The organism is Butyricicoccus sp. AM05-1 (assembly GCF_003474415.1).
GTDB lineage: Bacteria > Bacillota > Clostridia > Oscillospirales > Butyricicoccaceae > Agathobaculum > Agathobaculum butyriciproducens.
Window position 1 is genome coordinate 1 of sequence record NZ_QUDG01000014.1, and the last position, 54,095, is coordinate 54,095.

General features: G+C 55.6%; 59 protein-coding genes, 1 pseudogene and 1 other annotated feature. Of the genes and pseudogenes, 25 read left to right on the forward strand and 35 right to left on the reverse strand.

Going from position 1 to position 54,095, the window contains the following annotated elements:
- Positions 1–128 precede the first annotated feature (128 nt).
- Genes DW088_RS14075 through DW088_RS14090 form a run of 4 tightly spaced genes read right to left on the reverse strand, consistent with a single transcriptional unit; the run spans position 129 to position 3,195 of the window.
- Positions 129–1,472, reverse strand: a complete 1,344-nt coding sequence (locus DW088_RS14075) for an AI-2E family transporter (RefSeq protein WP_243029969.1) — start codon at positions 1,470–1,472, stop codon at positions 129–131.
- A 54-nt stretch (positions 1,473–1,526) separates the two neighbouring features.
- Positions 1,527–1,832 (reverse strand): hypothetical protein, encoded by a 306-nt coding sequence (locus DW088_RS14080; protein WP_118361486.1) that lies wholly within the window; start codon positions 1,830–1,832, stop codon positions 1,527–1,529.
- Entirely contained in the window at positions 1,829–2,497 is a 669-nt protein-coding gene (locus DW088_RS14085) for a 3'-5' exonuclease (RefSeq protein ID WP_118361488.1), read from the reverse strand. The genes DW088_RS14080 and DW088_RS14085 overlap by 4 nt, the downstream gene beginning before the upstream one ends.
- Positions 2,494–3,195 (reverse strand): DUF2461 domain-containing protein, encoded by a 702-nt coding sequence (locus DW088_RS14090; protein WP_118361490.1) that lies wholly within the window; start codon positions 3,193–3,195, stop codon positions 2,494–2,496. The genes DW088_RS14085 and DW088_RS14090 overlap by 4 nt, the downstream gene beginning before the upstream one ends.
- A gap of 448 nt (positions 3,196–3,643) precedes the next feature.
- Here DW088_RS14090 and pyrE point away from each other — a divergent pair, with 448 nt between their 5' ends.
- Positions 3,644–4,306 carry an orotate phosphoribosyltransferase gene (gene pyrE / locus DW088_RS14095; protein ID WP_116705106.1) on the forward strand — a complete coding sequence of 221 codons (663 nt, stop codon included), beginning with the start codon at positions 3,644–3,646 and terminating at the stop codon, positions 4,304–4,306.
- A gap of 196 nt (positions 4,307–4,502) precedes the next feature.
- Here the strand turns inward: pyrE and DW088_RS14100 are convergent, their stop codons facing one another.
- The 6 genes from DW088_RS14100 to ilvB all read right to left on the reverse strand — a co-directional run bounded on the left by DW088_RS14100 (position 4,503) and on the right by ilvB (position 11,572).
- A complete protein-coding gene (locus DW088_RS14100; RefSeq protein WP_118361492.1) occupies positions 4,503–5,684 on the reverse strand; it encodes a pyridoxal phosphate-dependent aminotransferase in 1,182 nt (393 codons plus the stop codon).
- Positions 5,678–6,166, reverse strand: coding sequence for an Lrp/AsnC family transcriptional regulator (locus tag DW088_RS14105; RefSeq protein ID WP_118361494.1), 489 nt, complete (start codon positions 6,164–6,166; stop codon positions 5,678–5,680). The genes DW088_RS14100 and DW088_RS14105 overlap by 7 nt, the downstream gene beginning before the upstream one ends.
- A gap of 154 nt (positions 6,167–6,320) precedes the next feature.
- On the reverse strand, positions 6,321–7,982 hold the full coding sequence (ilvD, locus tag DW088_RS14110; RefSeq protein WP_279217340.1) for a dihydroxy-acid dehydratase: 1,662 nt from the start codon (positions 7,980–7,982) through the stop codon (positions 6,321–6,323).
- Positions 7,983–8,268: 286 nt separating this feature from the next.
- Complete coding sequence (ilvC, locus tag DW088_RS14115; RefSeq protein ID WP_118361496.1) at positions 8,269–9,264, reverse strand: ketol-acid reductoisomerase; 996 nt, start codon at positions 9,262–9,264, stop codon at positions 8,269–8,271.
- 153 nt (positions 9,265–9,417) lie between these two features.
- Positions 9,418–9,894 carry an acetolactate synthase small subunit gene (ilvN, locus tag DW088_RS14120; RefSeq protein WP_118361498.1) on the reverse strand — a complete coding sequence of 159 codons (477 nt, stop codon included), beginning with the start codon at positions 9,892–9,894 and terminating at the stop codon, positions 9,418–9,420.
- A 13-nt stretch (positions 9,895–9,907) separates the two neighbouring features.
- Complete coding sequence (gene ilvB / locus DW088_RS14125) at positions 9,908–11,572, reverse strand: biosynthetic-type acetolactate synthase large subunit (protein WP_118361499.1); 1,665 nt, start codon at positions 11,570–11,572, stop codon at positions 9,908–9,910.
- A gap of 106 nt (positions 11,573–11,678) precedes the next feature.
- Positions 11,679–11,928: a binding site (T-box leader), on the reverse strand.
- A gap of 185 nt (positions 11,929–12,113) precedes the next feature.
- Here ilvB and DW088_RS14130 point away from each other — a divergent pair.
- Together DW088_RS14130 and DW088_RS14135 are read left to right on the forward strand one after the other, a co-directional pair.
- Positions 12,114–12,791, forward strand: coding sequence for a DUF421 domain-containing protein (locus DW088_RS14130; protein ID WP_158574711.1), 678 nt, complete (start codon positions 12,114–12,116; stop codon positions 12,789–12,791).
- Positions 12,788–13,126, forward strand: a complete 339-nt coding sequence (locus DW088_RS14135; protein ID WP_118361503.1) for a DUF4363 family protein — start codon at positions 12,788–12,790, stop codon at positions 13,124–13,126. The genes DW088_RS14130 and DW088_RS14135 overlap by 4 nt, the downstream gene beginning before the upstream one ends.
- Positions 13,127–13,287: 161 nt before the next feature.
- Here the strand turns inward: DW088_RS14135 and DW088_RS14140 are convergent, their stop codons facing one another.
- Positions 13,288–13,647, reverse strand: coding sequence for a VOC family protein (locus tag DW088_RS14140; RefSeq protein ID WP_118361505.1), 360 nt, complete (start codon positions 13,645–13,647; stop codon positions 13,288–13,290).
- A gap of 1,000 nt (positions 13,648–14,647) precedes the next feature.
- Here DW088_RS14140 and DW088_RS14150 point away from each other — a divergent pair.
- Both DW088_RS14150 and DW088_RS14155 read left to right on the forward strand, forming a co-directional pair.
- Positions 14,648–15,073 (forward strand): MarR family winged helix-turn-helix transcriptional regulator, encoded by a 426-nt coding sequence (locus tag DW088_RS14150; protein WP_118361509.1) that lies wholly within the window; start codon positions 14,648–14,650, stop codon positions 15,071–15,073.
- A 78-nt stretch (positions 15,074–15,151) separates the two neighbouring features.
- Positions 15,152–16,489, forward strand: a complete 1,338-nt coding sequence (locus DW088_RS14155; RefSeq protein ID WP_118361511.1) for an MATE family efflux transporter — start codon at positions 15,152–15,154, stop codon at positions 16,487–16,489.
- 263 nt (positions 16,490–16,752) lie between these two features.
- Here the strand turns inward: DW088_RS14155 and DW088_RS14160 are convergent, their stop codons facing one another.
- Positions 16,753–17,592, reverse strand: a complete 840-nt coding sequence (locus DW088_RS14160) for an undecaprenyl-diphosphate phosphatase (RefSeq protein WP_118361513.1) — start codon at positions 17,590–17,592, stop codon at positions 16,753–16,755.
- Positions 17,593–17,787: 195 nt separating this feature from the next.
- Between DW088_RS14160 and tsaE the strand changes: the two genes are divergently transcribed.
- The 5 genes from tsaE to DW088_RS14185 all read left to right on the forward strand — a co-directional run bounded on the left by tsaE (position 17,788) and on the right by DW088_RS14185 (position 21,030).
- A complete protein-coding gene (gene tsaE / locus DW088_RS14165) occupies positions 17,788–18,213 on the forward strand; it encodes a tRNA (adenosine(37)-N6)-threonylcarbamoyltransferase complex ATPase subunit type 1 TsaE (protein WP_118361515.1) in 426 nt (141 codons plus the stop codon).
- Positions 18,210–18,911, forward strand: coding sequence for a tRNA (adenosine(37)-N6)-threonylcarbamoyltransferase complex dimerization subunit type 1 TsaB (gene tsaB / locus DW088_RS14170; protein ID WP_118361517.1), 702 nt, complete (start codon positions 18,210–18,212; stop codon positions 18,909–18,911). The genes tsaE and tsaB overlap by 4 nt, the downstream gene beginning before the upstream one ends.
- A 233-nt stretch (positions 18,912–19,144) precedes the next feature.
- On the forward strand, positions 19,145–19,774 hold the full coding sequence (upp, locus tag DW088_RS14175; RefSeq protein WP_118361519.1) for a uracil phosphoribosyltransferase: 630 nt from the start codon (positions 19,145–19,147) through the stop codon (positions 19,772–19,774).
- A 75-nt stretch (positions 19,775–19,849) separates the two neighbouring features.
- Positions 19,850–20,215: a hypothetical protein gene (locus DW088_RS14180; RefSeq protein WP_118361521.1), complete on the forward strand. Its 366-nt coding sequence runs from the start codon at positions 19,850–19,852 to the stop codon at positions 20,213–20,215.
- A 230-nt stretch (positions 20,216–20,445) separates the two neighbouring features.
- Complete coding sequence (locus tag DW088_RS14185) at positions 20,446–21,030, forward strand: GNAT family N-acetyltransferase (RefSeq protein ID WP_158574712.1); 585 nt, start codon at positions 20,446–20,448, stop codon at positions 21,028–21,030.
- A 123-nt stretch (positions 21,031–21,153) separates the two neighbouring features.
- Here DW088_RS14185 and nrdG read toward each other — a convergent pair whose 3' ends face one another.
- From nrdG to DW088_RS16600, 5 genes and pseudogenes are all read right to left on the reverse strand, one after another.
- Complete coding sequence (nrdG, locus tag DW088_RS14190) at positions 21,154–21,663, reverse strand: anaerobic ribonucleoside-triphosphate reductase activating protein (protein ID WP_118361525.1); 510 nt, start codon at positions 21,661–21,663, stop codon at positions 21,154–21,156.
- A pseudogene (nrdD, locus tag DW088_RS14195) lies at positions 21,663–21,803 on the reverse strand (anaerobic ribonucleoside-triphosphate reductase); the annotation flags it as partial. The pseudogene nrdD and the gene nrdG, both read right to left, overlap by 1 nt.
- 75 nt (positions 21,804–21,878) lie before the next feature.
- Positions 21,879–24,212 (reverse strand): anaerobic ribonucleoside triphosphate reductase, encoded by a 2,334-nt coding sequence (locus DW088_RS14200; RefSeq protein WP_118361590.1) that lies wholly within the window; start codon positions 24,210–24,212, stop codon positions 21,879–21,881.
- A gap of 416 nt (positions 24,213–24,628) precedes the next feature.
- A complete protein-coding gene (fba, locus tag DW088_RS14205; RefSeq protein ID WP_118361527.1) occupies positions 24,629–25,597 on the reverse strand; it encodes a class II fructose-1,6-bisphosphate aldolase in 969 nt (322 codons plus the stop codon).
- A 55-nt stretch (positions 25,598–25,652) separates the two neighbouring features.
- A complete protein-coding gene (locus tag DW088_RS16600) occupies positions 25,653–25,781 on the reverse strand; it encodes a hypothetical protein (RefSeq protein ID WP_279217341.1) in 129 nt (42 codons plus the stop codon).
- A 76-nt stretch (positions 25,782–25,857) separates the two neighbouring features.
- On the opposite strand from DW088_RS16600, the gene DW088_RS14210 reads away from it, so the two are divergent.
- The 3 genes from DW088_RS14210 to DW088_RS14220 all read left to right on the forward strand — a co-directional run bounded on the left by DW088_RS14210 (position 25,858) and on the right by DW088_RS14220 (position 28,559).
- A complete protein-coding gene (locus DW088_RS14210) occupies positions 25,858–27,099 on the forward strand; it encodes a 6-phosphofructokinase (protein ID WP_116705116.1) in 1,242 nt (413 codons plus the stop codon).
- Positions 27,100–27,201: 102 nt separating this feature from the next.
- Positions 27,202–27,882, forward strand: a complete 681-nt coding sequence (locus DW088_RS14215) for a hypothetical protein (RefSeq protein WP_118361529.1) — start codon at positions 27,202–27,204, stop codon at positions 27,880–27,882.
- Positions 27,883–27,899: 17 nt separating this feature from the next.
- Positions 27,900–28,559 (forward strand): hypothetical protein, encoded by a 660-nt coding sequence (locus DW088_RS14220; RefSeq protein ID WP_118361531.1) that lies wholly within the window; start codon positions 27,900–27,902, stop codon positions 28,557–28,559.
- 110 nt (positions 28,560–28,669) lie between these two features.
- Here DW088_RS14220 and DW088_RS14225 read toward each other — a convergent pair whose 3' ends face one another.
- From DW088_RS14225 to DW088_RS14260, 8 genes are all read right to left on the reverse strand, one after another.
- Positions 28,670–30,328, reverse strand: coding sequence for a glutamine--tRNA ligase/YqeY domain fusion protein (locus tag DW088_RS14225; RefSeq protein ID WP_118361592.1), 1,659 nt, complete (start codon positions 30,326–30,328; stop codon positions 28,670–28,672).
- 139 nt (positions 30,329–30,467) lie between these two features.
- Positions 30,468–32,120, reverse strand: coding sequence for a glutamate--tRNA ligase (gene gltX / locus DW088_RS14230; RefSeq protein ID WP_118361533.1), 1,653 nt, complete (start codon positions 32,118–32,120; stop codon positions 30,468–30,470).
- 1,109 nt (positions 32,121–33,229) lie between these two features.
- A complete protein-coding gene (locus tag DW088_RS14235) occupies positions 33,230–33,565 on the reverse strand; it encodes a hypothetical protein (protein ID WP_118361535.1) in 336 nt (111 codons plus the stop codon).
- Between the two features lie 50 nt (positions 33,566–33,615).
- Positions 33,616–34,131 (reverse strand): Gx transporter family protein, encoded by a 516-nt coding sequence (locus DW088_RS14240; protein ID WP_118361537.1) that lies wholly within the window; start codon positions 34,129–34,131, stop codon positions 33,616–33,618.
- A gap of 12 nt (positions 34,132–34,143) precedes the next feature.
- On the reverse strand, positions 34,144–34,515 hold the full coding sequence (locus DW088_RS14245; protein ID WP_118361539.1) for a NusG domain II-containing protein: 372 nt from the start codon (positions 34,513–34,515) through the stop codon (positions 34,144–34,146).
- A complete protein-coding gene (locus tag DW088_RS14250) occupies positions 34,505–35,554 on the reverse strand; it encodes an FAD:protein FMN transferase (RefSeq protein WP_158574713.1) in 1,050 nt (349 codons plus the stop codon). Before DW088_RS14250 ends, DW088_RS14245 begins: the two co-directional genes overlap by 11 nt.
- A 374-nt stretch (positions 35,555–35,928) precedes the next feature.
- Complete coding sequence (locus DW088_RS14255; RefSeq protein WP_227108968.1) at positions 35,929–36,369, reverse strand: HIT family protein; 441 nt, start codon at positions 36,367–36,369, stop codon at positions 35,929–35,931.
- Between the two features lie 80 nt (positions 36,370–36,449).
- On the reverse strand, positions 36,450–37,514 hold the full coding sequence (locus tag DW088_RS14260) for an FkbM family methyltransferase (protein ID WP_118361543.1): 1,065 nt from the start codon (positions 37,512–37,514) through the stop codon (positions 36,450–36,452).
- Positions 37,515–37,829: 315 nt separating this feature from the next.
- On the opposite strand from DW088_RS14260, the gene DW088_RS14265 reads away from it, so the two are divergent.
- Both DW088_RS14265 and DW088_RS14270 read left to right on the forward strand, forming a co-directional pair.
- Positions 37,830–38,303, forward strand: coding sequence for a hypothetical protein (locus tag DW088_RS14265; protein ID WP_118361545.1), 474 nt, complete (start codon positions 37,830–37,832; stop codon positions 38,301–38,303).
- Positions 38,303–39,160 (forward strand): hypothetical protein, encoded by an 858-nt coding sequence (locus tag DW088_RS14270; RefSeq protein WP_118361546.1) that lies wholly within the window; start codon positions 38,303–38,305, stop codon positions 39,158–39,160. The genes DW088_RS14265 and DW088_RS14270 overlap by 1 nt, the downstream gene beginning before the upstream one ends.
- A gap of 74 nt (positions 39,161–39,234) precedes the next feature.
- On the opposite strand, the gene DW088_RS14275 is transcribed toward DW088_RS14270, so the two are convergent.
- From DW088_RS14275 to DW088_RS14285, 3 genes are all read right to left on the reverse strand, one after another.
- Positions 39,235–40,212 carry a TPM domain-containing protein gene (locus tag DW088_RS14275; protein ID WP_118361548.1) on the reverse strand — a complete coding sequence of 326 codons (978 nt, stop codon included), beginning with the start codon at positions 40,210–40,212 and terminating at the stop codon, positions 39,235–39,237.
- 13 nt (positions 40,213–40,225) lie between these two features.
- Complete coding sequence (locus tag DW088_RS14280; RefSeq protein WP_118361550.1) at positions 40,226–41,332, reverse strand: hypothetical protein; 1,107 nt, start codon at positions 41,330–41,332, stop codon at positions 40,226–40,228.
- Positions 41,333–41,419: 87 nt separating this feature from the next.
- Complete coding sequence (locus DW088_RS14285; protein ID WP_118361552.1) at positions 41,420–42,694, reverse strand: SPFH domain-containing protein; 1,275 nt, start codon at positions 42,692–42,694, stop codon at positions 41,420–41,422.
- A gap of 253 nt (positions 42,695–42,947) precedes the next feature.
- Between DW088_RS14285 and DW088_RS14290 the strand changes: the two genes are divergently transcribed.
- From DW088_RS14290 to DW088_RS14320, 7 genes are all read left to right on the forward strand, one after another.
- Positions 42,948–43,661: a tetratricopeptide repeat protein gene (locus tag DW088_RS14290; RefSeq protein WP_118361554.1), complete on the forward strand. Its 714-nt coding sequence runs from the start codon at positions 42,948–42,950 to the stop codon at positions 43,659–43,661.
- Between the two features lie 102 nt (positions 43,662–43,763).
- Entirely contained in the window at positions 43,764–43,973 is a 210-nt protein-coding gene (locus tag DW088_RS14295) for a hypothetical protein (RefSeq protein ID WP_118361556.1), read from the forward strand.
- 254 nt (positions 43,974–44,227) lie between these two features.
- Positions 44,228–45,277, forward strand: a complete 1,050-nt coding sequence (locus DW088_RS14300; protein ID WP_118361558.1) for an FUSC family protein — start codon at positions 44,228–44,230, stop codon at positions 45,275–45,277.
- A gap of 140 nt (positions 45,278–45,417) precedes the next feature.
- Positions 45,418–45,987, forward strand: coding sequence for a biotin transporter BioY (locus DW088_RS14305; RefSeq protein WP_117487942.1), 570 nt, complete (start codon positions 45,418–45,420; stop codon positions 45,985–45,987).
- Positions 45,984–46,373, forward strand: coding sequence for a DUF1284 domain-containing protein (locus tag DW088_RS14310; RefSeq protein ID WP_118361560.1), 390 nt, complete (start codon positions 45,984–45,986; stop codon positions 46,371–46,373). Before DW088_RS14305 ends, DW088_RS14310 begins: the two co-directional genes overlap by 4 nt.
- A 438-nt stretch (positions 46,374–46,811) precedes the next feature.
- A complete protein-coding gene (locus DW088_RS14315) occupies positions 46,812–47,234 on the forward strand; it encodes a BlaI/MecI/CopY family transcriptional regulator (protein WP_118361562.1) in 423 nt (140 codons plus the stop codon).
- Between the two features lie 61 nt (positions 47,235–47,295).
- Positions 47,296–48,384 carry a M56 family metallopeptidase gene (locus tag DW088_RS14320; RefSeq protein ID WP_158574714.1) on the forward strand — a complete coding sequence of 363 codons (1,089 nt, stop codon included), beginning with the start codon at positions 47,296–47,298 and terminating at the stop codon, positions 48,382–48,384.
- Between the two features lie 272 nt (positions 48,385–48,656).
- Here DW088_RS14320 and DW088_RS14325 read toward each other — a convergent pair whose 3' ends face one another.
- On the reverse strand, positions 48,657–48,845 hold the full coding sequence (locus DW088_RS14325) for a hypothetical protein (protein WP_118361566.1): 189 nt from the start codon (positions 48,843–48,845) through the stop codon (positions 48,657–48,659).
- 201 nt (positions 48,846–49,046) lie between these two features.
- Between DW088_RS14325 and DW088_RS16605 the strand changes: the two genes are divergently transcribed.
- The 3 genes from DW088_RS16605 to DW088_RS14335 all read left to right on the forward strand — a co-directional run bounded on the left by DW088_RS16605 (position 49,047) and on the right by DW088_RS14335 (position 50,424).
- Positions 49,047–49,172, forward strand: coding sequence for a hypothetical protein (locus tag DW088_RS16605; RefSeq protein ID WP_279217342.1), 126 nt, complete (start codon positions 49,047–49,049; stop codon positions 49,170–49,172).
- A 126-nt stretch (positions 49,173–49,298) separates the two neighbouring features.
- Positions 49,299–49,610, forward strand: coding sequence for a hypothetical protein (locus DW088_RS14330; protein ID WP_118361568.1), 312 nt, complete (start codon positions 49,299–49,301; stop codon positions 49,608–49,610).
- A complete protein-coding gene (locus tag DW088_RS14335) occupies positions 49,603–50,424 on the forward strand; it encodes a recombinase family protein (RefSeq protein ID WP_118361570.1) in 822 nt (273 codons plus the stop codon). The genes DW088_RS14330 and DW088_RS14335 overlap by 8 nt, the downstream gene beginning before the upstream one ends.
- A 47-nt stretch (positions 50,425–50,471) precedes the next feature.
- Here the strand turns inward: DW088_RS14335 and DW088_RS16465 are convergent, their stop codons facing one another.
- Genes DW088_RS16465 through xerA form a run of 6 tightly spaced genes read right to left on the reverse strand, consistent with a single transcriptional unit; the run spans position 50,472 to position 54,006 of the window.
- Positions 50,472–51,815 carry an N-acetylmuramoyl-L-alanine amidase gene (locus tag DW088_RS16465; RefSeq protein ID WP_243029974.1) on the reverse strand — a complete coding sequence of 448 codons (1,344 nt, stop codon included), beginning with the start codon at positions 51,813–51,815 and terminating at the stop codon, positions 50,472–50,474.
- A gap of 46 nt (positions 51,816–51,861) precedes the next feature.
- Positions 51,862–52,131, reverse strand: a complete 270-nt coding sequence (locus DW088_RS14345) for a phage holin (RefSeq protein ID WP_118361572.1) — start codon at positions 52,129–52,131, stop codon at positions 51,862–51,864.
- A gap of 16 nt (positions 52,132–52,147) precedes the next feature.
- Positions 52,148–52,459, reverse strand: a complete 312-nt coding sequence (locus DW088_RS14350) for a hypothetical protein (RefSeq protein ID WP_118361574.1) — start codon at positions 52,457–52,459, stop codon at positions 52,148–52,150.
- Between the two features lie 54 nt (positions 52,460–52,513).
- Positions 52,514–52,651, reverse strand: a complete 138-nt coding sequence (locus DW088_RS14355; RefSeq protein WP_118361575.1) for an XkdX family protein — start codon at positions 52,649–52,651, stop codon at positions 52,514–52,516.
- Positions 52,651–53,010, reverse strand: a complete 360-nt coding sequence (locus DW088_RS14360; RefSeq protein WP_118361577.1) for a hypothetical protein — start codon at positions 53,008–53,010, stop codon at positions 52,651–52,653. The genes DW088_RS14355 and DW088_RS14360 overlap by 1 nt, the downstream gene beginning before the upstream one ends.
- Positions 53,011–53,028: 18 nt before the next feature.
- Positions 53,029–54,006, reverse strand: coding sequence for a site-specific tyrosine recombinase/integron integrase (xerA, locus tag DW088_RS14365; protein WP_158574715.1), 978 nt, complete (start codon positions 54,004–54,006; stop codon positions 53,029–53,031).
- Positions 54,007–54,095 lie beyond the last annotated feature (89 nt).

The window sequence follows — 54,095 nt, forward strand, 5'->3', positions numbered from 1 at the left end:
TACCCTCTTGTGCGCCCGCGCGGCGTCAGCGCAGTTCCGTTCGCTTCACAAGCGACACTCTGCCGTTCTGCATCAGAACGCAAAAAAAGAGGAACACTGCTGCCTCGCAGTGTCCCTCTTTGCACATATTACTGGTTTTTGTTTTCCTGATCTTTCTGCTGTGCCGCACGGCGGCGCTCTTTTGCGCTCACAGGAGGCGTTGTCTCCTGCGCTTCAACGAACGCGTGTGTCTCCGGGTCGATGCGCTTATGCCCGCGATAGTCGTTCGTATCCACGGACAGACCGCGCTTTTTCAGCAGATGATTGATCTTCTCGGTCAACATGCTGTACAGCACAGCAAACAGCGGCACGCCGATCACCATGCCCGCGAAGCCCATCACGCCGCCGAACAGCAGAATGGCGAACATGACCCAGAAGCTCGACAGTCCGGTGGCGTTGCCGAGGATTTTCGGTCCGAGGATATTGCCGTCAAACTGCTGCAGCAGCAGCACAAAAATGACGAAATACAGCGCCTGCACCGGACTGATGACCATGATCAGAATGGTGCTCGGAACCGCACCGATGAACGGCCCGAAAAACGGGATGATATTGGTCACGCCGATGATAACCGCAATCAGGAGCGCGTACGACGTCGGCATGGTCATCCAGCCGAACGAGATCATAAGACGCATACCGATAAAGCACAGCACGCCGATGATCGACGAGTCCATCAGCTTGCCGGTGATGAAGCCGCCGAACACGCGGTGGATATGCGCCACACGGGCCATGATGGCATTCGCCTTTTCAACCGTGAAAAGGCTGTACGTCATCTTTTTCGCCTGTGCACAGAAGGTGTCCTTGCTGTTGAGAATGTACAGCGCGATAATGACACCGATCAGCAGGTTCATCAGCACGTTTACGGTTGTAACAACGCCGCTCATCATGTTGCCGAGCTGCGGCAGCAGGTCATTCTGCGCCCAGTTCATTATCTGTGCGGAGAACTGATCGTACAGGCGCATGAAGCTGTGCTCAATTTCCGGGTTGTTGTGCAGCAGCGACGCCACCCAGCCGGATATCTCGTTCATATACAGGTCCATCGAGTCTACCAGCGAGGTGATACTCGTGACCAGCTGCGGCAGCACCATCCACAGCAGCACGCCTACAACCGCCAGACCGAAGGCCAGCGTCAGCGCGCTGCACAAGCCTTTGGCAAGCCGTGTGCCGTTTTTGAATTTACGCGACATCGGCGGCTGCAGATTGCGGTACAGCATGTTGAACACCGGCATGAGCAGGTACGCCATTACAAAGCCGTAGATGAACGGGCTGAGGATGCTGAAAAACTTCTTGATTATGCCCCAGATTGTTGTCATGCGGAACAGCACGAACACGACCAGCACGCAGGCTACAATGACACCTAACGCAGTCAGCCCCCACTCGATATAGTGCGGCTGCAGGTCAAACCGGGACTTTTTTTCCTGATTGGGATCTTCCAACAATAAACTCCTTCCTGTCAGCTGTCAGAGGATGAAAACGAAGATTGAATACGCTTAGTCCTCATCCTCATCAAAGAACACGCGCCACAGCAGGTACAGCCACGTTGCGGCAAACGCTGCGAAGATGATCGCGCGGAACTTCTTGAAGAATTTAGAGAAGCAGGTGCCCAGCCACAGACCGAACGACAGCAGGCAGGTCTCGTAGATGAAGAACTCGATGAGCGAGAAGCCGCGGATCTTTTCGGTCGTGGTGCTCATAAAGCGTCCTGCCTGATCGCAAGCGTTTCCTGCGGTGTGCAGCATCTGCTCGGCACGGCTGCGCAGTGCATCGCGGTCAATACTATCCAGATAGGTTTTCATAGCTTGTTCTCTCCTTTTCGTTTCACCGTATTACGCGGACGTGCTGTCCGTCTGTGCTCCCGGGGTTTGGGGTCCCCGGCGATGCTGCACGGCGTTTTCCCCATCGAGGAAATCCGGCCGAGCCGCATGCCGATTTTTTCTGCCAGTGCGTCGGCGTCCGCGCTGCCCGTCCTGCGCAGAGCCGCCTGCAGGATCAGTCCCGCAGCCCGCGCATCCGACCCGGCCTCGTGGTGGTTCAGGTCGATGTGCAGCGCGGCGGATACCGTATCCAGTTTATGATTTTCCAGCTCAGGCCATACCCGCTTGGACACCTTTACCGTGCATAAGTACCGGCATTCGGGCATTTTCAGTCCGTAATGCGCCAGACAGCTGCAAAGCACATTCGTATCGAACATAGCGTTGTGGCACACGATGACGCTGCCCTCCGCGATGTCGGCGAGCGGCTCCCACACCTCAGCGAACGACGGTGCGTCCGCGACCATCTTCTCCTTGATGTGGTTGACGCGAACATTGCCCCAGTGGAACTTGCCCACGCATTCCGGCGGACGGATGAGCGAGATTTTCTCGTCTACCAGCTGATTATCCTCAAACACGCTTGCGCCGAGTGCGCACGCGCTCAGCGGCGAGGCGTTTCCGGTCTCGAAATCCAGTGCAAGATATCTCATTGCAGCGCCTCCCGTCCGGCCGCGTCCGCGCGTTCCTTCGCCGCGAGCAGCAGTCTGTACAGCGGCGCAAGCTGCCGCATGGTCTTCATCATGAACGGAACAAACGTGCCGTCCAGCACCGGAGCAAAGTCCTCACCGTTTGTGTAATCCACGCCGATCTCCTTGCGGTTCAGCCAGTCCTGATATTCCGGCTTTGCGTCCGGGAATTTCGGGCGCTTGTACATCTCGCCCGCAAGGTGCACCTGCGGACAGCTGTTCACCGCACGAAAGGCGTCAAGAAACAGCCTGTCTTCTGCGAGGATCATTTCGCGCAGCGCTTCCATTTCGCCTCTGCCCCACGCGCCCCAGCAGCCGAAGGCCCAGTATTCGGGATGCAGTTCAAAGTAGTATGCGGGAACAGATTCGCGTTCCCGTCGTGCTCTGCGGAAGAACAGCCACATGTTCGCCCGGTAGAGCGTCTTATCCTTGGTATATCGGGTATCGCGCCGCACGCGGGATACCATGCGGGACGGCACGGTGACGAACTGCGGGTCGATCTTGACCATCTCCGGCGTCATTTCTGCGATCAGTTCGTGAAAGGGCCGGATGGATAACCGCTTGATCTCGTCCTTGTGTGCATCGTAAAATTCTTTGCTGTTTTGCAGACGATTCAGTTGCAGAAGATCCACGCCTTCTGCGGAAAAACCGTGAAATGCCATTTGTGTTGTTAGCCACCTTTTTGTTTTTGACGATTGTGAATCGTCCTTGAAGGTATAGAATACCTAAGGCAATACCACATAATTGAACAAGAGCGATTTACGAGTAATTTTTGCGGACCGGCGAGGCGTGGTTTTGCGGCAATACTTTGTGTATTACCGTGAAATCACAACGAAGTCAGGGCACAAAATTTCCGTAAAGCGCCGCGGCAGCGCGACCGGAGCCTGCGCAAGAAGCCGCAGCTTTAATTGTGTGGTGTTGCCTTATTATATTTTAGCGCGTTTTTTCATTTTCTGCAACAGGAGTTTGACAGTTTTCCGTTCATAACACGTTAATCTCCCTGTGTATTTGTGCAATTTGTTGACCGTCGCTTGACAGAAAGGGTTGTTCCCTGCCGAAAATTCTGGTATACTGAGGATAAGTATATTGATAGAAAAAGGTGGAACGATCATGCTTACTGCTGCCAAAAAAGAATTTATCGAATTTATGATGAGTGCCGACGTACTGCGTTTCGGCGATTTTACAACCAAATCCGGCCGAAAGACCCCGTATTTCGTCAACACCGGCAACTACAAGACCGGCCTTCAGAACTCCCGTCTGGGTGAGTTTTATGCAGCTCTGGTCAAGGAGACCGTCGGCGATCAGTTCGACGCAATGTTCGGTCCGGCGTACAAGGGCATCCCGCTTGCTACCTCGGTTTCCGGTGCGCTGGCCCGCAATTACGGCATCGACAAGCCGTTCTTCTTCAACCGCAAGGAGGCGAAGGACCACGGCGAAGGCGGCAATATCGTCGGCTACAAGCCGCAGGACGGCGACCGCGTGATCATCATCGAGGATGTAATCACCGCAGGCACCGCTATCCGCGAGACCATGCCGGTGCTGCAGGCCTGCGCAGATGTGAAGGTTACCGATATGTTCATTTCGGTAAACCGCTGTGAGGTCGGCCAGAACCCGGGCAAGACCGCTGTTATGGAGGTCGGCGAGGAGTTCGGCATCAAGGTGCACGCACTCGTTACCGTGCAGGATATCCGCGAGTATCTTGCGGATAAGGAGGAGTATGCTCATCTGCTGCCGCTGATGGATGCTTATATGAAGCAGTATTGCGTGTTCTAAGTTCCGGCATAATTGCATAAGAAAACAAAAAGAACGCTCGATGGAGCGTTCTTTTTGTTTGCCTTTTCCCACTGCTGTGCTATATTAGAACCACAATGGAATACACCCGTCTGCATAACATTTCTATCCGTGAAGCGCATGAAATCCTGCATAACGATTAAGCATCGCCCACTTCGGGCGGTGCTTTCATTTTATCTCACTTTTCCGTCTGCAAAGTCTGCAAAAACTTACGCATCCTGTGGCAAGCCTCGCGCAGATGGTTCATCGAGTACGAATACGAAATACGCACATGACCCTCACCGCTCTCACCAAAGGCGCTGCCCGGAATGACCGCGACCTCCTGCTCATGCAGCAGTCTCTCGCAGAATTCGTCACTCGACAGGCCGGTAGACTCGATCGACGGGAACATATAGAACGCGCCCTGCGGCTCAAAGCACTCGAGGCCCATGCTCCGCAGCTCGCCGAGCAGGTAGCGGCGGCGCAGGTCATACTGCTCGCGCATGCGCTCGATATCGTCCTCGCCGGTGCGGATAGCCTCAATGCCCGCGAACTGCGCGGTCGTCGGCGCGGACATAATACCGAACTGATGAATCTTGCAGATGTGGCGCATCAGCTCCTTCGGGCCCATTGCCCAGCCGAGACGCCAGCCGGTCATCGCATAGGACTTGGAGAAACCGTCCACAACAATGGTGCGCTCCTTCATGCCGTCCAGCTCCGCAAAGCAGACGTGGCGATCCGGGCCGTAGGTCAGGCTGTTGTAAATCTCATCCGACAGCACGATGATGTTCGTGTCCTTGATGACCGTCGCAATCGCCTGCAGCTCATCGCGCGTCATAATCGCGCCGGTCGGGTTGTTCGGGTACGGCAGAATGAGCAGCTTGGTGCGCGGTGTAATAGCAGCGCGCAGACTGTCCGCCGTCAGCTTGAACTGGTCCTCCGCGCGGGTCGGCAGCGGCACCGGAACACCGCCTGCCATCTGCGTCAGCGGCTTGTAGCATACAAAACTCGGCTCCGGAATGAGCACCTCGTCACCCACGTTGACAATCGCACGGATGGTGTTGTCGATCGCCTCAGAGCCGCCGACCGTCACAAGGATCTCCTTGTCCGCATCGTAGCACAGGCGGTACTTGCGGCGCACGAGCGCAGCAATCTGATTGCGCAGCTCGGCGAGACCCCAGTTGGAGGTATAGAAGGTCTGTCCTTTTTCCAGAGACTGAATGCCGGCGCGGCGAATCTGCCACGGCGTTTCAAAATCCGGCTCGCCCACACCGAGCGAGATCGCGTGCGGCATTTTAGCCGCCAGTTCAAAAAAGCGGCGAATGCCGGAAGGCTGTACCTCTTTTACACGCGCAGAGAGAATCTGCTCGTAGTTCACCATGCCATGACCTCTCTCTTATCGCTGTCTGCCGGGTCGAATTCCACACTGTTGTCCTTGTATTTTTTGAGGATGAAATGCGTACCGGTGGACAGCACGTTCTCCATCGGCGCCAGCTGCTCGGAGACAAAGCGGGCAACCTCGCGCATGGTGCGTCCCTTGATGATAACGGTCAGATCGAAGCCGCCGCTCATCAGATACACGCTCTCCACCTGATGGTGCGAATAGATCTGACGGGCGATCTCATCAAAGCCCATACCCTTCTGCGGGGTGATCTTGACCTCGATGAGTGCGGTTACGCTCTCCTTGGATGTTTTATCCCAATCGACCACGGTCTTGTAGCCGAGGATCGTCGAATTCTTCTCATACGCGTTGATCGCAGCAGCCACGTCCTCCTCGGTCTCACCGAGCATCGCGGCCAGCTGTGCCGGAGTCAGACGCGCGTCCTGCGCCAGCAGATCAAGCAGCTTTTCAGGGTTTTTCATAATAAATGACCTCCCTTTTTCGTTTTTCAAGAATTACTTTATTATAGCACTGCGGTGCAGTTCTGTCTACGCTTGGAGTAGAAATTTTGCGATTGCGGAATGAAGAATTAAAAGAAGTCCGAAAAATTTTCGGACTTCTTTCATTACGCAAAAATCAACGAACCACAGCGCCCTGATCTGCAGAGGTGACCAGACGCGAATAGCGGTACAGCCAGCCGGACTTGACATTCGGCTCACGCGGAACGTACTTGGCACGGCGTGCCTCCAGCTCCTCGTCGGAAACATTGACATTTACCTTACTGTTCGGAATATCGATGGAGATGATATCGCCTTCCTGCACCAGACCGATCTCGCCGCCGGAAGCAGCCTCCGGCGAAACGTGGCCGATGGATGCGCCGCGGGACGCACCGGAGAAACGGCCGTCGGTGATGAGCGCAACCGTGGTATCCAGCTTCATGCCGGCCAGCGCAGAGGTCGGGTTGAGCATCTCGCGCATACCCGGACCGCCCTTCGGGCCTTCGTAGCGGATGACAACAACGTCACCCGGCACGATCTTGCCGTTGTAGATGGCGGAAATTGCGTCCTCCTCACAGTCGAACACGCGTGCCGGACCTTCGTGCACCATCATTTCCGGCGCAACTGCCGAACGCTTGACAACGCAGCCGTTCTTTGCGATGTTGCCCCACAGAACAGCGATGCCGCCGGTCTGCGAATACGGATTCTCGAGCGGACGAACGACCTCCGGATTCTTGTTGACAACGCCCTCAAGGTTCTCGCCGACCGTCTTGCCGGTACAGGTGATGAGCGACAGGTCGAGGAAATCGCGCTTGGTCAGCTCCTTCATGATGGCCGGAACACCGCCTGCCATGTAAAGCTGCTCAATGTGGTGCGGGCCTGCCGGAGCCAGATGGCAGATGTTCGGCACCTTGCCGGACAGTTCGTTCAGGGTCTCAAGCTGCAGCGGAACGCCTGCTTCATTTGCGATTGCCAGCAGGTGCAGAACCGAGTTGGTCGAGCAGCCGATCGCCATCTCACAGGTCAGCGCGTTGCGGAATGCTGCCGGCGTGAGGATGTCGCGCGGCTTGATGTCCTTCTCGATCAGCTCCATGATCTTCATGCCGGCGTGCTTTGCCAGATGAATACGGGCCGCCGAAACCGCCGGGGTCGTGCCGTTGCCCGGCAGCGCCATGCCGATGGCTTCAGACAGGCAGTTCATCGAGTTTGCTGTGTACATGCCTGCGCATGAGCCGCAGCCCGGGCAGGAATTGCACTCGGCTTCGTAGAAGGTCTCCTCGTCCATCATGCCGGCCTTGTAGGCACCGACCGCCTCGAAGGTCTTGGACAGGGATACCTCCTCACCGCCGAAATGGCCTGCAAGCATCGGGCCGCCGGAAACCAGGATGGACGGAATGTTCAGACGAGCGGCAGCCATCAGCATGCCGGGCACGATCTTGTCGCAGTTCGGGATGAGCACCAGACCGTCCAGCTGGTGCGCCTGCGCCAGCGTCTCTACGCTGTCCGCGATCAGCTCACGGCTTGCCAGCGAATATTTCATGCCGATGTGGCCCATCGCGATGCCGTCGCATACGCCGATGGCCGGAACGAGCACCGGCGTACCGCCTGCCATGCGAACGCCTGCCTTAACCGCATCCGCGATCTTATCGAGGTTGATATGGCCCGGGATGATCTCGGAATATGCCGAAACCACACCGATGATCGGCTGATTCATTTCCTCGTCGGTCATACCGCAGGCGCGCAGCAGCGAACGGTTCGGCATGCGCTCGGGTCCTGCAGTGATGTTGTCACTTCTTCTCACGGGGATTTTCCTCCTTTGAAAGCAGTCCAGCAGACTGCCTGATAGAAAAAACGGGCGGACGGGAAAATCCGTCCGCCCGTTCGGGGTAGCTTTTTATACGCGCCTGCGGCGCGCATTCAATCGGATTGCATCGCAATCCGTAAAAACCGGGAGCATGTATCTCGGTTTTTACACAAGGGAGTAAATCAGTGTGCCGCGCAGCGACGCGCTGATTTGCTCACAGGATATGTCCGAGCGTAGCTCGGCATATCCCCTCGTTTGAAATCGTGATTTCAAACGAAGAAGATTACTTCTTCAGCCAGCTCATCATGCCGCGCAGCTTCTTGCCGGTCTCCTCAAGCTCGGTGTCTGCTTCCAGAGCACGGGTAGCGAGGAACTTGGCACGACCGCCTGCACGGTTCTCCTGAATCCACTCGGATGCGAAGGTACCGTCCTGGATCTCGCGCAGGATCTTCTTCATCTCCTTGCGGGTCTCCTCGGTGATGATGCGCTTGCCGGTGCGGTAATCACCGTACTCAGCGGTGTCGGAGATGGAGTAACGCATCTTAGCGAAGCCGCCCTCGTTGATCAGGTCAACGATCAGTTTCATCTCGTGAACGCACTCGAAGTAAGCGTTCTCCGGAGCGTAGCCAGCCTCAACCAGAGTCTCAAAGCCAGCCTTCATCAGCTCGCAAACGCCGCCGCAGAGGACAGCCTGCTCACCGAACAGGTCGGTCTCGGTCTCGGTCTTGAAGGTGGACTCGAGGATGCCGGCACGGCCGCCGCCGATACCGCAGGCGTATGCCAGAGCGATGTCCATAGCCTTGCCGGAAGCGTCCTGATATACGCAAGCCAGATCCGGAACACCCTGACCCTCTTCGTATGCACGACGAACGATGTGACCCGGGCCCTTCGGAGCAACCATGATAACGTCAACGTCAGCCGGCGGAACGATCTGCTTGAAGTGGATGTTGAAGCCGTGCGCGAAAGCCAGTACGTTGCCCGGCTTCAGGTTCGGAGCGATAACGTCCTTGTAGATGTCAGCCTGCTTCTCATCCGGGGTCAGCATCATGATGATATCGCCTGCTGCTGCTGCCTCAGCCGGAGTCATAACCTCCAGACCGTAGTCCTTCGCCTTCTTCTCGTGCTTGGAGCCCGGGCGCAGACCAACTACAACATGTACACCGGAATCCTTCAGGTTCATTGCATGAGCATGACCCTGGGAGCCAAAGCCGATGATTGCAACGGTCTTGCCGTCGAGCAGAGACAGGTTGCAGTCTGCGTCATAAAACATCTTTACCATTTTTATTTCCTCCTAAAAATTTATAAAGAGTCAATTATATGAATCAGCAGTCAGTAATCAGTGATTGCAAGGGGCTTCCTCCCCGGTTATGAAACATTTCTCCGGCGCGGCAGCGCTTTTCATTCCCAATTTCTAACTCCTAATTAACCAACATTATTTTTCGATTGCCGTAACGCCCGAACGGCTCATCTCGAGAATCTTAAAGTTCGAGATGACGTCGAGGAAGGCATCGATGCGGCTCGGCACTTCGGACAGCTCGATGATGATCTCGCTCTCCTGCGTATCGACCACGCGCGCGCCGTACAGCTCGCACAGCTGGCGAATATCGCTGCGGACACTTACGTCCGGCGTATGCAGCTTGACGAATACCAGCTCGCTGCAGCAGGAGCTGTATTCTTCGAGGTGTACAACGTGCATGACCTCTTCCAGCTTTGCCAGCTGCTTCATGATCTGCTCAAGCACCATATGGTCGCCCTGCACGATGATAGACATGCAGGAAACCTTCGGATTAGTCGTGGCCGAAACAGTCAGCGAGTCGATGTTGTAGCCGCGGCGGCCAAACAGGCTGGATACGCGTGCCAGAACACCGGCGTTGTTCTGTACGGTGACAGAAAGGATATACTTTTCCATGATTTCTCCTTCCTTATTCCGTTACAAGATCGTCAACCGTGCCGCCTGCCGGGATCATCGGCAGGACGCGCTCGTCCTTGTCGATCTGTGCGTCGATCAGCACAGGACCGGTTCGCTTCACCGCTTCCCGCAGCGCGTCGCGCAGCTCGGCGATATTGGTAACACGGACGCCGCGTGCGCCGAAGGCATCGGCCAGTTTGACGTAATCTGTCTTGCGGTGCGGATCGGTCTGCGAGTAACGGCTGCCATAGAACATGGTCTGCCACTGACGCACGTTGCCGAGCACGCGGTTATTCATAATGATCGTGATCACCGGCAGGTTATAGGAAACCGCGGTGCAGATCTCGTTAAGATTCATGTGGAACGAGCCGTCGCCCGTGATGTGGACAACCGTTCTGTCCGGGAAGGCCACCTGCGCGCCGATTGCCGCGCCGTAGCCGAAGCCCATCGTACCCAGACCGCCGGACGTCAGGAACTGACGAACGTGCTTGCGGCCGTTGTACTGTGCACTCCAAAGCTGGTGCTGACCAACGTCGGTTGCGATAATGGTGTCCTCCGGGGTCTCCTCCGCAACCGTGCGGAGCAGCTGGTGCGGATGGATAACGCTCTCGTCGTCCTTCGGCACATAGTCGAGCTTTGTCTGCCACTCAGCAATCTGCGCGCGCCATGCGTCGTGCTTTGCCTCCTTGATATACGGCATAACCTTTTCGAGGAAGGTCTCCGCATCGGAAACAATGGCATAGTCAACGCCGATGTTCTTATTGATCTCCGCGTTGTCAATGTCAACGTGGATAACCTTCGCCGACGGTGCAAAACGCTTGGTGTTGGTCGCAACGCGGTCGGAGAAGCGGGCGCCGATGCAGACCAGCAGGTCACAGCGCTCAACCGCCCATGCGGCAGAAACCGTACCGTGCATGCCGATCATGCCGAGGCTGAGCGGCTCGGTATCCGGGATGCAGCCGATGGCCATCATGGTGTGCGCCGACGGAATATCCGCCTTGCGCTGCAGCTGCAGCAGCATGTCGCCTGCGTCAGAGGTTTCAACACCGCCGCCGTAATAGATCATCGGACGCTCGGAGGCGGCAATCATATCCGCTACGGTCTGCAGCTCTTCGTCCGAAATCTCGTAGGTCTCGTTGATCTCAACCTTGCCCTTCGGGATAAACTCACACTTAGCGGCGGTAATATCCTTCGGGATGTCGATCAGCACCGGACCCGGACGTCCGGAAGCGGCAATGCGGAACGCATCGCGCACGGTGTCCGCCAGATCCTCCACATCACGCACAACGAAATTGTGCTTGGTGATTGGCATGGTGATACCGGCAATGTAAACCTCCTGAAAGGAGTCGCGGCCGATGAGGCTGGTGCCGACGTTGCCGGTGATGGCAACCATCGGGATGGAATCCATATACGCGGTAGCAATACCGGTTACGAGGTTGGTCGCACCCGGTCCGCTCGTTGCCAGGCAGACACCTACCTTGCCGGTCACGCGGGCGTAGCCGTCCGCTGCGTGTGCCGCGCCCTGTTCGTGCGCGGTCAGGATATGTCGAATGCGGTCGCTGTTTTTGTAAAGTGCGTCATAGATGTTCAAAACCGCACCGCCGGGATAACCGAAAATGGTATCAACTCCCTGCTCTACAAGTGCGTCGATCAGAATCTCTGCGCCGTTCTTTACCATTGCGAATCCGCCTCCTTTCTCTCATTTCAACATAGCATACATACTTATGCAGCAGCCGGATAACGATTGCCGCAAGATACCGTATAAACAAAAAGCCCTTGTCTCACAAAGAGACAAAGACCAAAAACTCTGCGGTACCACTCTTTTTGCCACACTGCCCTATTCGGCGGCATGACCACTCACCCGATCGTTTAACGCAGATCATGCGGGATAGCTTACACTGAACCCTGTTTCATTTCATTTCAGCAATCCGGCTCCCGGAGGACTTTCGCACTTTCCGTTTCCCACTGTCTTACACCAGCCGACAGCTCTCTATCATGGGTTCGGGACGCTACTTTTCCGTTCGCAGCCTGTATCTTTTTGAATGTTGTTTATATTATAAAGGCGTTTTCTCAGAATGTCAACGTCTTTCCGACTGCAAATATGCGAAAACTGTCGTGCATATTTCTTTGTTTTTTCGCCATACTACACAATACCAAACATGTACAGTTTTTACTCGGGTAAACTGTGCGATTTTCACAAGCGAAGGAGGTGCGGGCGTATGGCAGTGCCGCTGCTGCGCACGCTGATTTTATACTGCGCGGTCATCTGCGCCGTGCGGCTGATGGGGAAACGGCAGATTGGCGAGCTGGACCCGTCCGAGCTGGTCGTTACCATTCTGGTATCCGATCTGGCGGCTGTGCCCATGCAGGATTTAGGGATTCCGCTGCTCTCCGGTCTGGTGCCGATCGCCACGCTCGTGGTGCTCGAGATTTTTCTCAGCTTCGCCGCACTCAAAAGCCGCAGATTCCGGCGGCTGCTGAACGGTCAGCCGGCCATCATCATCCGCAAGGGTCAGCTCGATATTGACAAGCTGCGGCAAATGCGGCTGACGACCGACGAGGTGATAGAGACACTCCGCAAGCAGAATGTTGCAGCCGTGTCCGATGTGAAATACGGCGTCATCGAGCCGGACGGCACGCTGACGGTTATTCTCAAGCAGCCGCAGCAGCCGGTCACGGCGGAAATGCTCGGCATTACGCCCAAGGATACCGGTCTGCCGCTCGTTGTCGTGTCGGACGGCAAGGTGGTTCCGCGCTCGCTCGAGCTGCTGCACCTCTCCCCTGCGGATATCGAGCGGCGGCTGAAAAACCAGAGTATCGCGGTCGAGGACGTGTTCCTGATGACGCTTGACGACTGCGGCAACACGTTCCTGCAGAAAAAGGAGGGTCGCGCATGAAGCGATTGCTGACGGCTGCCGTGCTGTGTGCCGTGCTCATCCTCGGCAGTGTGCGGAGCATAAGAGCCGTGGATAACACGGCACAGGCGGTCGCCCTCGACGTGGAGAACGACCGCCTAAACGAAGCGCGGGAGACATGGGACGCAGCACAGACCCTGCTCGGCGCTCTGCTGCTGCACAGCGAGATTGATCAGGCTGATCGGCTGTTTGACCGCATGCTTGCCGCGCAGCAAAACGGCTTGACGGACGAATTGGCGCTCGACCGTGCGGAGCTGCTCGCTCAGCTGAGACATTTGCCGGATGTGCAGCGTCCGACGCTTAAAAATCTGTTTTAAGGCAACACCGCACAATTAAAGCTGCGGCGCTTTGCGGAAATTTTGTGTCCTGACTTTGTTGCAGTTTCACGGTAATACATCAAGTATTACCGCAAAACTGCGCCTCGTCAGTACGCAAAATTTGCTCGCAAATCGCTCTTGTTCAATTATGCGGTATTCCCTTAACGGTATTCACGCACCTGCACGGACAGACCGTCCGGATCGTAAACATAGAAGTAGCGCGCGTCCGGCTCCGGCTGACGGATATCGGACGGATTCATGCTGTGCAGGACAGCACGCTCATGCGCGCTGGCGATGTCCTCCGTACCGAAGCAGAGGAACATACCGGATGCCTTGACGGTCTCGCCCTCCGGCATGCCGATCAGCTCCAGCTGGGTTTCGCCGGAGGCGTTCTGCAGGTAGGCAATGCTGCCGCCGTTCGCGGAGAACTGCGTGTGGATCTTGAGCTCGGTGAGCGTCTGGTAAAAATGCAGCGACTTCTCGAAATCGCGCACGCGGAGCGCTAAATGGTGGATGTGCATAGCAGGCACCTCGTTTCGTTGTTTTGTTTTATTGTACAAAGCAGAGTCAGCCTGTGTCAATAGGGAAATTCCGGAGATTAGCACTTGCGAAGCGAAACGAACTCACCTACGCGGCGATGCGCGCAAGAGGGTAGACAACCTGTGGTTTTCCACCCTCTGATTTTCACCCCTTTTCCCTTAGAGGGTCTGGCGCAGATTGCCGTCATGTGACCGCTGCGAAATAGGGGAACGGCAGAGGATTTTTTCTTCCGCAGAGACGCACTGCGTGCGCTCATGTATCCGCGTATTCGCAGCGTCAGATACCATTATTCTGCTACACAGGCGGGCAACTCTACGCTGGGTGCGGCATAACAGTGCCGCACGATTCGTAAGCGCGTTATGATAGACAGGGCCTGCGAGGATAGATTGTACCGAACGCCTAAATTCGCAGGTGTCATCCGTTATAACATGTTAAAGAGTTGCGCAACACGGGTATGTTGCGCCTGCTTAGATGAAATCGCATGTGTAGCAGTAATGTATCTGACCCTGCGAACAGTTTGCGAAAGACACGGAAGAAAAAATCCTCTGCCGTTCCCTTTTTCGAAGCGGTCACATGTAGGCAATCTGCGCCAGACTATCCAAGGGAAAGGTAGGAGTTCAAAGAGGAAGGAAAACCGCAGGTTGTCCTTCCTTTTTGCCCCCGCCGCGGGCGCGGCAACGCTCCCGCCGTCCGCAGACGGCGAATCCCCCGCTGAGGTTCAGCGGAAAACTCTCCGCCCGTTAGGGGCGAACACGCTCACGCAGTTCGCGCGCCCCGGTCAGCCGATGCAGGAAAAAGAGCCGCCCCGTCAGAGCGAACCCACTGCGGCAGTTCGTGTTCCCCAGTCATCCGGTGCAGAAAAAAGGAGCCGTCCGGACGGCTCCCATCTCCCCGGACAAGCAGTAAAATTCCCTCTTGACATTCCGCAATCACCGACTACAATATTACTTAGGAAACGAAGTAATTAAACGAGGTGATTTCATGGATACCGGGCGGCTTATCAACAAGCTATCTAACTGCCTGCGCCGCCGATCAGCGGAAACGCAAAAACGCATTCATATCAGCGGCACCAAAGGTCAGATTCTCAACTATATTTTGATAGAAAGCCAAAAGCACCCGCTCGTACAGCGCGACGTCGAGCAGGAATTCGGCCTGCGGCCTTCCACCGCAACCGAAATGCTGCAGGCCCTGCAGGCTGCCGATCTCATCCGCCGCGAACCCGATCCCGCGGACGCACGGCGCAAATGCATTGTCTGCACTGAAAAAGCCGAAGCCTTCCGTCCCGCCTGCCTGCAGGAGATTACGGAGACCGAAGCCATGCTGCTCCGCGGCATCTCGCCCGAGGAGCGGGACACATTTATGCGGATCGGGCTGAAAATGCTTTCAAATTTTGAAAAAAACGATTAACCATTACCGCAGGGCGGGCTGCCCTGCCGCTTCGATGAAAACAATCGTTAAATTTCCAAAGGAGGGAACGTGAAAAATTTGGATAATGATACTCTCCTCGGCAAAGCGCCGATACCTCGTGCAGTAGCCGCAATGGCGATTCCGAGCGTCATCAGCAGCCTTGTCACCGTGGTGTACAACATGGCGGACACCTTTTTCGTCGGACAGACCGGCGACGCCCTGCAGGTAGCCGCCGTCAGCCTGACCAACCCGATCTTCATCCTGCTGATGGCGTTCGCCAACATGTTCGGCATGGGCGGCAGTGCGATGATCTCGGTCGCGCTCGGCGAGAACAATCACCAAAGCGTGAAGAAAATCTCCTCGTTCATTTCATGGGCGAGCTTGGTCGTCGGCGCAGCGTTTGCCGCCGTGCTGCTGTGCTTCACCGCGCCCATCCTGCATCTGTTCGGCGCGGACGCAAGCACATTTGAGTTTGCCCGCGGCTACACGGTTTACATCGCGTTCGGCGCACCGTTCGTAATCTGGTCGGCGGCAGCCAGCTTCGTTGTGCGCGCGGAAGGCGCGAGCAAGGAGGCTATGATCGGCAGCATGATCGGCACGATTGCAAACATCGTACTCGACCCGGTTTTCGTCTCCGGTCTGGGACAGGGCGCGGCAGGCGCAGCCATTGCAACCACCATCGGCAATATGCTTGCAGCGCTGTACTACCTGTGGTATTTTCTCAAAAAGTCGCGGCGGTTTTCGCTTGCGCCGAAGGACGCGCTCTGCGGCACGCACATTGCCGTGCGCGTGTGCTCTGCCGGTTTCCCGACCGCCATTTTCTCCGCGCTGATGTGTGTTTCAACCATTGTGCTCAACCTGATTCTGGTCGTCTACGGCAACGCGCCCGTTGCGGCGATCGGCATCGTATTCAAAGCGAATATGTTCATCACCTTCCTGCAAATGGGCCTTGCAAACGGTGTACAGCCGATTTTCGGTTACAGCTACGGTGCGGGTGATATCAAGCGTTTTGCCGATACCGAACGTTTTACCAAGCTGTGCTGCTTTGTTGTCGGATTGGCGGCAACCGCGCTCTATTTCTTCCTGCGCGAGCCGATCATCGGCCTGTTCGTGGGCGACAGCGACGTTATTACATACGGCGTGCAGATGCTGATCGCCTACATGCTGTCCGGCCCGTTCATCGGCTCTCTGTTCGTCAATATGAACTGCATGCAGTCGGTCGGACGCGCCCTTCCTGCTACCGTGCTGTCCGTGCTCCGACAGGGTCTGCTGCTCATTCCCCTGCTGTATCTGCTGAATGTCATTGCAGGTCTGAATGGCGTTATTTACGGACAATCCATCACGGATTATATTACCATCATCCTGTCGTGCGTGGTTTGGCGAAGGATTCGGCGTGGATTGGAACAGCGTACCTAATAGAAAACCATACAACAAAAGAGGTCTGCAATGCAGACCTCTTTTCAGTTTGTCAAAAAAGTATTATTTTTAATTTTTACGCTTCGTGCGGCAGCACGCATAAAATAGAATTTGCGAAGCAAATTCATGAAAAGTCGGGGCGTGTACCTGACTTTTTCTTCAGTATTCACTCGAAAGCGTGGTTTCGAGCGAGAGGCTGCTCGAAAAGCGAAGTTTTTCGACAGCCTCAAAAAGAGGTCTGCCCCGCAGACCTCTTTTCCTATTTACTTCGCCAGCATAAAATGTGCCAGCACGGCGATACCGAGGATAATCCGATACCAGCCGAACACCTTGAAATCGTGCTTCTTGACGAAGCCCATCAGGAAACGGATGATGAGCAGTGAGGACACGAACGCGGTGATTGTACCGATGCCGAGGATCATCAGCTCGGTGGATGTAAACGCAAAGCCGAACTTGAGAATCTTGAGCAGGCTTGCGCCGAACATGACCGGAATGGCCAGAAAGAACGTAAACTCCGCAGCCACGGTACGCGACACGCCGAGCAGCAGTGCGCCGACGATGGTCGCGCCGGAGCGCGAGGTGCCCGGGAACACAGCCGCAATCAGCTGGAACATACCGATCATAAATACGGTCGGATAAGTAAGCTCAGTAAGTGCATTGATGCGCGCCGGCTTGCCCTTGTGCGCGTTCTCCACCAGAATGAACGCTGCGCCGAACACGATCAGCGCGATGGAAACCGTCTGGTAATTGTAGAACAGTTCTTCAAACAGGTCATTCCACTTGAGGCCGACGATTGCCGCCGGAACACAAGCTACCAGAATTTTGATCCACAGCTTGACGGTGTCCATATTCAGCACGATGGATGCGCCGCCGTGACGGCCCTTTCGCCGTTCAAACGGGAAAATCTGTCCCCAGAACAGGACAACGACCGCGAGTATCGCACCGAGCTGAATAACCACCTCGAACATGCTGTAAAACGCTTCCGACACATCCAGCTTTACAAACTCATTGAGCAGAATCATGTGTCCGGTACTGCTGATCGGCAGCCACTCGGTGATACCCTCTACAATGCCAAACAGAAATGCTTTGAGCAATTCTATCACAGGGTTTTCCTCCTTAAAATTTTTGTTCAGTTTTTCTTATGTTATTTTATACCTTACCACAACTTATGCCATCCCGCAAGCAAACAAGCGGAAATGTCATAAAAAAGTTATACTTTGCAGCAGGCTGACTTGCCATTCCGCGTGTACCGTGGTATATTATAAATGTATAGTTATGATTGACAGAAAGGTGTTTTCATGGAATATATCACCCACTCACCCGAGGAGACCGAAGCACTCGGCGCAGAATACGCAAAAAGCCTCAAGGCAGGCGATGTTGTTGCGTTCTCCGGCGACCTCGGTGCCGGCAAGACCGCATTCACGCGCGGCGTGCTGCACGGACTCGGCTACAGGGGCCGCGTCACCAGCCCGACCTTTGCCATTGCAAACGAATACGAAACGCCGACGGTCAAGGTCGCGCACTTCGACCTGTACCGCATTCTCGACAGCGAAGCGCTGTTCGAGATCGGCTTTGACGAATATCTCGACGGCAGCCGCATTGTGCTCATCGAATGGAGCGAGAACGCCGCGGACGTTCTGCCGGAAGCCTACAAAACCGTCCATATTGCCTACGGCGATGCGGACAATGACCGCCGCATTACGATTGGAGAAGTGACTGTATGAAAATTCTTGCACTGGAATCCTCGGCGGTCAGCGCGTCTGTCGCGCTCACCGAGGACGAAAAACTGGTGGCGCAGTCCTTTCAGAACTGCGGCCTGACGCACTCGCGCACGCTGCTGCCGATGGCGGAAAACCTGCTGGCAAACTGCGGCGTATCGCTCGCTGACGTGGACGCGATCGCTGTCGCGCACGGCCCCGGCTCGTTTACCGGTGTGCGCATCGGTGTAGCCACGGTCAAGGGGCTGGCGCTCGGCGCGGACAAGCCGTGCCTCGGTGTCTCCACGCTCGAGGCAATGGCATGGGGCGCCCGCGCACTCGGCGGCGACCTGTGCTGCGTGATGGATGCGCGTGCGGGTCAGGTTTACAACGCGCTTTTCACCGTAGAGGACGGCAGGGTACGCCGTTTGTGCGATGACCGTGCGATCAAGCTGACCGAGCTTGCCGAAGAAATCGGAGAAGCGCCGTATTTTCTGGTTGGAGATGGCGCGGATCTGTGTTATAATACTATCAAAGAGAACTGCACCGGTCTGCGGCTCGCACCTGCCGAGCTGCGGTTTGCGACCGGATTTGGTGTTGCCGCCGCCGCACTCCCCCTGTTCCGCGAGGGCAAAGCCTGCTCCCCTCAGGAGCTGGACGCCTTCTATCTGCGTCGTCCGCAGGCAGAGCGCGAGCGCATGGCGCGTCTGGCACAGACCAAATAGCAGACATCACCGCACAATGAAAGCTGCGGCTTCTTGCGCAGGCTCCGGTCGCGCTGCCGCGGCGCTTTGCGGAAATTTTGTGCCCTGACTTCGTTCCGATTTCACTGTAATACACAAAGTATTACCGCAAAACCGCGCCTTGTCAGTGCGCAAAACCCACTCGCAAGTCGCTCTTATTCAATTATGCGATATTGCCTGAAGCAAAAAGTTTTAGGATAAAGGAGATTTTTATTATGGCAACCGTACATGAAATGGACCACCCGCTGATCAAGCACAAGCTGGCGCTGATGCGCGACAAGACCACCGGCGTTAAGGAGTTCCGCGAGGCTGCTGCTGAGATTGCAATGCTGATGTGCTACGAGGCTACCCGCGATCTGCCGCTCAAGGAGATCACCATCGAGACTCCGGTCTCTGATGCACGCGTACAGGTTATTTCCGGCAAGAAGATTGCGCTCGTGCCGATCCTGCGTGCAGGTCTGGGCATGGTTGAAGGCATTCTGGAGATGATTCCGGCAGCTAAGGTCGGCCACATCGGTCTGTACCGCAACCCGGAAACCCTGCAGCCGATCGAGTATTACTGCAAGCTGCCGAATGACATCGAGGATCGCGACGTACTGCTGCTCGACCCGATGCTGGCTACCGGCGGTTCCGCTATCGCTGCGATCGACGGCCTCAAGCGCCGCGGCGTAAAGCACATTAAGCTGATGAACCTCATCGCTGCTCCGGAAGGCGTTGCCGCTGTTCAGAAGGCACATCCGGACGTTGAGATCTTCGTTGCCGGTATCGACGAGAAGCTGAACGACCACGGCTATATCGTTCCGGGTCTGGGTGACGCCGGCGACCGTATCTTCGGCACCAAGTAAGCAATATACCGCTGAATTTTCGGTATCTGCAGTACAATTTCACACCGACCGTTCCTGCAGAGGAGGGTGAACCGTATGACATTTGATGGCATCAAACGCTTTTCTCCATACTGGAATTTTGTCCTTTGCTATGGTCTTGTGACGGCGGTCGGGCTGATTCCCGGTCTGCTGTACGGCAACGAAATGGGGTACTGGCTGCTCGGCTTCTGGCTGATCCTGCCGTTTTCGGCGTTGCTGTGCACGTTTCGTGCGGCATACCGCGCTCTGCCGTGGTACGGTCTGATGCCCGTGTTCGTCGGCCTGTGGGCGATTGTTCTGCCGTTTGCCACGTTCCGCTCGACCGAGATGCAAAGCCTGTTTTACGGGCTTGTTCCCTCGCTGGTCGGCTTAACGTTGGGCGTACTGGTGCGCAAATTTGTATTCTGGTATCAAAACAGATAGAGACACTTTTAAGGACACTTTTGCGGTGCGGCTTATAGCAATCCGAATAGATAATGCGACAAAAGTAGCGCATACAGCGCGTGAATAGCAAGGAGATTTTACGCAGCTATGCTGACGCATAGCAAGTGAAAGCGACGCTGCTATGCGCGTGCTGTATGCGCGCACTTGTTGCAGTATTTGTTTGGATTGCTATAAAAGCCGCACCGTTTTGTTGGGAGAAAATTGAACCTATGCAATTTTACGAACTAAACTCCAGCCGCATGGACTACCGCGAGCTGAGTGCGGACGACCTCGACCTGCTGACGCCGCTCCTGCGCAGTGAGGAAACCATGCAGACGCTCGGCGGCGCACTCTCCTACGAGCAGACACTGGACTGGCTGGTGGATACGCTGCGCCGCTATCAGACCGAAGGCTGCGGCTGGCTGCTCGCACTTGATAAGCCGACCGGCGTTCCCGCGGCTCTGTGCGGCCTGACTTACGAGCAGGTCGGCGCGGAACGCGTGCTGACCGCGAACTGCATCGTCCGGCATGAGCTGCGCGGCATCGGCGTCGGCCGCGAGTGCATCGCCGCGTGCCTGCTGTACGCGTTCGAATCCATGCACGCCGACGAGGTCAGCGCCTTCGTGCAGAAGGATGATCTCGCAGGACTGCATACTGCCGTTGCCTGCCGTATGCAGCCGACCGAAAAGGTCAGCCATACCGCCTTCGGCAAGACCGCACCGTGTGTACGATGTGTGGTTCGGAATCCGCACCTCACAGAGAAGGCAGAAGCGGAAAATGAACCGTCGGAAGATAAAAATAGCACCGAAACGTGAGTTTCGGTGCTCTTTTGTTATCATTTTGTGCGATACGCATTGTTTAGCAATGATGCATGCGGTTTACACGGTGCGCCCGCCCGGCGTCAGCGCAAATTCCGCTCGCTTCGCAAGCGACCAGCCTCACCGATACTGCTCCGCCCAGACAGCCTCATTCGCCTCCAGCGACTTCGGTACATCCAACACCCGCTGGTTCGTGCTGCCGCGAAACCGCAGCTCGATGTTCTTCTCCGCCATGAGAAACGGCCCGTCTACCAGTAAATCCAGCTGCCCGAGCAACTTTTTCACAAATGGATCGCTCAGCTCCAACAGCTGCTCAAACGTGTAGCCCGAGTACGCCATCAGGTGCTTGCCCTTGCGCTTCAGTTCCACCGCAAGATAATACAGCGGCTCCGCCTTACAAAACGGCTCGCCACCCGAGAACGTCACACCCTTGATGAACGGATTGCGGCACATATCCTTCAGCAGCGTGTCCAGCTCAATATCCTGCCCGCCATCAAAGTCGTGCGTCTGCGGATTGTGGCAGCCCGGACAGCCATGCGGACAGCCCTGCACAAACAGCGTATAGCGGAAGCCGGGGCCGTCCACAATGGACTCCCCGACTGTACCTGCAATGCGAATTTTACCTTCCATCAGGCGGTGTGCTCCTGACGCATGGAGCAGCAGCTCGGAACGCTGTGCTTTACGCGGTCGTGCTCCTCCGCGCGCTTGCCGTTGTTGAAGCGGTCGAGCGTACCTACCAGATAACCCGTAATGCGGCGGATACGTTCAAATCCTACACCTTCACCAATCATCGGCTCCTGTGCAGCGATATTCTTAGTTTCCATGATAGAATTCTCCCTTTCCTGTTACTTTTTGACGATTTTCAATGTATTCGGCTGACGGTCGGCTTCTTCGGCAGGGTCGCCGTGATAGCCGATCGTGGTGCTGTTGTAATTTTTATACAGTCCCAGCTTCTGCAGCTTGGACAGCGGAACGCCTTCGCCCTCTCGGCGGCCGCAGCGCGGACATACTTCACCGATAATGCCGGTATAGCCGCAGACCGGATCGCGGTCGATCGGGTGGTTGATCGCGCCGTAGCCGATGCCGGCTTCCTTCATCGCGCGAACGACAGCCTCAAACGCTTCGAGGTTCTGCGTCGGGTCGCCGTCCAGCTCAATGTAGCTGATATGGCCGCCGTTGGTCAGCTCGTGATACGGCGCCTCGCGGGCGATCTTCTCAAATGCCGAAATCGGATAGTAAACCGGCACATGGAAGGAGTTGGTGTAGTAATCGCGGTCGGTAACGCCGGTAATCGTACCGTATTTCTCACGGTCGATCTTGACAAACCGGCCGGACAGACCCTCTGCCGGGGTAGCGATCAGCGAGAAGTTGAGGTGGTATTTCTCGGTTGCCTCGTCCATGCGCTGACGCATGTGACCAACGATTTCAAGACCAAGGTTCTGTGCCTCGTCGCTCTCGCCGTGGTGTACGCCGATGAGCGCCTTGAGGCACTCCGCCAGACCGATAAAGCCGAGCGTCAGTGTGCCGTGCTTAAGCACCTCGCCAACCTCGTCATCCGGACCCAGCTTTTCGGAATCCATCCATACGCCCTCGCCCATCAGGAACGGGTAGTTGCGCACGCGCTTGCCGCACTGGATGCGGAAACGGTCGAGCAGCTGGTCGATTACGAGGTCGATCTTGCGGTCGAGATCCTCGAAGAACCAGTCCAGATCGCCGTGGCTGCGGATTGCGATGCGCGGCAGGTTGACCGACGTGAACGACAGGTTGCCGCGGCCGTAGGTAATCTCACGGGTCGGATCGCACACATTGGACATAACACGCGTGCGGCAGCCCATGTAGCCGACCTCGGTCTCCGGATGACCCGGCTTGTAATACTGCAGGTTAAACGGCGCATCGAGGAACGAGAAATTCGGGAACATACGCTTCGCGGAAACGCGGCATGCCAGCTTGAACAGGTCGTAGTTCGGGTCGCCCTCGTTGTAGTTGACGCCTTCCTTGACCTTGAAAATATGAATCGGGAAAATCGGGGTCTCACCGTTGCCCAGACCGGCCTCGGTCGCAAGCAGCAGCTGCTCCATGACCAGACGGCCCTCCGGAGAGGTATCCGTGCCGTAGTTGAGCGACGAGAACGGAATCTGCGCACCTGCACGCGAGTGCATAGTGTTCAGATTGTGAACCAGCGCTTCCATCGCCTGATAGGTGCCCTTGCGTGTCTCCTTATCCGCGTACTTGCGAGCAAACTTCATGCACTTTGCAACCGTCTTTTCGTCAAGCGTCTCGGAAAGTGCCTTAGCCATCGCTTCGTCGTAGCCGTTGCCGCCTGCCAGACAAGCCCACTTGCCGGTCTCCTGCTCGACACGCTCGGTCAACGCACGCGCATCGACCTCGTTGTTGTCGTCCTCACCGAACACCTCGAGGGCCTTGGCGAGATTGTCGCGGAACAGCTTGCGGAAGGTCTTGCGCACACCCGGCGCCATCGAATAATCGAAGTTCGGCACGCTCTGACCGCCGTGCTGGTCGTTCTGGTTGGACTGGATGGCGATGCACGCCAGCGCGGAGTACGAACGGATGTCGTTCGGCTCACGCAGGAAGCCGTGGCCGGTGGAAAAACCGTCGCGGAACAGCTTCAGCAGGTCAATCTGACAGCAGGTGGTGGTCAGCGTCAGAAAATCCAGATCGTGGATGTGGATATCACCCTCGCGGTGTGCCTTGGCGTGCGCCGGATCGAGGATGAACATCTCGTAGAACTGCTTGGCACCCTCGGAGCCGTACTTGAGCATGGTGCCCATCGCGGTATCACCGTCGATATTGGCGTTCTCGCGCTTGACGTCGTTCTCGAGCGAGGACTTGAACGTCAGATCCTCGTACACCTTCATCAGGCGTGTGTTCATCTCACGCACGCGGGTGCGCTCGTTGCGGTACAGGATGTACTTCTTGGCCGTGCGGGCATGTCCGCTTTCAATCAGAACCTTCTCAACAGTGTCCTGCACCTGTTCAACGGTGGGAGTTTCGGTTCCAGCAGTCTCCTCCAGCGTTTTTTCGACCTGCTCTGCCAGCTCCTGCGCCATATCGTGATCCTGGCCGCCGGAGGCCTGTGCTGCGCCGAAAATTGCATTTGTGATCTTGTCGATCTCAAAGGGAGCCATGCGCCCGTCCCGCTTGACGATCTGCTGAATCATAAAGAAAAATCCCTCTCTCATACAAAAACCGCCTAACGGCGATTTCTTGATTATTTACTAAATTATGTAGTGGTGCATTCAATATCGCACAACATCTTGTGTCTGCTTATCTCTTGCTTATATATTCTACCGCCGAAACACCGCCCTGTCAAGGCGCTAAATTCTTTTTGGCACATTTGCAAGAAAAGCACTATTTTTATTGGAGCATTCTCTAAACTTTTCCTCTTGACTCGAAAAAATTATCAGAAAAGCGCGACAAATTCCACAAAGTTTCTCTTTTATTTTCTCTGTGGTAATTTCTCCCGCAAAAAAGCAGATACACTATATATGGTATCCGTTCTATTCCCTATCGCAAGACGAAAAAAGAACCCCGGAACAGGATTCCGAGGTTCTTTGGTTTCGATCAGAAAATGATCTTATGCCTTGCCGTTGCAGCCCAGAACATTGATCAGCTTGTGGGTAACCATGTCCTTGACAGCCTGACGAGCCGGCTTCAGGTACTGGCGCGGGTCGAAGTGATCCGGATGCTCAGCGAAGTGCTCGCGGATAGAAGCGGTGATAGCCAGACGAATATCGGAGTCGATATTGATCTTGCAGACGGACAGCTGTGCAGCGTGACGCAGCTCTTCCTCCGGAATGCCGATTGCATCCGGCATCTTGCCGCCGAACTTGTTGATCTTGTCAACAAACTCACGCGGTACGGAAGAGGAACCGTGCAGTACGATCGGGAAGCCCGGCAGACGCTTGGAAACTTCCTCGAGTACGTCGAAACGCAGCGGAGGCGGAACCAGAATGCCCTGCTCGTTGCGGGTGCACTGCTCCGGAGTGAACTTGTAAGCGCCGTGAGAGGTGCCGATTGCGATAGCCAGAGAGTCACAGCCGGTGCGGGTTACGAACTCCTCAACCTCTTCCGGATGGGTGTAGGAGGAATCCTCAGCGGAAACCTTTACGTCGTCCTCTACGCCAGCCAGGGTGCCGAGCTCAGCCTCGACAACAACGCCGTGAGCGTGAGCATACTCTACAACCTTCTTGGTCTCCTCAACGTTCTCGTCGAACGGACGGGAGGAGCAGTCGATCATAACGGAGGTGAAGCCGCCGTCGATGCAGGCCTTGCAGGTCTCGAAGTCCGGGCCGTGGTCCAGATGCAGAGCGATCGGAATGTCCGGGCACTCCTTAACAGCAGCCTCTACCATCTTAACGAGGTAGGTGTGGTTTGCGTAAGCGCGTGCGCCCTTGGATACCTGCAGGACTACCGGAGCGTGCTGCTCCTGGCAAGCCTCGGTGATACCCTGAACGATCTCCATGTTGTTCACGTTGAAAGCGCCAACAGCGTAGCCGCCGTCGTAAGCCTTCTTGAACATCTCAGTAGTAGTAACTAAAGGCATGGGAATACTTCCTTTCTGATAAAAACTGAATCTTAAAAATTCTGCTTTTATTCTATCAGTTAAGCAGGCTAAAATCAAGTCCATATCCAAAAAATCCTGTCATTTTTTCGCCGAATTCCTGCGGCAACTTTGCCAAAATTGCCAAACCTGCCGAAAACGCAGGATTTTCATTGATTTTTTTCATATTATATGATACTCTTTATGAGTAAGAAAATGCATGGCACAGCTCTGCGTTTTAATTTGCTTAGGAGGTTTTATCAATGAGTGAACTGAAAGGCGCTTGCGTCATCGGTCAGTCGGGCGGCCCGACTTCCGTAATCAACTCTTCTGTTCTGGGTGCGCTGGAGGCAGCACTGGACAATCCGTCCATCACCCGCGTATTCGGCATGGCACACGGCATCAAGGGCCTGCTGAACGACGACCTGTATGATATCGACAAGGAAGACCGCGACGAGCTGGCTCTTCTGCGCTACACCCCGTCCTCTGCACTGGGCTCCTGCCGCTACAAGCTGGCTGATCCGGATGTTGACGACACCGATTACAAGCGCATCCTTGAGATCTTCAAGAAGTACGACATCCGTTACTTCTTCTACAACGGCGGCAACGACTCCATGGATACCTGCAACAAGGTTTCCAAGTATATGATGAAGTCCGGCTACGAGTGCCGCGTAATGGGCATTCCGAAGACCATCGACAATGACCTGTTCGGCACCGACCACTGCCCGGGCTTTGCTTCCGCTGCCAAGTATATCGCTACTTCCTGCATGGAGATCTATCAGGACGCTCGCGTATACGACACCGGCATGGTCTGCGTCGTAGAGATCATGGGCCGTCACGCTGGCTGGCTGGCAGGTGCTGCCGGTCTGGCTACCGCTATGGGCGCAGGTCCGGATCTGGTTTACCTGCCGGAGACCGACTTCGACATGAAGAAGTTCCTGGCTGACGTAAAGCGCATCTACGACGAGAAGGGCAACTGCCTGGTAGCTGTTTCCGAGGGTATCCACTACGCTGACGGCTCCTTCGTATCCGAGGCTAAGACCTCTGCTACCGACGGCTTCGGCCATGCACAGCTCGGCGGTCTGGCTTCCATGCTGGCTGACACCGTTAAGAACGAGCTGGGCTGCAAGGTTCGCGGCATCGAGCTGAGCCTGCTGCAGCGCTGCGCTGCTCACTGCGCTTCCAAGACCGACGTTGACGAGTCCTATATGTCCGGCAAGGCTGCTGTTGAGAACGCAGTTGCAGGCAAGACCGACTACATGCCGGGCTTCAAGTGTACCCGTGACGAGAACGGCTACAAGTGCGAGATCGAGCTGCTGCCGCTCTCCGAGGTTGCCAACACCGAGAAGAAGGTTCCGCGTGAGTGGATCAACGAGGAAGGCAACGGCGTAACGCAGGAGTTCGTTGACTACGCTCTGCCGCTCATCAACGGCGAGAACGTTGGCCCGAAGGTATCCGGTCTGCCGCGCTTCGCTAACCTGAAGAAGATCAAGGCTGAGGCTTGATTTTCCGCGCAAACTGAATATTCTGCGCCTTGCGGCGTGTGAACGCAAAAACGGGTAGAGCCGCAAGGCTCTGCCCGTTTGCTTTTAAGAGGAATTTCCTGTATGAATCTTTTTCAATCCAAGAAAAATCTGCTGCTGCTTGCGGCTTCCGTCATCGTCTGGCTGGGCACCTGCCTGCTCGCCATGCACTGGAACACCGTGTATGACGGTGCCGTCGGCGGGCCTCCCACCTATCTGTGGGTGTTCGCGCCGGTTGCGCTCATCTTCAACATTTTTATGAACAGCAGACCCAGTAATCCCGACGGCAGGGACCACAGCCGCTGGGCGCAGGCGCTGCTCGTCTTTCTGGTGGCGCTAATGCTGTTTATTGCCCTGCTGTCCGGCATGAACCCGCTGTATGAGATCAGCTTCTGGTGGATTGCGGCGCTGATCGTGCTGTCCTTCATCGGCCTGCTGATCGGCAAGTGCATGAACCACCCTCTGCAGGAGGCTTCGCTGCGGCAGTCCGCCTATACCATCTTCCTGCTGTACCTGTCCTACGCCATCGCGCAGCTCGGCATGATCGCCGTGCTGCATCCGGTGTCCGTTGACGAAATTATCCGCACCGGACAAGCGGCAGGCGGTCAGAGCGGTGAATATGTCGGCCGCCTGACCAGCGATACCGCAGAGCACCCCCTCGGCGTGTATTTCTTCACCAGCGCGGATAAATTGCAGTGGTACTACTACGATGTGCTGACCGGCGAAGCCGCTGACGATTATCACAGTTCCTACGAACCCGCTTAACAAATCGAGGTGTTCCTATGTTTGAAATCATCAAGGATCCGACCTTTTCCGCGCGCAATATCCCGCTGGGCATCCTCGAAGTCACCTACCCTGACCGTTCCCAGTGGAACGCAAAGGAATTTTACGACCTCGTTCATGCCGAGCTCGACCAGCTGCACGAAAAGTACACGGATTACGACCGCAAGGCCGTTTTCGGTGAAAACCCGTACTTCCGGTTCTTTAAGAAGTTCAAAAAAACCTATCCTGTCATGCAGCAGTTTGAATCCGTGCTGTTCAAGGGCCGTCCGTTCCCGGAGGAGGACCCGGTGATGGGTGTTCCCTTCCTGCTGGAGCTGACCACGTTCGTACTCTCCGGCACACATGATATCGACCGCATGGACGGTCCGCTGACCATCTTCACGCCGAGCGAAAAGCTGCCGTTCCTGGGTATGCGCGCCGCAAGCACGCATACCTACCCGAAGGACATCTGCGGACGCGATAACTCGGGTATCATTTTCAGCATGATCGCCGGTGCGGACGACCGAACCTGCATCCATCCGGACAGCCGCCATGTGTTCCACCCCGTGTTCGGCACGCCGGATACCGATAAGGCGGTTATCGAGAACGCACTCCGGCGACTCGAGTTCTTCGTGAAGGTTCTGGCGCCGGATGCGGTCGCAGAAAGCACAATTCTGTAACGAATTTACACTCAGGTTTTCTGTTTTCGTAGGGCAGAATAGTTTAACCCTTAACTGCAAAACAAAAAAAGCTCTCTGAACAAAGTTCAGAGAGCTTTTCTTATCTGTGCTTACTTTTTCAGCGTTTTTGCAAAGCTGTCCTTCAGAGTTACAATGCGGTTGAAGCGGCCGCTCTCGCGGTCCTTGCAGTAATAGCCCATGCGGACAAACTGGAAGCGCTCGCCTTCCTTGGCATCAGCCAGCGACGGCTCGAGCTTGCAGCCAGTCAGCTTCTTGAGCGAATCCGGATTGAGGTAATCCAGATAATCCGTGCCCTCCGGTACGTCATTAACGTTCTCGAGGGTGAACAGATTATCGTACAGATACAGGTCCGCGTCAATGGCGTGCTCGGCAGATACCCAGTGAATGGTGCCCTTGACCTTGCGGCCGTCCACCGGCATACCGTTGCGGGTCTCAAGATCAGCCGTGCAGCGGATTTCCACGATCTCGCCATTGTCATCCTTGACGATCTCGTTGCACTTGACGATATACGCGCCCATCAGACGAACCTCGCCGTCCGGCTTGAGGCGCTGGAACTTCGGAGGCGGAACCTCCGCGAAATCGCTCTTTTCGATATACAGCTCACGGGTGAACGGAACCTTGCGGCTGCCTGCTTCCTCATTGCGCGGATTGTTCGGCACTTCGAACTCCTCGCACTGACCCTCCGGATAGTTGGTGATAACCAGCTTGACCGGCTCGGTGACTGCCATACGGCGCAGTGCGGTCTCGTTCAGCTCCTCGCGGATGCAGTGCTCGAGCAGCTTGATGTCAACCAGAGAGTTGGCCTTTGCGATGCCGGCGCGCTGTACAAAATCGAGGATGGCGCTCGGCGTGTAGCCGCGGCGGCGCAGCGCACACAGCGTAGGCATACGCGGATCGTCCCAGCCCTCAACGTGCTTTTCAAATACCAGCTGGCGCAGGTAACGCTTGGACATAACGGTGTGCGTTACGTTCAGGCGGGCAAACTCGCGCTGCTTGGGATGATGCGGCAGCGGACAGTTGTCAACCACCCACTCGTACAGCGGACGGTGATTCTCGAACTCAATCGAGCACATGGAGTGCGTGATGCCCTCAAGTGCGTCCTGAATCGGGTGTGCAAAGTCGTACAGCGGATAGATGCACCACTTATCGCCCTGACGGTGATGATGTGCACGCACGATACGATAAATCGCCGGGTCGCGCAGGTTCATGTTCGGGCTGGCCATGTCGATCTTTGCACGCAGCGTCTTGGAGCCGTCGGCAAACTTGCCGTCGCGCATGTCCTGGAACAGCTGCAGGTTTTCCTCAACCGAACGGTCGCGGTACGGGCTCGGCTTGCCCGGCTCGGTCAGAGAGCCGCGGTACTGGCGCATTTCCTCCTGCGTCAGATCGTCAACATACGCCTTGCCGTCCTTGATCAGCTGTACCGCGCAGTTAAAGCAGGTTTCAAAGTAGTCCGAGCCGTAGTACACACCGCCGCTCGGCTCCTCGCCGGTCAGCCACTTGATGTCCTCCCAGATGGAGTCTACATACTCGGTATCCTCCTTGACCGGGTTGGTGTCGTCATAGCGCAGATTGAACAAGCCGTTGTATTTTTTCGCGATAGACCAGTTGATGAAGATGGCCTTAGCCGAGCCGATATGCAGATAACCGTTCGGCTCCGGCGGAAAGCGGGTGTGGATGCGCTCGGAAAGACCGTTCGCAATGTCCTCATCAATAATTTCGGTCAGAAAGTTATTTACGTTTTCCATCATAGTGATATTCCCCTTTTATCGAATTAGTAATTAGTAGTTAGCAATCAGTAATTATAGGGGTGCTGCCGCACCATCGCCTTTGCTTCCGGCGCGGCAGCGCCTTAATTACTAATTTCTCATTCCTAATTCCTAATTATCAGAGCGTTTTCGCGCACTTATCAAGTCTCTCGAGCACCTTATCCTTACCCAGAATACCCATTACGGTCTGGAGGTCCGGTGCGTTCTGGCGGCCCGCCACTGCTACGCGGACAACCATGGACACATCACCGACGGCGCCCTTATAGGCGGTCGGGTCAGCCTTATACGCCTTGGTATCGGCTGCATAACCGTGTGCAGAAGCGATCTGCTTCATCTTGTCGAAGAAGCCATCCGGCGTATCGTTCTCGTCGAACATGCCTGCAAAATCGCTCAGAATTGCCTTGGCGTCCTCGGCGGAAACGCGCTCCGGCATGGTGTAATCCGGCTGGAACAGCTCGTCGAACATGAAGTCCATGTAGCCCTTGGCATCCGACCACAGCGCAAGATCCTTGCGCGGCTTTTTGCCGCCGCGTCCGATGGCGAGGTACGCCTTAGAGAATGCCGGGTCGCGGGTCAGCAGTGCGTTAAATTCCTTGTCGTTGACAGCAGACCACTCGGCAACAAAGTCGTAAACCTGCTCTGCCGTCATGCGCGAAATAACATTCTTGGAAACGTCGCGCAGCTTTTCGATGTCAAACAGCGCACCCGAGCCGCTCATCTTCTTGGTGGTGAACTGGAAATCGTTCATCGGCAGGTCCGGATTTGCGCGGCGCCACTCCTCGAAGTTGGAGTTAAGGAGCGTCATCAGGTACTCCAGTACCGCCGGCACCGGATAGCCCTCCTGCGCGTAGAACGTCAGCGCCAGCTCCGGGTCCTTGCGCTTGGACAGCTTGCGCTTGCCGCCGGTCTCCGGGTCGATCTTCATCAGCTGGGCGGTGTGTGCGTACTTCGGCGCCTTCCAGCCCATCGCGCGGAACAGCTGCAGGTGCACCGGCAGCGTTGCCAGCCACTCCTCGCCGCGGACAACGACGGTCGTGCCCATCAGATGGTCGTCCACAACGTGCGCAAAGTGGTAGGTCGGGATGCCATCCGACTTGAGGATAACCACGTCCTGATCGTTCTCGGTGACTTCCATCTTGCCCTTTACGAGATCCTCGTGGCGGATCTTGTGCTCAATGCTGCCCTCCGAGCGGAAACGAACAACATACGGCGTGCCCTTGGCGAGCTCTGCCTCGATGTCCTCCATCGGACGGTCGCGCCATACGGCGTACTTGCCGTAGTAGCCGAAGTTTTCCTTGTTCTTCTCCTGCTGCTCGTGCGCGGCGGAGAGCTCCTCCTCGGTGCAGAAGCACGGGTACGCCATGCCGCGCTGCACGAGGGACTTGACGAAGGTCTGGTAGATCTCGGCACGCTGGCTCTGTCGGTACGGACCGTAGATGCCGGTCTCGCCGTCAGTCGTTGCACCCTCGTCGAACGGCAGGCCGAACGACTTGAACGCGTCGATGATCATCTGCACGCCGCCCTCTACCTCACGCTTGCGGTCGGTGTCCTCAATACGCAGATAAAATACGCCCTTGGACTGATGCGCCAGGCGCTCATCCACCAGTGCGCCGTACAGGTTGCCGAGGTGCATGAAGCCGGTCGGGCTTGGGCCCATACGGGTTACCTTTGCGCCCTCGGGCAGCTCGCGCTTGGGATAGCGAGCCTCCATCTCCTCCGGCGTGGTATTGATATGCGGAAACAGCAGTTCCGCCAAACGGTTGTAATCCATTTATCTCTCACTCCAACTCGTTAGACTGCGCGGAGACGCGGTTTGTGCGCTCCACGAGTGTTTTTCCCATAATAGTATTATTTTAGCACACGATTGCGGTCTGTGCAAGACGTAAACTGCGGTTTCGCTGCTTCCTGCGCATATAGAATGGGCGCCAACCTTTGGCGGGGAGGTTCGCCGCACCCGCGGCGGCGGGCAAGAGGGTAGACACCTGCGGTTTCTACCCTCTGATTTTCACCCTTTCCCTAACGTGGGAGTGTCGCTTGCGAAGCGAACGGAAATTGCGCTGACGCCGCGCGGGCGCACAAGAGGGCAGACACCTGCGGTTTCCACCCTCTTGTGAATCTCCCCTTTCCCTTAGATAGTCTGGCGCAGATTGCCGACATGTGACCGCTGCGAAACAAGGGAACGGCAGAGGATTTTTTCTCTGCTGCGGACGGACTACCTTCGGAGTCCGTCCTCTTGAGCAGCCTATTCGCAGTGTCGGCGACCGTACTGCTACACAGGCGGTTTACTCTACGCAGGCGCGACATAACAGTGTCGCGCAAGTCGTCAGCACGTTATAATAGACAGGGCCTGCGAAGATAAATTGTACCAAACGCTTAATTCGCAGGTGCCGTGCGGTATAACGTGTTAAAGAGTTGCGCGGCACTGCTATGCCGCGCCCAGCGGAGGTTTTCTGGTCTGTGTAGCAGTACGCTGTCTGTGAACTGCGAATATTTTGCGAAACAAACGCAACGGTAACCCGACTGCCGTTCCCCTATTTCGCAGCGGTCACATGTCGGCAATCTGCGCCAGACTAAGAAATAAGGGAAAGGTAGGAGTTCAAAGAGGAAGGGAAACCGCAGGTGTCCCTTCCTTTTTGCCCCCTGCGGCGGGCGCCGCAGTCTCCCGCGCTCCGCAGAGCGCAACTCTCCGCTGAGGTTCAGCGAACCCCCCCCCGCCCGTTAGGGACGAACACGCTGACGCAGTTCGCGCACCCCGCTCAGCCGGTGCTGAAAAAACTGCCGCCCGGACAGGGCGTATTGCTGACGCAACTCGTGTGCCCCAGTGAGTCGGTGCAGAAAAACAAAGAAAACGGCACAGCTTGCGCCATGCCGTTTCTGTTTTTACGGATTCTCCGCCGGAGCATTCGTACCGTTCGCCGTATTCGGCCGCTTCGCCGCGTTATTGTTATCTCCGGTCACGGCGTCTGCGCCGTCGCGGATGGCGTTGCCTGCCTCATCCATCGCGTCTCCGACGGCGTTGCCTGCATCGTCCACGCTGTCGCGAACATCATCACCGACGGTATTCGTGTTGGTGTCGTGCCGCTCATCAACAGTGTTGTTATCCGCCGCGTTGTTGGTGCCATTGCCGTTGTCTTTGCCGTTATCCTTGCTGTTGTTGCCGCAGCCGCAGACGAACAGCATCGTCAGCGCCGCCAGCAGGGCGATCAGCTTTTTCATAGCAGTCCCTCCTAATCTGTTTTCGTTAGTATGAGGCTGCTTTTTCAAATTTATGCACCGAAATCAATTTTTTTGAGGTGATGTAACACGACCGAGCAGGTCAGTCCCGTCACCAGTCCGAGCGGCACGCTCATCACGAGCAGGAACGGCAAATATGCGATCACAGCCCAGTTTTTCAGCCAGATCACAGCCGCTGCCATCTGCCCGATATTATGCGCCGCGGCGCCGCCCACGCTCACGCCGAACAGCGAGCAGAATCTGCCTTCGGCTTTGAGCAGGATCCCCATCACGATGAGCGACAGCAGGCCGCCGAACAGCGAGAACAGGAACGCCGACACGCTGCCCATCAGCAGCGAGGAAATGGCAACACGCGTTACCACGATGGCGAATGCGTCTCTCACGCTCAGCCGCGTGAGCGCAAACAGCGTCACCACATTCGCCAGCCCTAATTTGACGCCGGGCACGGGCACGATGGCATCCAGCGGGAACATGCGCTCGACGAGCGAGAGCACGACAGCCACCGCCGCCAGCATGCCGCAGAGTGTCAATCGTTTTGCATTTTTCATGTGCTGCACCCCTTACGATACCACAGCGTCGATGCCGCTGTCATTCACGCCGACCAGCTTGAGCACCACGCGGTGCGGCAGACAGACCGACACCTGTCCGGCATGGGTGAGTATACCGGTTCGCACGCACACCTGATCCCGACAGTCCGCGTCCGCCATTTTCGCTGTTTTGCTCGAGAGCACAATGGTGTTGCCGTCCAGCTTGATCGTGCGGTCGGTCGCGTCGGTCAGCTGTACCCGCTCGATGAGCGTATCGTTCTGCCAGACCTCGGCGTACAGCTTGTCGCCGGAGCTGTGAAACGTCAGCGCTGCCGCCAGTGCGCCTGCCATCACCAGAACCACGCCGATGATGATAAAATCACCGAATTTCAGCTTATTCCGCATAGGTGTAGCCCTTTTTCTCGCCGAGGAACTCAAACGTGCAGTCCCCTGTCTTGGATGTGGTGTACACCTGCTTGTCCGAGGTGATGAACACGGCCGCAATCTCGTTCTCCTCGCAGAATTTCATGCCCTTATCCAGACCCATGACGAACAGCGCCGTTGTCAGCGCATCCGCCTTGGTCGAGCAGGGATCAATGACGGTCACGCCGCGCAGGCCGCTGTCCGCCGGATACCCTGTTGCGGGGTCAAAAATGTGGTGGTAGCGTTTGCCGTCCTGCTCAAAAAAGCGCTCATAATCGCCCGAGGTAACAACCGAGCCGTCACGCAGTGACACCACCGCAATCGAGTCCGTGTTGTCGTCCGGATCGGCAATGCCGATATTCCAGTTGTCCGTGCCGCTGTCTGCGGTTTTGCCGCCGTACATCTCGACATTGCCGCTCAGCCGCGCCAGAACGTGCCACTGATTCGAGGTGTCGCTCTCCACCATTTCGTGCACGATGTCGCCTGCGTAGCCCTTGCCGATACCGCCCAGATCGACCTGTGCGCCGTTCAGCAGCTGCACCTGATTGTTGCCGAGCAGCTTGACGTTCTGATAGCCGACATGCGTCAGCGCTTCATCAATCTCGCTCTGCACGGGCACACGCGCGTTGTCCGTGCCGATGCCCCAGAGGTCGGTCAGCGGCGCCATCGTCGGGTCAAACGCACCGTTTGTCATCTCGGCGTACTCGAGCGCTTTCTCAAGCGCGGTGTATGTGTCATCGCTCACCTCGGTCGGCTGACCGTTCGCGTGGTTCAGCTTGTAGAGATCGCCCGCCTGCTGCGTGCGCGAGAGCGCCGCGTCCAGCTGATTGACGCGCTGCTCGATCTTGACAGCCATGTCCTCTGCCGCGCTTTCGCTCTTTTCGCTTGACACATCGACCGACATGTAGGTGTCCATCGCAAAAAAGTCCTCGGTGGTAGTGTAAAGCTGTGTACTGCTGCCGCTTGAGCCGCAGCCGGACAGCGCAAGCAGCAGCATCGCCGCTGCAAGATAGCGTTTCATAGCATTGCTCCTTTGTTTATACAATACGAAATCACTGTACATTATACCGCACGTTCCCGCAGTGCGCAAGTATCATATAAGACAAAAAACAGCACCGAACCGTCGGCTGTCGCGAAACTACAGTTTCGCCGACAAGCAGGAACGGACCGTGGGCCGTTCCAAAGTCGTCCGAAAGTTCCTATACAGAAACTTTCTCCCTCCAGAAGTTCAAAAAGGGTGATACATGCTCCCCCTTTTCGAGCATTTGCAGAGCAAATGCTATTTCATGCGCGCTGCCGCGCGATACCTGAAACAACAAATCTTAAACTCTAGGTATAAAAAACAGCACCGAACCGTAAAGTTCGATGCTGTTTGTAACTTATGCAGCCAAAGGATTAAAGGCCAAGCTCCTTCTGGAGAGCCTCGATCATTTCCTTGTACTCCTCGTCCTTCAGGATAACCGGCTCCGGATTGGTGATGGCAAAGCTGCCGCCGAACTCAAAGCCGCCCTCGTACTTCGGTACGATGTGGAAATGCAGGTGCGGATTGCTGTCGCCGAACGAACCGAGGTTGATCTTGGTGCAGCCCCACAGCTTCTTAATAGCGCCGGAAGCAGCAGCCAGATCTGCACAGTAATCGTTGCGCTCCTGCTCGTCGCACTCGCACAGCTCCTTCTTATGGCTCTTGAGCGCCAGTGCGCAGCGGCCCTTGTGTGCCTGATCCTTGAACAGGTACAGGGTACCTGCCTTCATGTCGCCAACCTTAAACATGATTGCTTCGCGGCCCTCATGGTGCTCATCACAGTAAAAACAGCCCATTGTTATGATCTCCTTCATGTATAAATTCTCCGGCAGGTCACACCCTGCCGTAATCTATCTTTATTATACAACGGCCCGACCGGGATTTCCACTGTTTTTTATATTGCGTACAAATTCGTATCCCACGCCGGAACATAAGGATGGTGACGCAGATACAGCCGGTAGCTCGGCTGCAGCGCATGGATGAGCAGCGGCAGCTGAAAGAAATCCTCACTGCGGTGATAGGCAGCAATGTTCAGCTTGGGTGCGTACTGCCGAATGGTTTTCTCGGCACCGGCGATGGCTTCGCGCTCTGCGCCCTCCACGTCCATTTTGAGATAGGTGCACGGGCGGCCGGACAGCACGCTGTCGAGCGCACGCATCTGCGTCTCTTTGCCCTGCCCCGCTACGCGGGACTGGCGGCCTGCCTGATCGGTGAAGCATTTGACCGTGTCTTCGTTCCACGCGCCCGCCTGCACGAGCGTAACATCGCCCGTGATATTGGCACTCGCCCACTCATTCAGCTTGCGGAAGCTGCGGCGATCGGGTTCGAGAGCGGTAACGGACGCAAATTTGCCGTCCGTGTAGTGCAGCAGCTCGCGGATGGTGTCACCGTTGTATGCGCCGAGGTCGGAGAAGTGCTCCTCTGCGGTCGGGCGCAGGAGATTATGAAACACCTCATCCTTGTCGGATTCGCTGTGACGCAGGTATTCCATTTTGCCGGACAGCTTAAAGCGCACGGTGTCGAGGAAAACCTCGCGCGACAAATCATCCGACAGAAGATCATACGCGCGCTGCATTTCGTCCCGGTGCATGCGCACGAAGTCCTCATCGAACAGCGGTCCCTCGACCACCGGCACGTCCGGCGCCACCACATCGTATTTGTCCTCGAGCGCATACATCAGCTGCAGCACCTCAGGTCTCTGGCTGGCGAACGCGATGACGATTACAATGTCCTCGCCAAGCTCGGCTACCGTGTCCGACAGCTTGCGCACGCAGAACCCGTGGAACAGATTGCCGCGGGCAAATTCGTCACTCGCGAACACCGCAGACGCACGAATGCCCAGCCGCTCGAACTGCGCAAGTATTTTGTCCGCGCCGTCGCCCATGCCGTACAGCGCGATCGGGCGCGTTTCCTGCTGCAATCGGCGCCAGACCGACTGCTCTAACGATAAAAAATCCATAATTTCTCCCATTCTATATACAAATGACATTTATCTAACTTTTACCGTAGGGCGGGTGCCTCACGGTAGTTGTTTAATCCAATCCGCAGAATTGATATTGTGCCAACCGGATAAAACGGACGCGCAATGCGCGCCCCTACAATATTTTACATGGTACAGCATAATAACCCGACCGGAACACCGTATCTGTTTTCTCACTACTATTATACGAAAACCGTCTGCGGATTGTAAAGCCAAAATTTTGCTTGTTTGCGGTTGCGGATTGCGCTCCCTTCATATATAATTATAATTAGTGAATGAGAGGTGTGTGGTGTTATGTCCAAGCCGAACGGTATTGTGGCAATGAATCCGGAAAAATACCGCGAGATCGACGGCGTTGTGTTCGACGAAGCGAGCTATGCGCGGCATTGCCAACCGAAAACCGAAGAAGCACCTGCTCCCGAGACCGCACCCGAAGCAAGCGAGCCGACACAGTCTGCCGCACCAGCATCTGTTTTCGCGGTGGACCCCTACCCGGAAGGCTGGTATCCTGCCGATGACGAGCGCCCGCCGGTGCCCATCATGGGCGGCGCTGTCCCCTCGACAGCTGGTGAGGAAACCGTTGTCTCCGCATCCGGTGAAACTACCGTTATACAGACCGTCTGCGTGCCGTGCGGCTCAGGCTCCGGCTCGTATGTGACCTCGTACACCACCTCTTACCGCACCAGTTATTCCGGTTCCGGATCAGGTTCGTTCCGGTTCGGTTCCGGCTCGTGCCCGGTCGGCGGCTACGGATTGGAGCTGATCTGATGCAGGCGTTCCACTCCAACTGGACAAGACCATTTTTCATCAGCAATCCCCATATGGAATACCGAATCGAGCCGTTTGAACTGCTCACGACCGCGCTTTCCGCGCTCGAGTGGCGCAGAGAGAACGGTTCGATCCGTATGATCTGCGACACACCTGCCAAGCGTTATTATGAATCGCTCGGGTTTTGTTTTTTGTGGGATGACGGCGTGTATCCCCTGTTGGACACTATGCCCGAGGACATAAACGCCACAGCCTTCTGGGCGGCCGGCAAGCTGTACGCGCTCTCCGCTGTGCCATCGCCGTGTGTGATGCTTGATACAGATTTCATCTGCTGGAAATCCATCAGCAATCTGCTCGACGGACCGGACACCGCAGCCATCCACCGCGAGGACATTACGCCGTCCATCTATCCGGATCAAACGGCATTCGCCAAAACCGAAGGCTTCCCGCTTGACGCATTTGACTGGACGGTACAGCCGTTCAATACCGCGCTCGCCTATTTCGGCAATGACGAATTCCGACGGTACTACGCGGACACCGCCATCCGATTCATGCGCTGCTCACCGTATGCCGACGACGCACTCACTTACATGGTGTTCGCCGAGCAGCGGCTGCTTGCCATGTGCGCCGAGAAAAAACACGCACGCGCGGCTGCCCTCAGTGACCTGCCTGCGCTGTTCGGCGGTGCGCAGAACGGCTGTTTTACCCATATCTGGGGCTTCAAGCAGCAAATGCGGGAGAATCCCGAGTTGTATGAGGATTTCTGCAGACGGTGTGCCGCAAGGCTGCAGAAGGACTTCCCGGAGGAATCCAAAACGATTGCGAAAATTGCGGAATTATCTCCGTTTTTTGCATAAAAAAGACAGCCTGTCGGCTGTCTTTTGCTTTTTGTTTACGGAAAATGCAGCTATGTTCATTTTCCATTCTCCATTCAGAATTTACCGCTTCTCCCATGTCCCGAACTGCTGGTATGGCTGACGCTGCCGGAAAATCCGGCTCCGCCGTGACCGCCGCCGGTCGGGTTGTTATTATTGTCATTCCGTGGAATCTGCCGCCGCTTCTGCGAGGTATAACGGTAAATATCGCGGCTGAGCGTCAGCTTGAGACCGCCGTTTCCCACATACTGATTTGCCGTCGTCTGCGTACGCACGGATTTCATCTGCGAACGGAACACCATGCACACGATCAGCGCCGCCACGCACGAAATGAGCAGCGACAGGCCGAATGCACCGCCGAGCGTAAACGAATCGTCCGCTGTGTCTTCCTGCGTACTGTCCGAAATCTCAACCTCATTATGCACCGGCACACCGGCTTCGCCGCCTTCGGCTACATGCTGCAGATACCACTCACAGCCGGAAACGAAGTCCGATAAGCCGCCGTACCAGTCGTCGTTTCCGAAATTATCCAGGAAATACGGCTCCAAATCCTGCAGGACCGCATCGCTGAAAATCTCCTCGGCTTTCGCGCCGTGCGCATAGATCGCAAAATCGCGGTCATCCAGACTGATGAGCAGCGCCACGCCGTCGCCGTCCTCGCTCGCACCCAGGTCAAGCTCGTTGTAGAGCTGCTCTGCCGCATCATAAGCGTCATCGCCGTACGGCGTGTAGTCGTCAATCGTGATGATGCCGACACCGATGCCGTATTTCTCCGCGATCGCCCTGGTCTTTTCCTCGAGCGTGTCAATCTGGACCTGCGTCAGCACCTCTTCATAGTCGAACACGCGCGGCTTGTCTGCCGACGGGTCAATCGAATCCGCGCCGCCGAGCGGTGCGGTCTGGTCAGTTTCCTCCGTCTGGGTGGTCGAGATGTCGCTCTCATCCGTCATATCGTCCTCAACCGCAAAGGCCGGAAACAGCAGCAAAAGCACGGCTAAGAGCGCAGCCAGACGCAGTTTTCTCTTGTTTTTCATCTACGCCGCCTCCTTACAGAAAATACAGCAGCGCCGTCAGCACCGCAGTCATGGGCGCGGCAACGGCGGCAAACAGACCCCAGAACCGCTTTCTGTCCACCGGCAGGTCACCGACCATGCGTCCGGTCTGACCGTTCATCGCAAACATGTAATTCTTGCCGTTCCAGCGGGTATTCAGCATCCAGACCGGCAGCAGCGCGTAATGTACACCGGTGCGTTTGAGGTGAATATCCTCGCCGGTCGGCGTGACCGAGGTATACGGACGGCCGTTTCGCGCGGTTCCCTGCAGCGCATCCGACAGCGACTGCCGACAGCGCTTGTCCGCACGGCTGCTGCTCTCCTCGATGGAAACATCGAACTTATCCGCGAAAAATCCGGGCAGATAGGCGGTCGAGAACGGCTTCAGGCCAGCATAATCAAACGGCTCGATGGAATCCATATAATCATCCGGCATCTTGCGCGATGCATCCACCGGAACACGGCTGAACGGCAGCGTGCCCGCGCGCTGCACCTCGTAAAAGCTGGTCTCGGTGATTTCCGTGTCTCCGTGACGGAACACGCGCGTGGTCGTTGCCATGTAATTCGCGCTGCCTTCGGCTTCACCGTCGAACAGCCAGAACGGCACATAAATGCCGCGCAGCTCCTCGATATGGTTATTATCGCGGAACAGCTTGGGCAGCAGCAGCTTTCCCTTGTAATGCTGCTTGAGCGCGGAAACCGCATCCTCCTTGCTCAGCTTGAACGGCAGTATGTAGTCCGGCTTGAGAATGCCGCTGAACTGCTCGGGAATGACGGTCGAGTTGCCGCAGTACGGGCACGAGGTCGCCGCCGTGGTCTCCTCGCAGATCAGCTGCGCACCGCAGGACGGACAGCTGTATACGCGCATCTTGTCCGCGTCTGTGCCCCAGTCCTCATCTGCGGAGGACTGCCATTCGCCGGTGTCGCTCCCCGTCTCCGGCTGAGACGCGGCCTGCTGTTCCTTTTCGGCGTACAGCTTTTCGATCTCTGCCGGGTCAAATGACGAGCCGCAGTAGTCGCATTGCAGCCGTCCCGCGGCGCCGTCGTAGTGCAGCGGTCCCGTGCAGGACGGGCATTGGTAGTTTGTTGCTTTGTCTGACATTTCTTCACCATCACTTTTTATTTTTGAAGTGAATCCGTAGGGCGGGTTGCCCTCACCCTACGATATGCATTAAATCGTCTATCATTTTTACATATTAGGTTTCGCCTTGCCGCACTCCGAGCAAAACTTTCCCTGATTCACTGCGCCACACGAACACGTCCAGGTCGTATTCTCCGGTCGGGGCTTTCCGCACTCGGAGCAAAATTTTCCGGTATTGACCGTACCGCAAACACATTTCCAGCTGCTCTGCTCAGGTCTGGGTCTGCCGCAGCCCATGCAGAATTTTCCGGTGTTTCCAGTCTGTCCGCACGAGCACGTCCACTCGCCTGCCGTCTGCGCCTGCCGGGTCTGCTGCTGACCCATTGCGTACAGATTCTGCACGCTGGCGCCGCCTGCCTGACCGGCCATATTCATGCCCATGAACGCCATCGCCGGACCGGCGTTCGCGTTCGCTGCCGCAGACTTCATTGCCTCGGCCTGTGCGTGCACGAGCGAGCCTGCCGCACGGGTCGGGTCGCGGTAGGCGGCCTCGCGCTGCATTTCCTTGATGGTCTTTTCGTCCTCCTCGTCTGCCTTGACCGAGTTGACGCCGAACGACACGATCTCGATGCCGCGCAGCTCACGCCACTTGGACGAAAGCTGTTCGTTGAGCGCGTCCGCAATTTCCATCGTATGCGCGGGCAGCGCCGAGTAGCGCACACCGTTTGCACCAATGCGTGCAAAGGCGGGCTGCAGCGCGGTCAGCAGCTCGCTTTTGAGCTGGCTGTCCAGATTTTCCCGACGGTATTCCTCTGCCATGTTGCCGCACACGTTGGTATAGAACAGCATGGGATTGACAATCCTGTAGCTGTACTCGCCGAAGCACCGCAGGCCAATGTCCATGTCGATGCCCGCCCGCTCATCGAGCACGCGGAACGGCACCGGAGACGCGGTTCCGTACTTGTTGCCGGTCAGCTCCTTGGTGTTGAAATAGTAGACGCGCTGCGTGCGCGGCGCTTCTCCGCCGAACGTGAAGCGCTTGGCCATGTTAGCGAACATTTTGCACACGCTGTCACCGAACGAACCGGCGAAAATAGTCGGCTCGGCGGACGAATCGTAGACGAACTCGCCCGGCTCGAACGCGGCTTCCACGACCTTGCCCTGATCGACGATCATCATCGCCTGTCCGTCCGCCACCGCGATGACCGAGCCGCTTGTGATGATATCCTCGTCACCCTTGGTGTTGCTCGACCGCTTGGTGACCTTTTTGCGGCCCTTGACCGCGAGCACGTCCGCGTTTATCGCATCACAGTAAAAATATTCCTTCCACTGGTCAGCCAGCACACCGCCGCCCGCGCCTGCTGCTGCTTTGATAAGTCCCATTTGACATTCTCCTTTTATCTGATAGAGGCCGTTGTTTTACAATCATACCTTGGTTTAAGAAATCCTATTTCCAGTTTACGTTTTTTCAGCGCAAAGCGCAAGTCCATTCGCACACATTTCACATTTTTGTCAAGATACGGTTGTGCCATGCTATTTCTTTCGCTTTTTCGTAGACTTTCGACGTGCGGTGTGATAAAATAAGATATCTGCATACCGCATATTTCGGAGGCGGTACTGTCTGGAGGAGTAAACAATGGAAGCGAACAAGGAAAATCAGCAGAGCATGGAACAGGCGTTCAATCAGGCTCTGGACGCATATAAGGCAGGCAATTTTGCTGAAGCGGCCGGTCAGTGGCTGGCTCTTGCGGAGGACGGCTGCGCACCGGCGCAGCGTGCGCTCGGCTCGCTGTATGAGCGCGGCCAGGGCGTGGAAAAGAATGCTGAAAATGCCTTTGAATGGACAAAAAAGGCGGCTGAGCAAAACGATCCGGTTGCTATGTTCAATCTGGCGTGCTACCACGACAAGGGCTTCGGCGCGGAAAAGAACCAGCAGACCGCGCTCACCTGGTACCGCAAGGCCGCTGAATACGGTCATCCGGAGGCTGCGGCACTGATCGCCAGCCTGATCGAGACGGGCGACCGCGGCTTGGAGAAGGACATGGACGAGGCTGTCCGCTGGTACCAGATTGCCGCAAACCGCGGCAACGTACTGGCAATGGGTCGTCTGGCATGGCTGTACAGCACCGGTACCGGCGTTCCGCAGGATGCGACCTTCGCCTTCCAGTATTTTCTCAAGGCTGCTCAGGGCGGCAACGCAGCGTGCATGATGAACACCGCCATCCTGTACGCACGCGGCGAAGGCACACCGCATAACGCGCGCGAGGCGCTCTACTGGGCCGAGCAGGCCAAGAAGCACGGCGCTCCGCAGGCCGAGCAGCTCATCAATGCCATCAAGAAGAACGGATAAGATCGAAAACCGGCGTTTTTACGTCGGTTTTTCTTTTTTGCAGGTCAGATCAAGCGGCACAGCTCATTTTCCTGTATAATGCAGGGACAAGGAGGGATTTTCATGCAAAACTGGCACGACAATGTTCTGCGGCTGATCGCTGAGATTGACCGCTGTATCCGTGCGCGCGAGGGCGAAACGCTGACACTCGCGCATTTAGCCCGGCTGCTTGACTGTTCGCAGTCGCAGGTTTCGCACACATTCGCAACTACGAGAGCATCGGTTACTGGGATTTTATGCAAAAGCAAGCTCGCATCCCCGGAGCGGATTTAGAAACGGTCAGCGCGCTTCTGCGGCAGCTCGTCCCCGAAGCCGAGCAGCAGATGGCGTTCGTGAACGAGCCGAGCGGCCGCCGACTGCTGTCTGGATACCGCACCCGGTCGTGTGTTCTATTTTATGCACGATTGTGTGCGTTTCTGGAAGTATATCCGGCCTGTTGTTCGATTTTGAAAAAAACAGTTGAAATTCTTTCTCGATGGTGATACAGTTATATAGTTACTCATTTTCACCGATTGGAAAGGAATTTCATGACATTTTATCAGGAATTACAGGTCAATCAGGCAGGCTCAAAGAAAATCATCCGTGAGAGTGCGTCACAGCGCGAAAAGCTGTACCATATTGCCGTATACTTGACCAAAATTGCGATAACCGTCGCATTCTGCTTTGTTTTCGTTTCACTTTACAGTCTGGGCTTCGGCGCGGACAACAGCATTGTCGGCGTAGTCGTGCTGCTGTATCTGCTCGTATTCCGCAGCGCACATCTGTGCATTCGCACAGGGCAGTCCACACTGCTGCTCGCCGGATTTTTCGGCATTATGGCCGTCGGACCGCATGCAGCCAATCTGGCCGGCCCGGTCGGCGGATTGTTCATCAATGCTGCTGCGATTGCCCTGCTCATTCTGTTCGGCTGCCACGAGCCGAGAATGTTCAATCAGTCCACACTCGTGCTCGGCTATCTGCTGCTGTATGGTTACGATGTGAGCGGGCACGCCTATCAAATGCGCCTGTTTGGACTTGCTGTCGGTGCGCTTCTGGTCTGCGCGGTATTCTACGGCAACCATCGCGGCAATGCCTATGAGCTCTGTGCAGGAGACATCCTTCCTGCTTTCGATCTGCGCCATCCGCGCTCCAAATGGCAGCTTTGCCAGATCATCTGCGTTCCGCTCGTGCTTTTCCTTGCAGAGCTGAGCGGCATGCCGCGTGCGATGTGGGCGGGCATTGCCGCCATGAGCGCAATCCTTCCCGCGATGGACGATATGCGCTACCGCGTTCGCTGGCGTATCATCGGAAATATCGCAGGTGTTTGCTGCTTTTTAGTGTTGTATTTTCTGCTTCCGTCCTCGATTTACGCCTATATCGGCGTGATTGGCGGCATCGGTGTCGGTTTTTCCGCGAAATACGGCTGGCAGGCTGTGTTCAACACGTTCGGTGCGCTCGCTATTGCAACCAGCGCGTACGGACTCAAAAGCGCGGTCGGTCTGCGTGTCGCGCAGAATATGTTCGGCGTGGTGTTCGCGCTGCTGTTCTGCCTGATCCTCCACCGCATTTTCGCCCGCTGGGAGCAATCCGCGAGCTGAGCAAACAGCCGTTCTGTGCAAATGCACGGAACGGCTGTTTCTTTTTCGCGCATACCGTCAACCATTTTTCTGAAATCAGTTGACATTGCAGTAAATCTGTGGTTTAATGCAATAAGCAAAACAACGAGGAGGAACTCCCAATGAGTGACATTTCCAGCAAGCCCGCACAGCGCAGCGCGTTTTCCGTGCGCGACATCTGCTATTCCGGTCTGTTCGCGGCGGTCATCGCGATCATGGCGCAGATTTCCATTCCGATGCCCGGCGGCGTACCGATGACCATGCAGACGTTCGCAATCACACTGGCGGCTGTCGTACTCGGCGCCAAGCTGAGCACAGTTTCATGCGTAATTTATCTTCTGCTCGGTGCCGTCGGCGTACCGGTGCTCGCGAACTTTTCCGGCGGTTTTGACAAGTTTATCGGTCCTACCGGCGGTTTTCTGATCTCCTTCCCGCTGATGGCGTTTATCATCGGCTGGGGCGCCGATCACCGTCATGCATTCCGCGGCGCGTATGTCATCGCGCTGATCGTCGGCACGATTGCCAACTATGTTGTCGGCACGGTGATGTTCTGCGTACTCATGAACAGCTCGATCGCCGCAGGCGTGACCGCATGCGTGCTGCCGTTCATCCCGACCGCTGTCATCAAGGCTGTTCTTGCAACCGTGATCGGCTTTCTCGTTCGCAAGCGCATCCCGGGGCTAAAGGCATGATCCGGCTGCGCCCGCATCATCTGCTTTGCACACAAGGCTACTCCGGCAGGGGCTATAGCACAGAATTTGTGCAAAATATGAGTGCGATTGTGCATTCTCTGCGAAATGTACCGGGAACCCGAATCCGGCTTGTCTTTGGCTCGGATTCTCTGTGTGCGTACTGCCCGCATCACACCGCTGACGACCTGTGCGAAGCACAGGAAAAGGTCTCTCGCTTTGACCGAAAGACGGTCGAATACTTTAATTTGCACGAGGGCGTGTATGTTTATCAGGACCTGATCCGTGCAATCGACACACAAATGACCCCAGCCATGCTGGAGGATATTTGTCGCGGATGTGCGTGGTACCCCGTCAGCGCCTGCAAAAAGAATATCTGCGGAAAATGAAATGAGGCACACCGAAAGGTGTGCCTCAGCTTGTCGAAAAAGTCAGATTTCTATTTTGTGCTTCGTGCGACAGCACGTATAAAATAGAATTTGCGCAGCAAATTCATAAAAACCGGGGGCGTGTACCTCGGTTTTTATACAAGGGAAGAAAAAATGTGTCCGGAGGACGCGGGTTTTCTTCAGCATTCGATCGAAAGCGTGGTTTCGATCGAGAGGCTGCCCGAAAAACGATAGTTTTTCGACAGCCTCAGGCACACCGAAAGGTGTGCCTCTCCCCCTGTCGTCCGAAAATACGTTGTCACTTCTCACAATTTATCATGTCCCGTTTTAGATATTCCTACAAATTTCCATCAAGATATTGACAACCACCTTAAAGGTGGTTATTCTTATCTTATAACAAACACCTTACAGGTGATTATCAAAACAGAGGTGAGGCCAATGAAGCGCTTCAAGCTGTCCAACTCCGAGGAAATTCTGATGGACACCTTATGGCGGGAAAACCGTCCGCTCACAACGCTGCAGCTTGCCGAAAAAGTTACGGAAGCCAGCTGGAACACCAATTATATCGACAAACTGCTCGGTCAGCTTGTCAAAAAAGGCATGGTGCAGGTCAGCGGTCTGCTGCAAAACGGACGCTATCAGTCGCGGCAGTTCGTCCCCTGCTACACCAAGGACGAATTTCTGGCGAACATGCTCGAGGAGCAAGGCGTGAACCAGGCACTGTTTGCCCGAATCGCCGTAGCGCTGTTCAAAAAACCTGCCAAATCAAACGAATCCGAGCAGGAAGAAAAGCTGATTGCCGAGCTGGAAAAAATGGTCGATCAGTACGAAGCTGCGCTGCAGAACAAAGAAGATAAATAATATGCAAATAACCCTGTTTTCCTTTATATCTGCACTTTTGTGGAGCAGTTTGTTGATCATTGTGATCTATCTTGTACGGCACACACGCTTCCGGCCGCATTTCGGCGTGCTGACTATGGTGCTGCTTTACCTGTTCTGCGCCGCGCGCCTGCTGCTGCCGCTCGAGTTTCCGCACACAGTGATTGTGAGCGACAGCGTCGTGTATCCGCGCATCTACAGCTTTCTGACGCGCAAGCCTGAGCCGGTCACACACCTGCCGGTCGGACTGCTTTTGTGTGCAATCTGGCTGTTCGGCACAGTTTTTCTGCTGATTCGTTACGCGCTGCAGTATCGCAAAGCCATCCGCGCTGCGCGGCAAGCCAAGCCATGGGACAGCCGCACGGCTTCCCTGCTGAGCGAGATCCGGCGGCAGACCGGCCGCACCATCAAAGTTCGCGGATGTACAGCCGCGAATATCGAATCCGCCTTTGGCGTAGGTGTGCTGCGCCGATATATCATTCTGCCGGACAAGACGTACACCGATGCCGAGCTGCATTACATTCTGCTGCATGAGTACACGCATTTTCTCAACCATGATACGGCTGTCAAGCTGCTCGTAACGCTGTACTGCATCATTTTCTGGTGGAATCCGGTCGTATACCTGCTGCAGAAGGATTTGGAACAGACGCTCGAGCTTAAGTGTGACCGTGCGATTGCACAGACGCTGAATGCGCAGGAACGCACAGCCTATCTGCGCGCCATCCTCTCCGCGATGAAGCAAGGCTGCACACAGCAGCCGGTGCCGCAGCCGTCCACGGCCCTGTTTCGCGCCGAGGCGGACAAGGCCATGCGGGAGCGGTTCACCGCCGTGCTCGCCTGCGCAGAGCAGCCGAACGGCCGAACCGCAAGCGCCGTACTCATCGGCAGCTTTGCCGTCCTGCTGGCACTGTCGTATGCGGTGCTGCCGCAGCCGGCATTCGAGCCGCCGGCCGAGCCTGACAGCAGCTCGACCGTCTATTTTAACGACGAGAATGCCTATCTCAAGCAAAGTGCGGACGGACGATACTGGCTGTGCATTGACGGCCACAAGCCGTATGAGCTGACAGAAGGTGACGTGCAATTTTATCTGGAGCACTCGGTTTTCAAATATATCCGCGAGACCGAGCAATAAAAGGCAGCTGCCGAAGGATAGCGGCAGCACAGAGAGTAAAAGCAAAATGTGGGACGAAAATAGAAGCAGCTGAGATGTGGGGTCTCAGCTGCTTTTTGTTCAGACAAAAGAAAAAGCCACTCACAATGAGTGGCTTGGTGGTGGACATTAACGGGTTCGAACCGCTGACCTTCCGCACGTCAAGCGGTTATAGAAAATGCCGATTTTGTTAGATATATCGTCATTTTTCGAGGTTTGTATTCCTCGTTTTCCTACACGTTTCCTACATCACATTATTTCAGCTTTTCCCCGCAATCCTGTTCAATCAGGTCTATCAGATATGCCGCAACGCTCATCCCTTTATTCTGGGCGGCCTGTTGCACAACAGCTTTTTTCCCTTTCGGGACACGAAAACGAACCTCTTCCAGATTCTCCGCCATATATTTTATAGTTGCTTTTTTCTGTGCATTACTCGTTGCCATCGTAACACCTCCTGCATTTATTCTAATTTAGTATACCACTCCACCATTATAGTGCGCTATATATATTTTGCACATATAGCGCACTATATTTTTATCTACTATGCCGATTGATATATAGCGCGCTATATTATATAATATAATCACAGCAAGGGAGAACACCACAGCGAAAACCTTGCGAGTCTTATGGCAGGAGGAAGGATAATGGAACACAGCATGACGGCCAAGGAAGCCGCACGGTTGATCGACTGGCTGATTGCCCACGGGCACAGTGCAGAAGATGCAACAGAGTGCATCAAGTACATCGCATCCGTACCTGATGCAAAGTAAGAAAATAGGCTCCCCGGCGTAGGAAACCACAAGGAGCCTATTAGAAACAGACAGGGCGGCATAGGATCTGCCACCTATCCGCCCCTATCTTACCACATTGGCAGATAAATTGAAAGGGGCAGCATTATGAAAACTGTTAAAACTTATTCATCGTATAATCATCGTCGTTATAGCATCCCGTGGATTGCCTTGGTAGATCCGCGCACTGCAAAGCCCGATTTTTCGCAGAAGGTCGGCGGGTATACCGGCGATGCCGGTGAAGAAGGCGACCTCTTCCTGTTCGAACCGATCGAGAACGCCGTATACATGTACGGCCAGAAAGACTATCGAGGCAACAACACCGAGCGCGTTTACGCCCAGTATCTTAACGGCGAATTTCACGTCATTCCGCGTACTGATCTCATTCGCGTGCTGAACGATGTGATGAGCAATGACTAAGCGTGTTGCTATTTATATCCGTGTCAGTACGTTGGATCAGGCCCGTGAGGGCTACTCCCTATCAGCACAGCGCAAAGCGTTGACTCGCTGGGCTAAAGAACATGGCTACGAGATTATCGGCTATTATGCTGATGAGGGTATCAGCGGTAAAGATATTAAGCACCGGCCCGATATGCAACGGCTTTTAGAAGACGTTGCAGCCAGCAAGGTTGATATTATCATCGTTTGGGCATTAAGCCGTTTTACCCGCAGCGTTGCCGATCTGTACAATATGTGGAACATCTTAAACAAACATAATTGCGGTATCATCAGCTTTACAGAAGCGTTTGACACAACCACAATTATGGGGCGTGCTATGATGGGAATGTTGGCGATTTTTGCTCAGATGGAAGTGGAACAAACCGCTGAACGTGTTCGCGCCGCTGCTGCTGAGCGCGCCTCACAAGGCAAACGTACTTGCAATGAGGTATTAGGCTACGACTTAGAGGGGAAAGACAATTTTAAGATCAACCCAAATGAAGCAGAGCGCGTTCGATATATTTTCACAAAATATATCGAGCATCATAGTCTTTCTGCTGTTGCTGAACTTTGCAGGTTGCGCGGATATACCGGAAAACGTGGACGCCCGCAAACCGCTGAAAGCATTCGTAAAATCTTGACACGACCAATCTATGCCGGATTTAATGCATTTCATGGTGCGCTCTATAAAGGCCAACATAGGCCGATTGTTTCCGTCAGAGAATATAATCATGTCCAGCGTTTACTCCAAAAACATAGTCATAAACATCTAAAGTATCCTAAACTTCCAGAATAAAAAAACAGGCCCTCGGTGTCCAATTTGAACACCGAGGGCCTTACTATTTACTTAACTGCTTCCGCCAGCTTCTTCACGAGCTGTTCGCCGTATTTGTATGCGAGCAGATACTCGATGGTCTTTTCCTCCAGGCCGGCCTTGGTCTGGATTTTTTCGATTGCAGCCTGTACTTCCGGGTCCTGCGGCTTGGTCGGCTCAGCAGGCTTGTCGGTCGAAGTGTCATACTTAATGCCCAGCGTATCGAGGATACCCTTGGCGTATGCGATGCCGAACTCCTGCTGCTTTTCCTTGGTGCCCGCCTGTGCTGCATCAGCCTTGGTGTCAACGAATACACCCTCGCAGATGACCGCTGGGCACTTGGTGTCGCGCACGAAAGCGTAGTAATCGCCACGCTGGCCCTGTCTGGTCTTGCAGCCGCGGCTGTTCTGGCCGATCTTGATAACCTGCTTCTCAATATTCTGCGCGAGGACCTTGCCAGTGCCGCCGTTCAGAGTGTGATATACCTCAAAGCCGTCACCGCCGCCGGAGTTGTTGTGCACGTCGATAGCAAGATCCGGGTTGTACGCATTGCACTCGCGCACTTCCTCATTGATGGGGTCCTCCTCGTCCTTGGTGCGGCTCATGCGCACCTCAACGCCGTGCGCGGTCAGATAATCACGGCACGCCAACGCCATCGCGAGGTTTGCTTCCTTTTCGATGATATCGCCGACCGCACCACTGTCGCTGCCGCCATGGCCGACACCGATAAATACCTTCTTGCTCATCTTGTTCTCCTCCTTCGGAACAGCTGTCTTATTTTTACGCTTAATGCAGACTACGCTGCACACCGGTCTGCCGTTCGTACCCTCTTTTTCCGGTGCGAACAGGTAGCCGTCCGACACGCGATACATGCCGGTGCTGCCGCCTGCGTCCTGTACGAGCAGCAGCTTGACGTCGTAGTGATCGCGGACGTACTGCGCAACTTCCAGCTCGGTGTGACTGGCCGAAGTCTGCACATGGATATACCGGCCGTCTGTCAGCAGGCCGCACATATTACGGCTGCGCCGGTCAGACTTGCCGAGAGATCCGTTCACCTTGCCGTCCTTGATCGCCAGCTTCCAGCCAGAAACAACATTCTCTGAGCCGAGGCTCAGCCGCTCAGCTGTACCGCCATAGCCGCACTCTTTGCCCTTGGCCTTGAGGTACTGCAAGGTTCGGCCCTTGATAACGCCGTAGCGGTCGCTGCCGCTGCCGGTCATGTTGAACAGTGCGAGGTTGTAAACGATGTCCGCGCCCTCGTTTGCCGCCCACTGCCGGAGCGTCTTGGCGGGTTTGGATTCCGCCGCATACGGCGCTGCTGCGAACCAGATGTCATACAGCTTGCGGTCGTAAATATCGCAGCGAATACTCATGCTGTATTCTCCTTTCATCTACTTGAAAGAAACTTTCAAGTCCATTTTACTCCGCTGAGGGCGCAGTGTAGCCCTTTGCCCGTGCGCTATCAGAAATGCCGGAAGTGGTCGGGTCATTCAGCGCACTCCAGATATTGCTTGCCACCAGAAACAGGCAGTACGGATTGCTGAACGCGCCGGTAATAACGTTCCACAGCCCTGCCCAGGTGGTCATATCCGCAGCGGTCAGACCGCTGTACGCCAGCACGGTCGCCAGCGCGCCGGTCAGCACCTGCACCCAGAATACCGGGTTCTTCAGACGAATTTTCCAGTTCATAAAAAGCCTTCCTTCCTCAGTTCAAACCAAGCTGCTGCGCGATATAGCCGATGAAAATGCCGACGAGCGCCGTCGCGCCGTAGGCCACGATCTTGCGCCACATCGCGCCGTCGCGGTCCTCGAGCGTCTCCAGTCGCCTGCCCTGCTTCTCCTGCTCTTTCACCATGCTCTCGATACTGGAAGCCAACTTGCTGACCGAGGCGGTCAGCTGGTTGAGCTCGCGCATATTGTCCTCCAGCAGCTCAATGCGCTTATCCTGCCGACGATTTTCTTCCTCGAGCCGTCGGCGAAACTCTTCGTGCTCGGCACGAGAGATGGAACCGTCCATTTACATTCCTTTCCGGGCTGTTGCCCTATCGCAAGTGTCAAAATCCCGGTGGATTTACTTTTTGTAGTCCTCGCCGGTGATTTTCTTGTACTGCTCGACGGTGATTTTCTTCTTCACCACCGCGTTGCCGACCATCTTCCCTGTCCAGAGGCTGGCGTCATAATACTTCTTGATCTTCTCAAACCAGTTCATTACTCACCCTCCATATCCGTGTCGGTCATCATGGCAACGTAGTCCACCTGGGACGCAAGTGCTTCGTTGCTGACTTTCAGCTCCTCGACCATAGTGGTCAGCTGCGAGATCGCCTGCGCGGTCGTATCGTCGGCGGCCGTGGTGCAAGCGACAGTATACGTCTGCTTGTCCTTGTCGTAGGTGATGGCACGCAGAGCATAGCCGCCGTGCGCCTCAACCAGATCGCCGTCATCGGTGCGGACCTCGACCAGAGCGGTGTTCAGATTGGACACCGCATCAAACGTGGTTTCGGTCAGCGTCAACGTCAGGCTGTCGCCCTGGCACTGATAGTCCAGCGCCTTGATTCCGTTGATTTTCATGTGTGCTCCTTTCCGCGGTTAAACCGCTACATATTTGTTATACTGATGCCGGATTGTTTCGTCCGACATTTCAGCGTAAATTTGGGTGGTTGCGATATTCTCGTGGCCAAGCAGCCGCTGAATGACCGCAATATCCATGCCGCCGTTAAGCGCCAGCGTCGCAAACGTATGACGCAGCAGGTGCGGATGCACCCGCTTATCCAGACCGGCCCGCAGGCTGATTGCCCGAACCATGCGCTGGATCGCACGCGGCTTGAGCGTCTCGTAGGGCGATTTACTGCTGACAAACAGGCCGGTGCCGCCCTTGCGGGATACCATATACTCCTCAATCATCAGGCGTGCGCGGATGCTGAAAAAGACAACACGATCCTTGTCACCCTTGCCGGTGACCTGTACCGACCGGCTCATCAGGTCGAGATCAGAGGCCGACAACTGAGCAACCTCGCTCAGACGGCAGCCGGAGGATACGAGAAACTCGATCAGCGCCTTCTCTCGGTAAGTTACGCAGGCATCGCGCAGGCGTTCCAGTTCTTCAACGGTCAGCGCCTGGCGGGCACCTACCTTGTCGATCTTGATGGACTTGATCTTGCTCATCGGGTTCTTCTTAATTTTCTCTTCCATCGTGAGCCAGCCGAAGAACGCCCGCAGGCTGTTGATATGCGTCTGCAGTGACGTTTCCTTGAGATTGCGCGCTTCGTCCAAAAATGCAATGTAACCTCGGATGTCGTCCGTGGTGATTTTGGCCGTGCTCTTGGTCACTTTAGATGCAAATAATTCAAGGTGGCTGCGGTAGTTCGCAAGTGTCCTGGCGGACAGACCGTCAATCTTCTTTGCACCCAGATAGTGCTTGATCCGCCGCTTCAAATCACTACGCTGCTCATCATTTTCCTTAAAAATAATGTAGCCTTTTAAGATAGCGTCGAGTTCTTCTGCGGTCGGCGTTCCCGCCGCAAAAGTTGCGAGAAGCTGCCTTGTCAACTCTGTTTTGGCCGTCATGTTGTAATTCCCCTTTCGGATTTTGGTATGTTTATTATACATACTAAAACCCAAAATGAGGAGTGTTTGCGCCGCATTAGGTTGCTATG

Coding starts and splice junctions, on each gene's coding strand:
- DW088_RS14080 (WP_118361486.1), bottom strand. CDS start 1,832: ATGAAAACCTATCTGGATAGTATTGACCGCGATGCACTGCGCAGCCGT.
- DW088_RS14085 (WP_118361488.1), bottom strand. CDS start 2,497: ATGAGATATCTTGCACTGGATTTCGAGACCGGAAACGCCTCGCCGCTG.
- DW088_RS14090 (WP_118361490.1), bottom strand. CDS start 3,195: ATGGCATTTCACGGTTTTTCCGCAGAAGGCGTGGATCTTCTGCAACTG.
- pyrE (WP_116705106.1), top strand. CDS start 3,644: ATGCTTACTGCTGCCAAAAAAGAATTTATCGAATTTATGATGAGTGCC.
- DW088_RS14100 (WP_118361492.1), bottom strand. CDS start 5,684: ATGGTGAACTACGAGCAGATTCTCTCTGCGCGTGTAAAAGAGGTACAG.
- DW088_RS14105 (WP_118361494.1), bottom strand. CDS start 6,166: ATGAAAAACCCTGAAAAGCTGCTTGATCTGCTGGCGCAGGACGCGCGT.
- ilvC (WP_118361496.1), bottom strand. CDS start 9,264: ATGGTAAAGATGTTTTATGACGCAGACTGCAACCTGTCTCTGCTCGAC.
- ilvN (WP_118361498.1), bottom strand. CDS start 9,894: ATGGAAAAGTATATCCTTTCTGTCACCGTACAGAACAACGCCGGTGTT.
- ilvB (WP_118361499.1), bottom strand. CDS start 11,572: ATGGTAAAGAACGGCGCAGAGATTCTGATCGACGCACTTGTAGAGCAG.
- DW088_RS14130 (WP_158574711.1), top strand. CDS start 12,114: ATGGCAGTGCCGCTGCTGCGCACGCTGATTTTATACTGCGCGGTCATC.
- DW088_RS14135 (WP_118361503.1), top strand. CDS start 12,788: ATGAAGCGATTGCTGACGGCTGCCGTGCTGTGTGCCGTGCTCATCCTC.
- DW088_RS14140 (WP_118361505.1), bottom strand. CDS start 13,647: ATGCACATCCACCATTTAGCGCTCCGCGTGCGCGATTTCGAGAAGTCG.
- DW088_RS14150 (WP_118361509.1), top strand. CDS start 14,648: ATGGATACCGGGCGGCTTATCAACAAGCTATCTAACTGCCTGCGCCGC.
- tsaE (WP_118361515.1), top strand. CDS start 17,788: ATGGAATATATCACCCACTCACCCGAGGAGACCGAAGCACTCGGCGCA.
- tsaB (WP_118361517.1), top strand. CDS start 18,210: ATGAAAATTCTTGCACTGGAATCCTCGGCGGTCAGCGCGTCTGTCGCG.
- upp (WP_118361519.1), top strand. CDS start 19,145: ATGGCAACCGTACATGAAATGGACCACCCGCTGATCAAGCACAAGCTG.
- DW088_RS14180 (WP_118361521.1), top strand. CDS start 19,850: ATGACATTTGATGGCATCAAACGCTTTTCTCCATACTGGAATTTTGTC.
- DW088_RS14185 (WP_158574712.1), top strand. CDS start 20,446: ATGCAATTTTACGAACTAAACTCCAGCCGCATGGACTACCGCGAGCTG.
- nrdG (WP_118361525.1), bottom strand. CDS start 21,663: ATGGAAGGTAAAATTCGCATTGCAGGTACAGTCGGGGAGTCCATTGTG.
- DW088_RS14200 (WP_118361590.1), bottom strand. CDS start 24,212: ATGATTCAGCAGATCGTCAAGCGGGACGGGCGCATGGCTCCCTTTGAG.
- fba (WP_118361527.1), bottom strand. CDS start 25,597: ATGCCTTTAGTTACTACTACTGAGATGTTCAAGAAGGCTTACGACGGC.
- DW088_RS16600 (WP_279217341.1), bottom strand. CDS start 25,781: ATGAAAAAAATCAATGAAAATCCTGCGTTTTCGGCAGGTTTGGCAATT.
- DW088_RS14210 (WP_116705116.1), top strand. CDS start 25,858: ATGAGTGAACTGAAAGGCGCTTGCGTCATCGGTCAGTCGGGCGGCCCG.
- DW088_RS14215 (WP_118361529.1), top strand. CDS start 27,202: ATGAATCTTTTTCAATCCAAGAAAAATCTGCTGCTGCTTGCGGCTTCC.
- DW088_RS14220 (WP_118361531.1), top strand. CDS start 27,900: ATGTTTGAAATCATCAAGGATCCGACCTTTTCCGCGCGCAATATCCCG.
- DW088_RS14225 (WP_118361592.1), bottom strand. CDS start 30,328: ATGGAAAACGTAAATAACTTTCTGACCGAAATTATTGATGAGGACATT.
- gltX (WP_118361533.1), bottom strand. CDS start 32,120: ATGGATTACAACCGTTTGGCGGAACTGCTGTTTCCGCATATCAATACC.
- DW088_RS14235 (WP_118361535.1), bottom strand. CDS start 33,565: ATGAAAAAGCTGATCGCCCTGCTGGCGGCGCTGACGATGCTGTTCGTC.
- DW088_RS14240 (WP_118361537.1), bottom strand. CDS start 34,131: ATGAAAAATGCAAAACGATTGACACTCTGCGGCATGCTGGCGGCGGTG.
- DW088_RS14245 (WP_118361539.1), bottom strand. CDS start 34,515: ATGCGGAATAAGCTGAAATTCGGTGATTTTATCATCATCGGCGTGGTT.
- DW088_RS14250 (WP_158574713.1), bottom strand. CDS start 35,554: ATGAAACGCTATCTTGCAGCGGCGATGCTGCTGCTTGCGCTGTCCGGC.
- DW088_RS14255 (WP_227108968.1), bottom strand. CDS start 36,369: ATGAAGGAGATCATAACAATGGGCTGTTTTTACTGTGATGAGCACCAT.
- DW088_RS14260 (WP_118361543.1), bottom strand. CDS start 37,514: ATGGATTTTTTATCGTTAGAGCAGTCGGTCTGGCGCCGATTGCAGCAG.
- DW088_RS14265 (WP_118361545.1), top strand. CDS start 37,830: ATGTCCAAGCCGAACGGTATTGTGGCAATGAATCCGGAAAAATACCGC.
- DW088_RS14270 (WP_118361546.1), top strand. CDS start 38,303: ATGCAGGCGTTCCACTCCAACTGGACAAGACCATTTTTCATCAGCAAT.
- DW088_RS14275 (WP_118361548.1), bottom strand. CDS start 40,212: ATGAAAAACAAGAGAAAACTGCGTCTGGCTGCGCTCTTAGCCGTGCTT.
- DW088_RS14280 (WP_118361550.1), bottom strand. CDS start 41,332: ATGTCAGACAAAGCAACAAACTACCAATGCCCGTCCTGCACGGGACCG.
- DW088_RS14285 (WP_118361552.1), bottom strand. CDS start 42,694: ATGGGACTTATCAAAGCAGCAGCAGGCGCGGGCGGCGGTGTGCTGGCT.
- DW088_RS14290 (WP_118361554.1), top strand. CDS start 42,948: ATGGAAGCGAACAAGGAAAATCAGCAGAGCATGGAACAGGCGTTCAAT.
- DW088_RS14295 (WP_118361556.1), top strand. CDS start 43,764: ATGCAAAACTGGCACGACAATGTTCTGCGGCTGATCGCTGAGATTGAC.
- DW088_RS14300 (WP_118361558.1), top strand. CDS start 44,228: ATGACATTTTATCAGGAATTACAGGTCAATCAGGCAGGCTCAAAGAAA.
- DW088_RS14305 (WP_117487942.1), top strand. CDS start 45,418: ATGAGTGACATTTCCAGCAAGCCCGCACAGCGCAGCGCGTTTTCCGTG.
- DW088_RS14310 (WP_118361560.1), top strand. CDS start 45,984: ATGATCCGGCTGCGCCCGCATCATCTGCTTTGCACACAAGGCTACTCC.
- DW088_RS14315 (WP_118361562.1), top strand. CDS start 46,812: ATGAAGCGCTTCAAGCTGTCCAACTCCGAGGAAATTCTGATGGACACC.
- DW088_RS14325 (WP_118361566.1), bottom strand. CDS start 48,845: ATGGCAACGAGTAATGCACAGAAAAAAGCAACTATAAAATATATGGCG.
- DW088_RS16605 (WP_279217342.1), top strand. CDS start 49,047: ATGGAACACAGCATGACGGCCAAGGAAGCCGCACGGTTGATCGACTGG.
- DW088_RS14330 (WP_118361568.1), top strand. CDS start 49,299: ATGAAAACTGTTAAAACTTATTCATCGTATAATCATCGTCGTTATAGC.
- DW088_RS14335 (WP_118361570.1), top strand. CDS start 49,603: ATGACTAAGCGTGTTGCTATTTATATCCGTGTCAGTACGTTGGATCAG.
- DW088_RS16465 (WP_243029974.1), bottom strand. CDS start 51,815: ATGAGTATTCGCTGCGATATTTACGACCGCAAGCTGTATGACATCTGG.
- DW088_RS14345 (WP_118361572.1), bottom strand. CDS start 52,131: ATGAACTGGAAAATTCGTCTGAAGAACCCGGTATTCTGGGTGCAGGTG.
- DW088_RS14350 (WP_118361574.1), bottom strand. CDS start 52,459: ATGGACGGTTCCATCTCTCGTGCCGAGCACGAAGAGTTTCGCCGACGG.
- DW088_RS14355 (WP_118361575.1), bottom strand. CDS start 52,651: ATGAACTGGTTTGAGAAGATCAAGAAGTATTATGACGCCAGCCTCTGG.
- DW088_RS14360 (WP_118361577.1), bottom strand. CDS start 53,010: ATGAAAATCAACGGAATCAAGGCGCTGGACTATCAGTGCCAGGGCGAC.
- xerA (WP_158574715.1), bottom strand. CDS start 54,006: ATGACGGCCAAAACAGAGTTGACAAGGCAGCTTCTCGCAACTTTTGCG.